The following is a 57671-nucleotide window of genomic DNA, read 5'->3' as shown; positions in this document are numbered from 1 at the left end:
CTTTTAAAAGCTCCTTTGCTTTTTCTTCTGCTTCTTCCTTAGTTCTTTTTACTTCTGGGTTAGCTCTTGTTGCTCCTTCATAAGCAATTAAAATATGACTTGCTTTAACAGAGCCATTTGTTTTTTTAGCAACCATCTTAGATAACTTATAAAAGTTACCATCTTTATAAGGGCCATATATATTCCCAACACTTAAAGTTGCTAATGTATCTGCAAATAAAGCTGGTAATTGCTTTTTATCTTTATAAATAGTATCAAACTTAGTATCTGAATTTCTATCTAAAAACGCAGCAACATTTTTTGTGTTTCTAAATCCTAAGATAGTATCGTTCCTATCTGTTTGCGAATTATACTCTACCGTGTTATCTAATAATTTTGTAATTTTTTCTTTTACGGCAGTTTCATCTGCAGCAGATGCTTTTTCTTCAAAATACACAAATTGAATGTCTCTTGCATCTTCTTGTTTATACTCTTCTTTATGCGCATTAACATAAGAAGAAATATCGCTTTTAGAAACTGAGATAGTACTGTCTGCTATAGAAGAGTAAGGAACTCTAGCATATTTTATATCTACTTTATCATTAGCTAACTTATAATCTAACTCTCCTTCTTTTAGAGTTGCACCTACACCTGCTTTTATAAGGTTGTAATAGGTTTGTTCTTTTGCTAATTGAATAATTGTTTTTTCTGTCTCTAACCAAGCATCATACTGTGCTGGGCTATTAGATTTCCAATCTGCAATAGTATTTTTAAATCGGTTAGGGTCAAAAACTCCATTTTCATTCTGAAATTCTGGGTTTTGAGCATATCCCGTAGTTTTAAGAAAATCTATAATTTGATCTTGCTCAACACCAATACCTAAATCTTCAAATTGTTCTCCTAAAATAGTATTTTTAACTTCCTGATCCCAAACTTGGTTTACAAGTTGTAAAGAGGATGTAGTTGGCCCAACACGTCTAGATGCAGCTTCTACTTTAGATCTAAAAGCATCTATAGAAACTTCTTCTCCATTTATCTCTGCAACAGCAGAACCTACTTTTCCACCGCCCATATTACTACTAGTAAAAACACCTGAAATTACAAATGCGAATAGTGCTAAACCAATAATAAGGATTAAAACGGTTGTTCTTTTTCTTATATTTTCTAAAATTGCCATTGTTTGGAATAATTAAAATCAGTTCGCGAAATTACCATTTTTAATTGAAATAATAAAACCTAAAAAACACCATAAGACACTTATTCTTTCTTCTAGTCTTCTTCTGTTATTTTAAGAGCTACTAAATCTATTTTTGTATTAGAAACTTCGAGAATTGTAAATTGAAAATTATCTATTATTATTTCTGAATCTTGTTCCGGTATTTCTCCTGTTTTATATACTATAAATCCGCCTAAAGTCTCATACTCATCACTTTCTGGCAATTCTAATTTATAGTTTTCATTTATATAATCTACATCTAACCTAGAAGAAAACAAAAAGTTAGTTTCATCTATTTTTTCTTCTCGTAAATCCGTAGAATCATGCTCATCTTCAATCTCACCAAAAAGCTCTTCTACAATATCTTCTACAGTAATTATTCCAGATGTTCCGCCATATTCATCTAAAACTACTGCTATACTTTTTCTTTTTTTAGTAAGTATTTTAAGAATGTCATGAATTAAGATAGTCTCTGGAACTAGCTCTACAGGCAATAGAATACTTTTTAATGTTTTCGGCTTTTTAAATAACTCATACGAATGTATATACCCAATAATATCGTCTATAGTTTCTTTATATATTAATATTTTTGAATACCCTGTTTCTGTAAAAAGTTTAGCCAAATCTTTAGGAGATTCATTTAATTCTACCGCAGTAATCTCTGTCCTTGGCACCATAACTTCACGAGCCTTAACAGCAGTAAATTCTAATGCATTCTGAAAAATTTGAATTTCAGAATCTACCTCATCATTAGCCTCCACAGTCTCCATTTGTTCTGTAATATAGTCTCCTAATTCCATTTTACTAAAAGCTAGTTGTACCTCATCCCCATCGGTTTTAAAAAAGGTTTTTAAAATAAAATCGGATACCTTCAACACAAAATCAGAAATTATTGAAAATAATATATAAAATATATAAGCTGGAAAAGCTAATACTTTTAATAGGGTATTAGAATAAATTTGAAAAAGAACTTTTGGTAAAAACTCTGCAGTAACAAGTATAACAAGGGTAGAGATTAGCGTTTGTGTAAACAAACTAAAATCGGTTAAGAATACATGAAAAAAACCTGTGGTTGTTCCTTGGATATTTAGGAAAATACGCATTAAAAGTTCTCCCATATACAAACCATAAATTACTAATGCTATATTGTTGCCAATTAGCATGGTTGCTATGAACTTTGATGGTTTTTTAGTTAACAGTGTAAGTATTTTTGCTAAAAAACCTTCTTGCTTTTTCTCTATTTCTATATGTATTTTATTAGCAGAAATAAATGCAATTTCCATTCCTGAAAAAAAAGCAGAAAATAAGAGAGAAATGATTATAATAATTAGGGAAGTTTCCAAGACATTTATTGGTTATCGCGTTTTCTTTGCTCAAATTTTTCACGGTAGTTTCTTCTAAAAAAGAACATTCCAATAGATACCGCAGCAAAGAAAATAAATAAATATGCAGAATTTTTATCTATACTCCAATCGGTAAACACTCTATACACAGAGAAAAAAAACACTATTAAATATAAATACTCTGTATAACGTAAAATCTTAATCATCTTTTTCTTCTTTAATAAGCATTAACCCATAGGTTTTATGAGCGTTTAAGAAACTTAAATCTTTATTAAAATCCATCCCTTCCCCATCCATTACGGTACCATCTTCTGGATTTGTAAAAGTAAACTTCTCTTGCGTAAATATCCACTCATTAGATTGATCCCAATATAATTGAGGTGTTTCTAACAATTTACCATCATGACTTTTTATAACCACATTCCCTTGTAAATCTATAACATTTGTTGCACTATAAATAATACCATAATCGGCAGTAATGGTGCTCTTTTTTTTGTTTTCATCAAAAAAATCTACATGTACTCCGTTTGGAAAAGTTCTATGTGGAAATTTTAAGTTATCAAAATCTTCACTAATAGCACTAGTTAAAATAGCTAAAACCTTTGATGCTTTTTTATCGTCGGAATCTAGTTTTTCTTTTGTTTCTGTATAGGTAAGTACAAAATTTTTAGCAACACCTTGAGGAAATATATTAGGCTTAGCCTCTTCTCCTACTCTTTTATAATTGTCTTTACATGAAAAAAAAAGCATTGCCATGGAAAATACCATGGCAATGCTTTTTAAATTATCTGTAAAAAAATTTCGCATCTTATAAATTAGGAACTTTTACGCTACCACCTGCCCAACACTTAAACGTAACGGTTTGGCCAGCTTTACCAGCTGTAAAAATCATTTCTTTTGTTGGTGCTTTTGCAGAATAACTTGCTGCAGATTGGTTTGCTCTACCACTTAGTGATGGATCTACTCTTCCAGCTTTTCTTGCCATTTCTGCTGCTTTCCAATATATAGCACGTTTTTCAAAAGTTGTTGCTCCACAACTGTTTGCACTACTTGCATACAAACTTGCAATTAATAAATACGCTTTACCATTAGATGAATTAGCATTTATTGCTTTTTGCGCATAGCTTCTAGCTGTAGATTTGCTTCCTCCTTTTTTGTAAATAGTAGCTATTTTATATAATAAGTTAGATTTTTTATAAGAATCATTCTCTAACTCACCAGCTTTATTAAAATCTGATATTGCTCCATTCTTGTCTCCAGACTTAAGCTTTAACATACCACCGTACATATAAGCATCTGCAGATGGATCTAACTTTAATTGCTCATCAAATAACTTTTTGAACATTGGATCTTCAGTACATTCTTTACTAAACATTCTTCCTACTGCTCTTTTTACCCATTTAACATCACCCTTTTTTTCTTCAAAGTTTTTCTCGTATAATGGTATTAAGTTTCCACAATCTGCAAGAGCTCCTAATTTAGAATCTATACTTCCTGCAATTTTACCAAATGATTCTGAATTTGTTGTTGCAGAACTTAAACGTTTCTTCTCTTTAGAAGTTAAAGTACCTGCTTCTTCTTTAGGTAGTAACTTTGTAATAATGTTTGTTAATTTAAGATTTTCATCTTCTATTTTTTCATTAACATCATCATAAACATCAAAAACTTCTTGAAGTTCTTTAGCACCTGAGTTATGTAAATCTACCAAACTAGAAAAATATAAGTATAATGCTTTAGGGTTTTTAAAGTTTGCTTTATCATTAACAAATGCATCTCCTAACATAGAATATATTTCTGCATCATTAGTCATTTTGTTATCATACTTTAATAACACTTTATCTATTGCTACAGCTGCAGGAGTTGCTTTTTTAGGAAAATGTTTTACACTATTGTCATACAAACTTATTAAGTCTGAAATTAATGCATCTTTATCCGCTCCAGAAGATTTTTTAATTTTGTCTTTTAAAATTCTTTCTCCATAGGCAAAATTTGCCCAGTTTAAAGACGGGCAATTGTCATATACCATTTTCCATGGTGTATATGCCGCTTCATAATTTTTAACTTTAGCATGCTCAACATATATAGATAAGTTGGTCATACATTCTTGATTTTGAGCCTGAGCATTGCTTACTCCTATTGTTCCCAAAAACAATATTGCTGCGAAGTAAAGTTTCGTTTTCATATTACTGTTTTATTTTAAAGTGGTTAATGTACTATTTTTTAATTAATTTTTCTTTTCTGGAACCACAAATCGTTTAAAGAAAGTCCTATATTAATTTTAAAGTAGTTTTCTTCTATTAAATTTGCTGTAGAAGTCCCTCTTTTTCCTAATTCAAAACCTAGGTTAATATTAGAAAAACTTCTTCCCAGTGGTAGACCTAAACCAAAAGTTATGCCAAAATCTTTAATTTCTTTATTATTTACAATCATTCCAGAGTTATCTGCACGCAAACCAGCCCTGTAAGTAACTCTTTTTAAGTAACTTGTAAATGATGAATATTCTGGTATATAAAAACCTCCAAAGGAGAAAGCAGAAGCATCTCCGTAAGTAACATTTGTTGCTCCAAGGAAGTCATTAGAAAAAGAATCTAAAGATTGTATACTATATTCTGCTCCTAAAAACCATTTCTTTTCTTCTCCAAAACCTACTCCTAAAGTAGTTGCTGGAGCAATTTTAAATTCTGTATTTCTTAAGCCTTGCGCATCTAAGTCTACATCAATTAATTCTATATTTATTCCATTATCTGGTGAAAAAGAACCAATTTCTTGGCTATTACTTGAGGTTAAATTACCCTGAGTCTTAACCCTTAGAGAAGTATATAGTGTATGCTTTTTTGTTACCTTAGGTGTATAATTTACTGCTAAATTAAAATCTATTCCATTTATTTTAGATTCTCTACGGTCAAAGGTTCCAAATTGAATACCTTCTGTAGATTGTACCCTACTACTATTAATAGTACCAAAATTAAAATTCGCAGTTGCTCCAAAGCTAAGATCTTTCATAAACTCATAGCCTACAGAAAAATAAACTTTATTTAACCCACCTTCACCTGAATATACATTTGACACAGCCCCTTGGCTTCCAGTTGTTCCTTGTTCAATATTATACCCTACAGAGGAGTGGGGCATTAATCCAAAACCAATACCTAGTCCTTTTCCTAAACTAAAACCAAGTGCTAAATAATCTAAATTTGTTAAAGCGGTTTCTTCTTCTTCAGTAAAACTACTAAGTGTTATTCTGTTATGAGAAATACCCGCTGTATACGTTGTTAAACCAACCTTATCATTACCGGAAAGTCCTAACTTACTATATGCTGCAGGGTTTTTAAGATTTACGTGTATACTATCTGCATAAACTCCTAAGCCCCCCATCATTTGGTTTTCTACAGTACTTGTAGTTCTTAACTCTCCTATTCCAAAGTAAGAATATGGAGAAACTGACCCTTCTTGAGCGTACATACTAACCGAAGCTATGCACACAATTGCAATTAAAATTTTCTTAATCATCTAGTGCTTGTTGTATTCCAACAAATAGTTTAGTCCCTTTAGCAGGAATTTGGAATCCGCAAATATGGTATTTTTTAATCGTTTTGACAAAAAATGAGTATCTCCTCCTGTTAAAATAACTGTTAAATCTTTAAATCTGCTTTTATATTGACCAATTATCCCTTCTATTTCTGTACAAACACCATTAACTACGCCACTATGAATACTTGTTTCTGTAGAGTTTCCAATAAAATCTTCGGTATGTTTTTTATCTAGCAAAGGCAATTTTGCCGTTAAATTATTTAATGCTGTATACCTCATAAGAATTCCAGGAGAAATGGCTCCTCCTAAATATTCTCTATCACTATTCACAAAATCATAGGTTATACAAGTACCAGCATCTATAATTAACACATTCTTATTAGAATACAAGAGTACTCCCGCCATTGCTAGGGCAATACGGTCTACCCCTAATGTTTTTGGACTACTGTATTTATTAACAAAAGCAGTTTTAGAACTAGATGTTAACTCATGTAACTGTGTTCTTTTTGCTATTTTTTTTATAGATTCATTATCTAACCTACCAACAGAAGAAACTATAGTTCTACTAATATTGGGGTAATCTTTAAATATATTTTCTAAATTTTCTGATAAAGAAATTAACTTAACAGAAACCACATATAGCAAGCTATCTTCCTCGAAAACAGCCAGTTTTACATATGTATTACCTACATCTACAATTAAATTCATGTTACAAAGATTAAGAAATGTAAAAAAACAATCGTCTTTTTTTTCATTTTTGTTTGTATATAATAAATTTGAACATATATTTGCACCCGCTTAACGGCATGGTGCCTTAGCTCAGTTGGTAGAGCAATGGACTGAAAATCCATGTGTCCCTGGTTCGATTCCTGGAGGCACCACAATTAAACCCTGCATACGCAGGGTTTTTTGTTTTTAAGAACTTATCATGCATTATTTATATATTATTTACTCTGTTACATTGGATAAATATTATACAGGTGAATCCACCGACCCAATAACTAGACTTGAGCAACACAACGCACATTATTTTCAATAACCTGTAATTTTTTTAAAGTATTCCCGACAAATTTCACATAAAACTTTAGACAAAAAAACAAGTTTTCTATCAAATAATTCTAATCAAAATTAAGCTGATATTTGTAAAACAGTATATTTGTTATACTCATTAAACCTATAAAATAGTATGCGAAATATATGGTGTTTTTTATTTTTAATTTGCAGTTTTTTTAGTTTACAATCACAATCTAAGCTAGATAAAACTCTAAAAAACTACAACAAAGAATCTGTACCCTATATTCAAGTTGCTAATTTAATTCCTAATGATAGTATTGTTTTATTAGATAGCAGAGAAGAGGCTGAGTTTAACGTAAGCCATATAAAAAATGCTATCTGGGTTGGCTATGATACTTTTAATAAAGATAGTATTTCAAAAAAAATCACTAATAAAAACGCTCCAATCGTTGTGTATTGTTCCATTGGCGTTCGCTCAGAAAATATTGGAGAAACGTTACAAAAAATGGGGTTCACTAATGTTAAAAATTTATATGGCGGAATTTTTGAATGGAAAAACCAAGACCAGCCTGTATATAATTTAAATCAAGAAAAAACGGAAAAAGTACATGCTTACAACAAACATTGGGGCAAGCTTTTAAAAAAGGGCGAAAAAGTTTATAAATAAATACAAAGTCTGCATAAATAATGGGTGTATTATCTCCAAATGAAAACAAAACCGATAAAAAAGCAATTCGTTTTGAACTTGTAAATTCTAAGAACTTACTTCTAATTTTTACCAGAAATCCAGAATTAGGAAAATGTAAAACTCGTTTAGCTGCTACTGTTGGCAAAAATGCAGCTTTAGATATTTATAAATTTCTATTACAACACACAGCTAACATTACAAAAAACATATATGCCACTAAACAAGTATTTTATTCTGAAGAGATTTGGGAAAAAGATACTTGGAATACTACCATTTACAATAAAAAAATACAAAAAGGAACAGATTTAGGAGAGCGAATGTTCAATGCTTTTAATGATGGATTTAATTCCGGTTTTGAACATATTGTTGTTATTGGTAGTGATATGTATGACTTATCCCAAGAAGATATTGAAAAGGCATTTATTCATCTAAATACTAACGATTATGTTGTTGGACCAGCAATAGATGGCGGGTATTATCTTTTAGGAATGAAAGCTCCCAACTCCAAATTATTTAAAAACAAAGAATGGGGTACAAATACCGTTTTACAAGACACATTAAATGATTTAAAAAACACAAAAACACATATTTTAGAGGCAAAAAATGATGTAGATGTTTATGAAGACATTAAAGACATTAAAGCCTTTAAACCATTTATAAAAATCATATGACAATTACAAAAAAACAGTTACAAGAGTCTGTAGACTTTCTTGAAAAAAAAGGATTTTTAAACCCTGAAATAGGTATAATTTTAGGAACTGGCTTAGGCAAGCTAGTAAATGAAATAGAAGACCCAATAACAGCTCATTATAATCACATTCCATTCTTTCCATTAGCAACGGTAGAATTTCATACTGGAAAATTAATCTATGGCACTATAGAAGGCAAAAAAGTAGTGGTTATGGAAGGTCGCTTTCATTTGTATGAAGGATATGATTTTATGGACATTACCTACCCTATTCGTGTAATGCACCAATTGGGAATAAAAAACCTTTTTGTATCAAATGCAGCAGGGGCAATAAATTTAAATTACAAGAAGGGAGATATTATGCTTATTGAAGACCACATAAATCTTCAGGGTGGCTCTCCTTTAGCTTTTAAAAATGTAGCAGAATTTGGGGATCGCTTTGTAGATATGCTAGAACCCTATGACCTTGCTATGCGTAAAAAAATAGAAGCTATTGCTATTAAAAATAATATCTCTATACAAAAAGGAGTTTATGCATCTGTAGTAGGTCCGCAATTAGAAACCAAAGCAGAATACCGTATGCTAAAAATTATTGGTGCAGATGCGGTAGGAATGAGTACCGTGCCAGAGGTAATTGTAGCAAACCATTTAAAACTACCCATTGTAGCAGTATCTGTACTTACCGATGAATGTGACCCTGACAATTTACAACCAGTTAATATTCAAGAAATAATAGAAGTAGCAGGCAATACAGAACCTAAAATGATACTGCTATTTAAAGAATTGATAAAGCAATTATAACTTAAAAATCACCACTGCATTGTAAGGTTTTAAAACTTTTAACAACTAAAAAATAAAGCTTTACAATGCAATTTTATAGCTACACATTTTTATTACTATTTTCTCTTTTTAGCAACCTAGTAAACGGGCAATCTAATAAAATAGAGCATAGTAGTTGGGATTCTCTTTTAAAAACTCACGTAGATCACAATGGAAATGTAGATTATAAAGGGTTTTTAAAAGACACTACTACTTTATCTAATTATATAAACAAATTAGAAAGCAAACCTATAAATAACACGGCTAATAAAAATGAAAAATTAGCATACTATATAAACCTTTACAATGCTGCAACTGTAAAACTTATTTTAGACAACTATCCTACAAATAGCATTAAAAACATTTCAAAACCTTGGGATAAGCAATGGATAAAAGTTGGTAACAAAACTCTTTCTTTAGGAGATATTGAACATAAAATTCTAAGAAAAATGAACGAACCAAGAATTCATTTTGCTATTAACTGTGCTTCTTTCTCTTGCCCAATGCTAAAAAATGAAGCTTTTATTGCTTCAAAAATAGAAACACAATTAGAACAAGCAACTAAAGACTTTATTAACGATTCTAAACGAAATAAAATCTCCTCATCAGAAGTAGAATTGTCTCAAATTTTTAAATGGTTTAAAAAAGATTTTACAACAAAAGGGACTATTGTAGACTTTATAAAACCATATACTACTATTAATTTTTCTAAAAAAACAAGTGTAAAATACCTAGACTACAATTGGAGTTTAAATGAAAAATAATCCCCCACAAATATCTATTGTTATTCCCGTTTTAAATGAAGAAAAAAGTATTCCTAAATTACTTTCTCATTTAAAAACCAATATTTCTAAAAGTAATTTTATAAAAGAAATAATTATTGTTGATGGCGGCAGCACAGATAACACTGTTTCTATTGCAAAAGAAAATGGAGCTATCGTTATTTCTTCAAAAAAAGGCAGAGCCAAGCAAATGAATACAGGAGCAAAAAAAGCTACTGGAAATATTTTCTATTTTTTACATATTGATACTTTTCCACCTAAAAATTTTGATGCCTTAATAGCAAATGCGTTTCTTAAAAAACAAAATGTAGGATGTTTTCAAATGAAATTTGATAACAACCACTTATTTTTAAAATTCTTTGCATGGTTTTCTAAAATAAACCATAAAATATGTAGAGGAGGAGACCAATCTTTATTCATTTCTAAAGAACTCTTTAATTCTCTAAATGGTTTTAATGAAAACTTTATTATTTATGAAGATAATGAGTTTATCAGTAGAGTTTATAAAGAACATACTTTCACTATTTTACCACAAAAAGTAAAAACCTCGGCAAGGAGGTACGAGAAAATTGGAATCTACAAACTACAATATTACTTCGGCATTATTCATTTAAAAAAACACTTTGGAGCAAGCCCATGTGAACTACACGATTATTACAAGAAAAAGATTGCTATTCACTAATCCTTACTAGTTGTTTCCCAACATTCTTTTTTTGGAACAAACGATTAAGAGCAATTGGCATATTTTCCAATCCTTCTAAAATATCTTCTTGGTAATCTAACTTTCCGTCTTTAATCCATTGCGACATTTCTTTTTCTGCTATTGGAAATTCATTTTCAAAATCATATATAAAAAATCCTTCCATTTTAGACCTCGTAGCTCCTATTCTATGCCAATTTTTTAAAGGATAAACAGAGGCGTCTTTACCCTCTAAATATTGAGAAATTCTTCCACAACAAACCACTCTAGCGTATCGCTTTAACTTTGTTAAAGCAATATCTAACAAAGGCCCACCTACGTTATCAAAATAAACATCTATGCCATCAGGAAAAAAAGTATCAATTTGAGCCCCAATATTTTCACTATTATAATTAATAGCCCCTATATAGCCCAATTTCTCTACTAACAATCTGCATTTTTCATCTGTACTTGCAAAACCAACTGCCTTAGCTCCTTTTATTTTTGCCAAACTACCTACAGAGGAACCTACACCACCAGCTGCTGCTGAAACCAAAACGTTTTCTCCTTTTTGTAAAGCCCCAACTTTATACAAACCAAAATAAGAAGTAAAACCTGTCATTCCCAAAACACCTAGTGCTGTAGAATAAGGTAAAATTCGCTGTTCTACTTTATACATCATATGGTACGGACTTCCATCACAAATAACATATTCTTGCCAACCACATTTTCCTTGTACAATATCTCCAACACTAAAATCTGCATTTTTACTTTCCACTACTTCGCCAACACCTCTACCTCGCATTACATCTCCTATTTGTAAAGGACTTTCTATACCTGCGCCATCTAACATATAAAATTTCATCACAGGAGCTACAGACAAGTAAAGTACTTTAATTAAAAACTCGCCAAATTTAAGTTTTGGCAACTCTACTTTTTCTAATTTAAAATTATTAGAAGAAATAAAATCTGTAGGACGAGAAGCTAGAACTAGTCTATTATTTTGCATAACTAAAATGGTATATTTTTTGAATTAAACATTTAATTAACTATATTAACAATTAATTAAATTAACCATTTTTTATTACCTAAACAAATTTAACTACTCTAATATGTTTTTAAATAGTATATATACATTTCTATTTTTACTACTAATCCTTTTCTCATGCAGTTCTAAAGAGGAATTTTTCGAGAACGCTATCTGCATAGAAAACATTAATACAATAGACCCTCTAGAGGGTTTAAAAGAAAAGCAAACTGTAGTTTTAAAAGATGGTAAAATTTTTAAAATAGAACACAAAAAAAACATTGTTCTTTCTAAAAAAAACACAATTATTGATGGCACAAATAAATACTTAATCCCTGGTCTTTGGGATACTCATGTGCATTACGACTATATCAAAGAATTAACCCCAATAATGTCTTCTTTATTTTTAAAATATGGTGTTACTAGCGTTAGAGACACTGGTGGCAAAATTAATATAGTAAAAAAATGTAAAGATCATTCTATTGCTAATCCAACTTTAGCTCCAAGAATATTTATGGCGGGCCCTTTATTAGATGGTATCTCAAATGTATATGATGGTAGTGATGCAAGACACCCTGAACTTTCTGTAGCTCTAAATTCTAAAGAACAAATTACTAACCAGATACAATACTTAGAAAAAATGGGGGTAGATTTTTTAAAGGCTTATGAGATGCTAACCCCAGAACAGTTTAAGCATATTATAAAGATAGCAAACCAAAAAGGTCTTAAAGTAACTGGTCATGTTCCATTAAGCATGGATGTTATTAGCGCATCTAATGCAGGCTTACATAGTATGGAGCATATACGCAATCTAGATTTATCTTGCGCCTCTAACTCTCAAGAGCTATTAAGAGAAAGAAGAGCTCTATTAAAAAATACAATACATAGCCATGGTGGAGAATTACGGCTAAACATTCATAATGCCCAACAGAAAAAAGCTATTGCTAATTATGATGATACTAAAGCCGATTCTATTTTAACTATCTTAAAAGAAAATGATACTTGGCAAATACCAACATTAGCGTTAAATACTTTTTTTAGTAGAAGATATTTTGAAAAGAAAGAATGGCAGAGTAGCTATTCTGCCTTACCAGACTCTATTGCAAATTATTGGCAAAATAGATCCAAAGCTTTAACACAAATAAAAGCCTCAGATTTTAGAAAAGAGTATGATGAATGGCATATAAAAATGGTAAAAAAAATATATGATAAAGGGATTCCAATTATGGCAGGCACAGACACACCTATAGCTTACTTAACTCCCGGGTTAAGTTTACATGAAGAACTAGCTGCATTAGCAGAAACTGGCATACCAATATTAGAAGTATTAAAAACAGCAACAACAAATCCTGCAAAATATTTTAACTTAGAAAAAGAACTAGGCCAAATTAAAGAAACCATGTGGGCAGATTTACTTATTCTTAATGCCAACCCTTTAAAAAACATAGAAAATACTAAAAAAATTAACACCGTAATTAAACAAGGGAAAATATACAAGTAAAAAAATATCCTAACATTTTAACATTCAGATTTTTGTTTATTAAATTATTTAGTTAACTTTATTAACTATTAATTTAATTAATTAATTATTCCAATTACTTAAAAACCCAAATATGATTACACTTAAAACAAAAAATAAGAAATTAAATTTAAAGACAAGTAAAATTTTCTATCCACTATTTTTACTTACATTTTTACTAATTTCTTCCTGTGGACAAAAAGAAAAAAAAGAAGAACCAACCTTTAATATAAAAACTGAATCAAAGACCACTCCTATAGCCGAAACTAATTCCGATAAAACGCAAAATACAAACGTTCTAGGAAAAAGAATGTTTATTGCCTGTGCTGCCTGCCACAATTTAAAAAAAGGGGAAGCGCATAAAGTTGGACCTAATTTATATGGCATTTTTGGCAAAAAATCTGCGACTACAGAAGGTTTTGAATACTCTGAAGCACTCAAGGCTTCTGGAATAACATGGAGCGAAGAGACCATTCGTAAATGGATGCAAGACCCTGCAGGTTATGTTCCCCAAACTAAAATGGCTTTTGTTGGTATTAAAAAAGAAGAGCAGCAAACTGCTTTAATTGAATACCTCAAAGAAGAAACAAAAATAGAAGAATAATTAATCTACCATGTCATGAAAACGAATAGAAGAAAGTTTATTCAAGGAATTGCTGGTGCATCAGCAGGTTTAATATTACCGGCAAGTTGTACTACCAACTCCAAAAAAGAATCGGCTTCTTCTGAAGCTCCTGCAATTCATATAAAAAACAAACCTATTAAAGCCTCTCATGATGTTATTGTTGTTGGCGCCGGACTTTCTGGTTTACATGCTGCAATGCTTCTAGAAGAATCTGGTTACGATGTACAAGTAATTGAAGGTAGACAAAGATTAGGTGGTAGAGTTTACACGCTGTTAGATGTTCCTGGAAAACCAGAAGCTGCCGGGGAATACATTGGGGCAAACTATGCTCGTATGATCAGTACCGTTAATAAACTTGGTTTAGAAATGTATAATCCGGAAGGAGGAGGAAATAATAGACCATGGTTATATAATATTAAAGGAAATTATATAGATGCTAAAAACTGGGAATCTCATAAGTTAAACCCTTTAGAAGGAGAGGATAGAACCTTATTACCGCACCGCTTTCTTTCTACTATATCGCATAGAGACAATCCTTTATCTGGAAAACCTTTAGATGCTTGGTTAGAACCAGAATTTCATAAATACGATATTCCTCATGATCAATACCTCAGATCTAAAGGCGTAAATGAAGAAACTATTCGCTTAATGAATGTTGTTATACATTCAGGAGGAATGCACAGAACCTCGGCAATAAATGAACTGCGCCGTTATCACGTAATGCATTTTAGTAGTGGTAAAATTAGTTTTCCAGATGGTACAAATTGGAAAATGGTAAAAGGAGGAAACTCTTTGTTACCAGAAGCCATGGCAGGTAGCTTAAAAAATGAACCTCATTTAGGTAAAACTGTAGTAGGTTTTAAAGAAGAAAATGGCATTGTACAAGTGAGTTGCGCCGATGGTAGTGAGTATAGAGGAAAGCACATAATCTGTAGTATTCCTATCTCCGTTTTGCGTAATGTAACTTTTGAACCTCATATCTCTGGAGTTACTAAAGAAGCTATTGATCAAATGGATTATGGACTTTCTGTCCAAGCTCATTTCTTAGTTAAAGAGCCTTTCTGGGAAAAAGATGGTATGGAGGCTAATATGTGGACTGATGGTCCTTTAGAACGATTTGCAGTACGTACCAAAAGAAACAAAACTGACCCAGATGCTGCAATAGCTTATATAAACGGGCCCGAATCTAACAAATTTAGATTAATGACGGATGATCAAGTCTTTAATTATGTAGAAATGAAATTGGCCGAAATGAGACCCTCTACAAAAGGAGCTCTAGAACGATTAATAATTCAATCCTGCGAGAGAGATGTTCATGGAGCTGGGGACTGGGTATACTGGCAACCTGGCCAGGTAAAAAAATTCGCAAACCACATGCGAAATAACCATGGTAATATTCATTTCTGCGGAGAACATACTTCTATTATGGAAAGAGGAATGGAAGGTGCTTTTGAGTCTGGAGAAAGAGCCGCTCTAGACATTATTCTTAATGCTTAATAATAACTTTATGAAACTCTATACTTCTTTAATTTTATTTACAATCTTTAGTATACAACTAACAATAGCTTCGCCAAATATAACTTTTGATTTAGGAGACCCAAATACCCGCGACCTAGAAGTTATGGCAAATTGGTTTGAAGGCGAATTTGATAATGACGATCAAATGTGGGTAGAAGCGCGTGGAGATTGGTGGGGAAAAGCAAATGAAAAACACCAACAAATGCATGCCGTTCATAAAAGAGTGAAAGCAGATAGCGTAGGGAAATTTGTTTTTTACGTGGAAGAATATCTTGATAATGACCCAACAAAAATTAGCAGACAAAGGCTTGTTTCTTTTGAAAGCTTAAAAAACAAACCAGGGATTACCATGAAAATTTACTTTCTAAAAGATGCCGAAAAATATAGCATAGGAAGTGATACTCATGAAAATATGATTGCAAATATTACCCCCGAAATTCTATTTGGCTTAGATGGTTGCGATGTAATATTCCAAAGAAAAGGAGATCAGTACCACGGAAGCATGGAGAGCAAAGCCTGCCAATTTGGGAAAGGAAAAGAAAAAAGATATTCTGTCCATGATATTATACTATCAGAAAAACAATACTGGCGTGTAGACCGTACTTTTTTGGTTAAAGACGATTCATTTCATAAAGGGCATCCTAATGCAGAACCTCATAAAATGAAAAAGGTAAAATACTACACTTGCGATGTTTCTTTTTTTGAAACTGCATACTATGCACCAAGTGAAAAAGATAAAAGTTTTAAAAACCTAAAAGTACATAATCAAGGAGGTATGGCTACCATGTTAAACCCTATTAATGGCAAAACTTACTTTATTCAATTACGAGATAAAGAGTATCCTTTTTACAAACTAGAAGATTCTAATTTTTTCTTTTTACGTCTTAAAGAAGAAGGCCAAAAAGCTTCCGTAGCTTTAGCTTTTGCAGAACCAAAGGCTAAAAAAATAGGATTTCAGTTGGGATGGGTCTCTGCAGTATGCGAATGTGAAAAATAAAAAATACTTAAGTCTTTTTTAATATCAAATCAATTAAAAACAATTAGTTATGAATTTCTATAAAATAAAGCATATTTCTAAAATAGTATACGGACTATTCACTCTTTTACTAGTCTTTAATTGCTCCCCTAAAGAATCCGCAAAAAAAGAAATTAAGGAAAATAATATAGATATTAAGAAGATTGATTATGACCTTAACGACCCTAAGGATCAATTATTAATTTTTGAAAAAATACAGGGAGACATATCAGGAAAAATAACCTATTCTTATTCAGAAGGACGTGTTTTTGGCATTAGACCAGATAAGCCCGATAGCCTAAATGTTTTCGGAAAAGAAGTATTTAGATATTCTGGTTGTGGCATAAAAATAATGCGTTTACTAGAAAATGGAAATATAGAAACCAAATCTAAAGGTTGGTTACTTTATAGAGACCCAAAAACAAATGCTTTTTTAAGTAATATGGTTAATCCATATACAGGGAAAGAAGTAGAAGTCCCTCCTTTTAGAGCAGGAATTCGCGGAGGAGAAATGACGCCACTTGGGCCTGTAGTAGATGCTAACTTTAATATGGAAAGTACCGCTTTTAATGCTCCTCTTAATTTGGTTTTTACAGAAATGGGTGATAAAATTCATATTACCAGACATGCTTTTACCAAGTGGTTCGAAAAAAAATCGCAAACTTGGAGAACAGAAATGACACTAGATACTTATGATGTTGATAGAAAATATTTAACAGATAGGTCCTATACCCACATTCCATCTGAATTTCATTGGACAAGTGAAACCTCTTGGCTTTCTATTTTAAAAATGCAAGGAACACCTGGACATATGATATGGACATCTAGTGGGTCTACTTTTTTTAACAAAGAAGATTTACCAAAAGATTTTATCGCTGCTACGGAAGAAAAGCAACCTGGTATTTTTACAGAAGAACTTAAATGGGATGAAAAATGAAAAAACAACATACAAAAGGGTTAAAAAATATTGACCGTAGAGATATGCTTAAAAAGAGTAGTTTACTCTTAGCTGCCGCACCTTTTTATTTTGGTTTAAACTCTTGTATCTCTGGAAGTAAAAAGAATTTAGATGCCGATGTTATAATTATTGGTGCTGGATTATCTGGCTTAAACGCGGCACTTATTTTAGAGGGAGCTGGTTTAAAGGTGAAAATTGTAGAAGCTACTGACAGACTTGGTGGTCGTGTACATACTGCTAAAGAAAAAGATGTACCAGGACATCCTGAACTAGGGGCAAATGGTATTGGCGGAGGCTATGCCAGAGTAATAGATGCTGCTGAAAAACACAACGTTAAAATAGGTTCTGATCGTCCTAGAACTGAAGCAAGAAAAGGGGAATTAATTTATCATATTAAAAATAATTTTATCCTTCCAGAAAATTGGTCAGAACATTCGCTTAACACCCTGCCAGAAGGGTTTAGAAAATCTTTGCCAGCGTATACTACCTGGCCTATGTTCTCTAAAATAAACCCGTTACCACCAAATGATTTAGCAGCTTGGAGAAACCCTAAATATAAAGATTGGGATAAATCTGTTTACCTTGTTCTTAAAGAAAAAGGATTCTCCGATGATGCTATAAAATTATGCATGGGCACAAACTCGAGTTATGGAGTTGATGCTAAAAACATTTCCATAATGATGTATTTTCAGATATTAACGTGGATAGGGCAACAGACTGCATCAAACGGTAAAGGAGGTGCCATTGTAGGCGGAAATCAGCGTTTACCAAAAGCTATGGGTGCTGCATTTAAACAAGATATTCTATTAAATAGTCCTGTTAAAAGTATTTCTGCCGAAGCAGATGCTACTACCATAACATTAAATAATGGCAACAAATTAAGAGCTCCATATACTTTGGTTACACTACCAACCTCTGCATTAAGACACGTTAGTATACCTTCTTGTAGTACAGAAAACCAAAAAAGAGGCTTTACTAATTTAGAATATACACCTGTAGTACAACTACATTTTGTTCCTACCAAAAAATACTGGGAAGAAGATGGTCTCCCTCCAAGTATGTGGTGCGATAATTTGGCAGGGCGTTTTATGGCATTAAAAAATGATATTCAAAACCCAGATAAAGTAACTAGTTGCGTTGCTTTTTTAAATAGTAATGTTGCTATTGAAGTAGATAAAATGAATCGTAAGGATGCCATTACTGCTGTAACTAAAGTTCTGGAAGATATACGACCAAGTTTAAAAGGAGCGTTACGTTTTACCTATTATTGGACTTGGATTAACAACCCGTATGCTGGTGGTGCCTATGCCTACTGGCAACCTGGGCAAATTACAGATTTTGCTAACCACTTAGCAAAACCCATAGGAAGAATACATTTTGCTGGGGAGCATACCGCTATAATGAATAGAGGTATGGAAGGCGCTATGGAATCTGGCGAACGTGCAGCATTAGAGTTGCTAAATTTAATAGGATAAATAAAACCCAAACACATGCTGAAGCATAATTTACATTTTAAAAATTCAGACTCTAATCTTAAGGGGTTTCAAGAAGTAGTTTTTAGTGTTTATAATATAGAAAAATGGGAGGCTTTTCTTAAAAATATTTGTGGTTGGAAAGTTGTATATAAAAATACTGCTGATAAAAATTTAAATACTTTATGGCATTTAAATGAAGATGTGAAAATTGAAGAAATTCTTTTAATTAATCCAGGAGATACGGATGGTTTTTTACGTTTAGTAAAGTTCCATAATGTGGCGCAAGAACAAATACGTTCGGGAGCTCAGATTTGGGATTCTGGAGGTATTTTTGATGTAAACACCAGAGTAAAAGATATGGAAACTATGTATCGTAACTTTCAGAACGAAGGCTGGAATGGGTTTACAGATCCACACCGCTTTACCTTTGGAAAATTTGATGTTGCCGAAGTACTTCTAAAAGGTCCAGACGGAGTTACCATTGCTATTATGCAAAGATTTTATCCTCCATTAGAAGGTTTTGAATTTGAAAAAACTAGCCGCTTTTTTAACTCAACAACCATCTGTAAAAACTATAAAAAAACCCTTTCTTTTTTTACAGATATTTTAGGGTTTAAATTTTATTTTGAATCGCCTGGCGATAAACGAGAAAACGGGAATAATGTTATAGGAATTCCTCCAAATATTAATGGCGGTATAACTGCTCCTGTTTGTGTAATTCACCCAGAAGGAAAAAATTTTGGTTCCATAGAACTTTTAGAAACCAAAGAATTAAAAGGAAAAGATTGTTCCCATTTAGCAAAACCACCTAACCTTGGCATTCTAATGCTTCGTTTTCCTGTAAAAGATGCAGAAACTTATGCTAAAAAAATAGTAGAAAAAGGTGGTGAACTAAATACAGAAGTACAAGTTTTAGAGATTAATCCCTATGGAAAAATTAAGGCCTTTTCCATAAGAACACCAGATGGTGTTTGGTTAGAGTTTTTAGAAATTATTGATTAAAATAAATTAACAAAACATCATGCTAAAAAAAACAATCTTGCTCTTACTGTTCATTTTGCTTACAAATGCTTGTGCAGATTCTAAAACGGAACAGACTTCAAATAAAACTGAAGATTCTAAAATTGTATTAGTAAAAGCAGATGGTTCCTATGATAAAGTCCCTTTAGAAAAGGATACTATTGTATTGAAAGTTATGCAAACCCGCGTAAAATCTTTATCTAGTTTTCCTTCTATTGGAGAAGGGCTAGATGAGAATATGACATATATGGAAGAGCTAGCGATACAAGCACAAACAGAAGGTGACAAACCAGATATTATATTATTTCATGAGTTTCCTTTAACTGGCTACTCTTCTGGAACCAGACAAGAAAAACTCCCTTTTACTATTGAGGTTCCAGGGCCAGAGACCAAAAGGCTAGGTAAAATTGCAAAATCTTGCGATTGTTATGTCATTTTTGGCAGTTATGTTAGAGACGCTGCTTGGCCAGATCATATTTTAAGTATTAATACCGTTTTAGGAAGAGATGGAAAAATTGCTAAAACTTTTTGGAAATCTAGAAATATAAAGCGTCTTTATAAAACTAAAGAAATAACAACAACTACTGTAGAAGGCGTTAGAGATGCTTATCGTAAAAAATATGGGGTAGAAGAAGAATTTCCTGTGCTACAAACCGAATTTGGAAACATAGCCGTAAGTACTGTTCAATTTGACCCTTTTATTTTTGCAGCCTTTGCTATGAGAGGCACCGAAATTATGCTTAGAACCGCAACGCTTTTTGCACAAGAAGATGTTGTTTTTACGGCTTGGAGTAATGATTTTTATTCCGCTATGGCAAATTTTACGCTTCCTGTGAGCACCGGTTATAATGCAGGTGAGTCAATAATTGTGAGTCCTCATGGAGAAATACTGGCAAAACATCCAAGTAAAGAAGAAGATGGTATTGTAGAAGCTAAAATTCCTATTGCAGCTTTTAGAAAAAATAGAACCATACCTAACTATGCCTTAGAAATTACTAAGCCAATTTTTGAACAATACCAGCAAGAAATACCTATTAATCATTTAGATATAACAAATGAAAAGTTACCCAAAACTGGTGAAGAAATGAAAATATTATTTGATAGTATTAGTCGTTACGTACCAGTTAAAACAGCAGATTAACAATATTCACTAAAAGAAAAAAATATGTCATTACTTTATAAAAGAATTACCCTTTGTGTTGCAGATTTAGAGCGTTCTCTTACTATTTACAGAGATATTCTAGGATTCACTATTAATTACATACAACCTTCAGAGAAAGACTCTTTCTCTTACCCAGTTTTTAATATTCCTAATGAAGCTGATTTAAACTTTGCTACCATGGATAGCCCTACCCAAGAGCGAACATTTGCTCTTACCGAAATAAAAGGGGTTCCGCTTCCAAAACAAGAAGGTATTCATATGACCGCATCCGTTATCAAGGTTGATGATTTAGCAGATGTTATATCAAAAATTAAAGATTTAGGCCTAAAAACTACCGATGTTAAAACAGATGAAAATGACTACGCCACTTTTATAGAACAAGCTTTTATAGATTATGATGGGCATTTAATTGTGCTTTATCAATTAATGGAAAAAATATAATCCTTTTGATATGCCAATACAGTTTAAAAGGGCGACACTGTTGGTTGCAGATTTAAAAAAATCTTTATCCATTTATAGCGATATTTTAGGGTTCTCTGTTAACTATATTAAAAAATCAGAAGATGACTCCTACTCCTACCCTGTATTTAACTTACCTAAAAATGCACAGGTTACTTTTTGTGCTTTAGATAGCCCTTCCCAAAAACGAACTTTTGCACTTACTGAAGTTAAAGAATATAAACTACCAGAACCAAAAGGTCCTAGAATGGCTGTTTTAGTTTTACAGGTAGATGATTTAAAAAAAATGATATCTAATATTGCTTCTTTAGGGTTAGAAACATTAGACTTTCTGAAAGATACTACCGATGGTGAATCTTATTTAGAACAAGCTTTTATAGACTTTGATGGGCACCTTATTTTACTTTATGAAATTTTAAAAGAATAATTACGCTATGAGTAACAAAACAATAAAACCACTTATTTCCGCAGAAGAACTTTTAACCATTAGTCAGAACAACAATTTAGTACTCATAGATACTAGAATGGGAAAAGATATAAAAGCAACCTATTTAGAAAATCATTTAAAAGGCGCCTTACATGTAAACTTAAACAACGACTTGTCTGATATAAAAGAAAACCTTGCAAATGGCGGTAGGCATCCGCTACCAAGTATAGAAAAATTCTCAAAAGTAATAACCAATTTAGGTATTTCTCCCGATAGTCACGTAGTAATTTATGATGATAAAAGTGCTGCTATTGCTTCTGCCCGATTATGGTGGATGCTTACTGCTATTGGTCACAAAAACGTACAAGTATTAAATGGTGGCTTAAAAGAAGCCATAAAAGTTGGATACCCTACAAGCTCTGGCGAAGAAACACCTGTAAAAGTTCCTTTATATGTTATTGATAAATGGAAACTACCAATGAAAACAATGAACGAGGTAGAAAAAATTTCACAAGACAAAGACTACCTAGTTATTGATGTTCGCGCCAAAGAACGTTATAACGGAGAAGTAGAACCAATAGATTTAATTGCTGGGCATATTCCTGGAGCTACCAACATTCCTTTTACTAGCACTAATTTAGATGAAAACGGACTATACTTAGAATCTTCTATTTTAAAAAAGAAATATGAAAAAATAATAGGATCAAAACCTTTGAAAAACGTAACTGTACATTGCGGGTCTGGAGTTACTGCTTGCCATACGCTTTTGGCAATGGCACATGCAGAAATAGAAATTCCTAATCTTTATGTTGGTTCATGGAGCGAATGGTCTAGAAACAATAAAACTATTGCAACAAATCTAAACGAATAACTCAATTTTATGAAACATGCTGTCTTACTATTTTTTATTATCGGATCAACATTTTCTAATGCACAAGAGTCCCCTAAAAATGATTTGTATGATTATGATGTAGAAGAACGGTTAAAAGAGCTGGGAATAGAATTAACGGAACCTAGTGAGCCTACGACCTATAAAATATCCTTAGCAGTTAAAGTAGATAATATGCTTTACTTATCTGGGAATGTACCATTTTCTAAAACTAAAAACTACACAGGTAAACTTGGCAAAGATTTAACTACTGAAGAGGGGTATGAGGCAGCTCGGCTAGTTGGAATTAATCATTTATCAACGTTAAAAAAATATCTTGGCGATTTAAATAAGGTGGAAAGAATAGTAAAGGTATTAGGCATGGTAAATTCAGAACCTAATTTTACTGATCAATCTAAAGTAATAAATGGATTTTCTGATTTAATGTTCGAAGTTTTTGGTGAACGTGGTTTACACGCTAGGTCTGCTGTAGGTATGGCAGCAATACCGTTTAATGGAGCTTGTGAAATTGAAATGATTGTTCAAATTAAAGAATAATAACTACGTATTTTTTGGGGTTATTATATAGGTTATCTATTTTTTATAACTTGTTTCAAAGCCTCTCCAAATTTCACCATATCTTCCATGTTTCCCATACTTATACGGCACCAATTTATATGCGGTAAAAAAGGGCGCCCAATAGCTATTCCTTTATTTCTCATTTGTACTCGAAGTTCTCTTATATCTAGACCCGAATTAAAGAAAATAAAATTGGTATGCGAAGGAATATAATAGAGATTAAGTTCTTCTAATATTTTATACACATACGCTTTGCATTCCATGTTAGAAGCAAGACTTTTAGCATAAAACTCCTCATCTTCATAAGATGCTTTTATTGCCGCTATGGCCATCATATTTGGTCTTGCCATTATATTTTTCCTAATCCTTGCTGCAATATCTGGTCTAGCAACTAAATAGCCCATCCTAAGACCTGCAAGCGCGTATACTTTAGAGAAAGACTTAGACACAATTACATTTTTTCCTTCTTTAACTAAATTAATCATGGAAGGGTAATCTGGCTCAGTTATATAATCACAATAAGCTTCGTCAGAAAATACTATTGTTTTTTCCGATACAGAAGTAAAGAAATCTAGCAACTCTTCTTTTGGAATTAAATCTCCTGTTGGGTTATTAGGATTACAAACAAAAACTAAAGAAGTGTTACTCGTTATTCTTCTTTTCATTTCGGCTAAATCATGTCGCATATTTTTAGCTAAGGGCACTTTATTAATAAAAGCCCCAAAACGTTCTGCATAGGTCATTAAAAAATCATAGACAGGATCTGCTGTTATAATTTCTCCGCCATTAACTCCATAAGTTAACCCGGTAGCATTTAAACCTTCTGATGAACCTACACAAATAACAATATGCGCTCTAGAAACCCCTTCTTTTCTTGCAATAAGTTCTGCTAAAGCCTCTGTTTCTTCATATGGATAACGACACCCTTTATCAAAAGCAGCTATCATGGCATTACGAACCTTTTTTGAAGGCCCTAAAGGATTCTCGTTAGCACTAAGTCTAACATAATTATATTCTGTTTCAGTAATTACCTTTTCTGGATCTCTATTATTTAAAATATCTAATAACATAGGCACAAAAATTAAGAAGCTATTTTTCCTGTTTCTTGAACAGAAACAATTGGTTTTATAAAAAAGGAAACAGAAATTGCTATACAAAGTATAATCACAACCACCCAAAAACTCATACTATAAGAACCAGTTTGGTCCGAAATTAAACCTGTCATCCAAGCACCTAAACCAGCTCCAAGGCCTTTAAAAGCTGCTATTATTCCTCCAATTTTACCTGCAGATTTAACCCCAAATGTGGTAATAATAATATAATTAATTATAGTATAAAGGCCTCCCCAACCTAAAGCATACAAAATTAAAGCTGGCCATACTAAAACAGGAGAATCAAGAGCAATGCACAAAGCACCTAAAGCCATTAAAGACACCTGAATTTTAAAAAGTTTATGTTCATTTATGTATTCTGCAATGGCGCCAGAAACCAATTTAGAACCCAAAATTATCATAAAGAAAATACTCAACGTATTTCCTGCTGAAACAACTGAAAAATCTTGCTCTCTTAGGTAAAGAAAAAGATTTGTTATTAATCCCATAATACTATAAAAGCAACATGCTCCTGCTATACAAATAGCCCAAAAAACAGGTGTTTTTAAAGCTTTTTTAAATTGAACCTCAATTAGGCCAGTTTCTTTATCTTTTTCAGAGGTATCTGTAGTTGTTTTCTCTTTAAACGTAACAGGTTTTATAAAAATAAGTAATAGGATAGCTACTAAAATAGGCAATAAAGCTTCGTACTGAAATGCAGTACGCCAACCAAAATTCTTTAATAACGGAATTCCTATTTGAGGAATAATAATTCCACCTGCAGAAGTTCCTGCCAATGCTATTCCTATTGCAATTCCTCTTTTTTCAGTAACACGCTTTGAAACCATTATCAAAACCGCAAGAGCCCCCGCACCTGAGAGAGCAATAGCAAAAACAAAATGAATTAAGTATACATGCCAGGTAAATTCTATCTTAGAATAAAGATATAGCATAGCTGATATTACGAGCAAACCAATTATCATTAATCGTTTTGCTCCATATTTATCTATTACGGCTCCTACAAAGGGAGCAAGTAAGGCTGCAGATACTAAATTAATAAAATCTCTAAATTTTAATTCAGATTTAGTCCAATCCAAATCATTCAAAATTGCTTCATCAAAAATTGTAATTCCCGAAATAGTTAAACCATTAGATACTATCAATAAAATTGTTCCTAAAATAGCTACTCCAAGTACCTTTAGGAAAGAGTTTTTATTTGCCATATTTTAAGTTGTTATAGCGTTAAGGGCTTACTCGCCAATTTTTTAAAACATTTAATTGGACAGAATACTTTTATTTTCAGGAACTATAGGTTTAATAAAAAACGAAATAGCTAAAGCTACACATAGCAAACCAACAATAAACCAAAAACTTATACTATAAGACCCTGTAGAATCTGCAATTACGGCAGTTAACCACATTCCTAAACCAGAACCTACACCTTCAAAAAAGGAAATAGCACCACCTATTTTTCCTGCAGATTTTACACCAAATGTGGTTATAATTATATAGTTAAATAGCGTATAAAGACCTCCCCAACCTAGTCCTAATAAAATTAGCGAAGGCCAAATAAGGTCTGCAGAATTTACGGCCAAAAGTGCTGCTCCAGATATCATTAGTACCAATTGTATTTTAAATAGCATGTGCTCATTAATATAATCTGTAGCAACTCCAGAAGACAGTTTTGCAATAAGAATTATGGCAAAAAATATACTAAATGCATTCGTAGCCTGTTCCGTAGTAAAATTGAGTTCGCTTAGATATAAAAACAAGTTATCTATAATACCAAGAATACTATAAAAACAGAAAATGCCTGCAAAACAGATTGCCCAAAATACAGGTGTTTTTATAGCGTCTTTAATGGTAAACTCCACGAGCCCTGTTTCTTCATCTGTAACTGCTGTATCAACACTCTTATTCTTATATTTTATAGGTTTTAGTAGAATGAAAATTGCAATAGCAATTAATACCGGTACAATAGACTCCCATTGAAAAGCCCCACGCCATCCGAAATTATTAAGCAATCTTAAACCAATTTGGGGTACAATTACACCACCTAATGAAGTACCAGCTAAAGCAATACCTATTGCGGTTCCTCTTTTACTCTTTACGCGTTGCGATACCATTATAATAACCGCAAGAGTACCTGCAGCAGAAACTGCAAAAGCAAACAAGAAATGTATAACATACATGTGCCAGGCAGCCTCTACTAGTGAGTAAGAATAAAGTAAACCTGCAATGAACAACAACCCAATTACAAGCATCTTTTTTACTCCAAAACGGTCAATAGTAGCACCTACAAATGGCATAATAACCGAAGAAGCCACCAAATTAATCAAACCTCGAAGCTTAAGTTCAGAACGTGTTAATCCAAATTCTTCAAGAATGGCAGTATCAAAAACACCAATACCTGAAATGGTCATTCCGTTAGTAACTACTAATGTTATAGTTCCTAAAATAGCGATGCCAAATAAGACGCCAAATGTCTGTTTTTCACTCATAGTTAAATTTTTATATAGTGTATCGGTGTATCGTATGGGGTTAGTTTAACACCATCTTTTTTCACTTGTTCCATAACAAAAAGCTCTCCTTGCTTTAACGTTTCTGTTAGTCTAAAGGTCATTCCAGGACCTATTGGATCTTCATGATCTACAGTGAAACATTGTTTGTCTTCGTGCCAAGTATATTCTGCAGGACCCCAAGGTCTCATTTCTAATTCATTGAAATCAAAAACTAAATCGTCATTGGCATTAATAACCTCTTCAGGTTTCATATGAAGCGGAACTTGCATTGAATGCAATAAAGCCGAATTTTCACCTTTTGCAGTGATATAAAAAAACAAAGGTTTTATTTCTGTTTCCGATTGCCCCGGCTTTATGTAATAACTTTCCTCTAGAATATATATACCCGGGTGCCCTTCTGGCCTATTTATAATACGATGGTCACAAATATCTGTAACATGTTTTGCATACGGATGTATCTGCTTTCTTTCGGAAATTTCAGCCTCTATTTGTGCCTTATTGTCTAACGTACCGCAGAGTATATCTGCAAACTTTTTTAGTATTGGATTCATTTAATCTTCTTGAAAAATTTCTACATATAGTCCATTTGGTGTTTCTAATACACAGGCTTTCCCATCTCCTAAAATATAATCAGAAACTTTCTGTATTTCTGATTTAACTGTAATACCTTTTTTCACCGCATTGGCCATAACCTTATTAATATCACTGGTTTGAAAAGAGTACATACCCAAGCCTTGGTTTGGAACACAACTTTGCACCCCAGTATCAACCATATTACCATCTTTAAAATCTAATAATAAGTAATGATTTTGTTTTGCTTCTGGAGCATAAATACCACAAAAACGAAATGGTGTATTAGCGTTTACCCCTAAAGCACCTTCATCTGCCGCTTCCCAAACCGAATCAAACAGTACATAATGCTCTAAAACATCTGTGTAAAAAGCCACTTCAGCATCAGAATCTTTAGCCACAAAAGCGGAATATCCTGGCCCCCCAAAACCATCTACCGGATCGCAAGGTGCCAGTTGAGGAAAGTTTACACGCTCAATTCCTACACAATGTAAATAATCTGGCCCTTTATAAATTGTTTCAAGATATTGTCCTTTTTCGCCATCTGCTCTTACAATATCTCCTAATTGCATTGGTGCCATTGCTTGAACATTATATTCCTGCATTCTTTTATCCATGTTCTTGGCATTAGACGTTGGAAAACCTAAAGAAAAACTACCAGTTTCATAAGAACTATAACTATTATGAATTTTTGGTGTAGCCGTTTTTAAATGTAGTATTCTTAACTGTATTAAACTGGGTACTGTTGCTCTGTAACAATGATATAAATCGTAGTCTATCTCTTCTGGAATATTCCAAAACTTTTTTTGTTTATTCTTATCTTCCTGATTGAGTTCTACTGCATCTATCTGCATTTTCATAACCTCTCCATAGAAATGTTTATAGGTATCTAAATCTACCGTACATAATGTTGCTGTATGTATATAACTTGTTAAAGCTCCTTCTCCTATACCTGTTGGAATATTTCTTGTCGTTTTTTTCATAATCTTTTTCTTTACTCCTTTTACTTAATTCTATCTAAATCATGATAGGCATAATTAGCTGCCGTTGAAACTGTTTTCCCTGTAGATAGTATTGTTATTTTATCTCGATAACTAAAAATATTTTCACTTAAAACTACTTGATAATTAAAGCACTTATCTCCAAAAGAACAGTCGGTACCATTCATATACATATTAAATTTTTTGCCTACTTTCTTTACTAATAAGTCGCATTTATCTGGATAGGCACTGATCTCATCCGTAGTTATAGAAGCTAGTAATTCTGGGTTATTATAAGCGCCTACATACTTCTTCTTATCTTTAAAAGGCCACATTTTAACACGAATAATATGTAGACTATCATCAATAGAAAGCGTATAAATTCGTTGTCTATAGGTACTATCTGGTTGGTGGTCTCTATATTCTTCCACATATATTACATGTTCCCCTATATCTGGGTTATTTAACTTTACATAATGCGATTCTATTTGTAAATAACCATCTTTCCCTGTATCATCTAACAACCAAACATCTCCTCCTTCTTCTTTTACCTTTTTAATTTGTTTATCATTGTTATATTTTCCAGGCCAAATATTCATGATGCTATTTAACTCCGTTTCCAAAGAATCTATAGCTTTGTTTTGCGCATAACAAGTAGACACCATACTTATTATAAAAAAAATGCTGGTAATAGTTTTCATTTTTATTTTGTTTAATTATTATTTTTTGATTTCTGCAGCTACTCTAAAACCTAACATAAAACTTTTATAATCTGCACCATCTCTAGATCTTACTGCTGCTCTTCCCCAAGAGATTCCACTTATCCAACTACCACCTTTTGGGGTTCTTGCATCACATTCATTATTCTCATTATCTACCCAAGCAGAACCATCCACAGGAGCATTTGTTAAATCATTTTGAAAACAATCGCTTGTCCATTCCCAAGCATTACCAACCATATCAAACAATCCAAATTTATTAGGTTTAAATCTTCCAACTCTAGTAGTAAAAACATACCCATCTGTACATGGAAAAGAAGCTCTTGTTGGAAATTTCTTAGCAAATGCCTTATCACCAACATTAGCATAATCACAAGCCTCCGCTGGGTCTGTACCCCAATACCAAGGAGAGGAACTTCCTGCTCTGGAAGCATATTCAAATTCTACTGCAGAAGGAACTCTATATGTCCTTCCTGTTTTTTTACTTAACCATTGCGCATAAGCATTAGCATCACTCCAACTAACACAAACAACGGGATCCGTTTCTCTTTGCGGATACCCTGGGTTTTTCCAATTATGTTCTGCAACATACCCATAGCTTTTTCCATCAAAATAATTACAGCCAACCAATGGTTCTCCTTTATAAAAAGCTTGCTTAGATTTGTATTTTGTTTCTTCCATAAAAACTCTATACTGAGCTAACGTTATTTCTGTTTTTGCAACTGCAAAAGGTTTCTTAATTGTTGCTTTTACTCTGTTTCGCTCTCCTTTTTTTCTTCCAATTTCATCTTCATGAGAGCCAATGTAAACGGATCCTTCTGGAACTTCTACCATTTCTGGGCAGTTTTCACAATCTTTAAAAGATTTTATCTCTTCTATAGTATTACTTTTTAAAGAAAATAATACTGGTATAATTACTATTAAAAGATATTTTTTCATAGGAGTATTATTAAACTATAAGCTAGCTAATGTTTCTTTAATTTTAGTAAAATCTGGAAGTGTTTTACCATCTGTAGTTTCTGCATAACGTATTACTCCTGCTTTATCTATTACAAAAGCAGAACGCATTGAAAAACCAGTCATTCCTGCAAAATCGCCATCAAACAAAACACCATAATCGTTACTTACCTTTCTATTAAAATCCGAACCTAAAGGAAAATTTAAATTGTTTTCTTTAGCGAACTTATCTAAAACAAAAGGAGAATCAACAGATACCCCTACAACAGCTGCATTAAGAGAAGCATAATCGTTATCTTCTCCATTAGCTGTACATAATTGTTCTGTACAGACACTGGTAAACGCTAAAGGAAAAAAGTGTAGTATTAAATTTTTTCCTTTAAAATCACTTAGTTTAATTTGTTGTAAATCGGTTCCTACTAGTGAGAAATCTGGCGCTTTTTTTCCTACTTCTACTATCATTCTAATACTATTAAAGATTATTCTTTTTTACTTTCTTCTTCCTTTTTCTTGCTAGCTATATATTTTTTATATACCGTCCATGAAGTTTCATTAGGTCTTTTATCATCTTTAGCAGGAGGATTCCTATATAAAGGATATCTCTCTTTTAATATTGTTTGGATTTTAGGCCATATTTGATCTTTATCAAGAACACTTTGTCCTGTTGAGTTTACCACCATAATTCCTTGTTTACCGCCCATATTCATCCATGGTAGCCATTGCGAAATACGAGACCAAGAAATACTTGATGTTTGTAAATTTTTAATTTTGGCGTTGGTAATTTCTTCAGTACTATAATAAGTGTTGAAGATTTCCATAGCATGGTATTTACCACCTATTGCATTTTGATATTCGCCAGCTAATGGGTTATTATAAAAAAGCGGATATTCATAAGAGGTCACCGCAACATCACCATATTGTCGAAAAGAAAACGTAGCTCTTTCTTCACCTTTTTCATCATTTTCGTATATGTAACTGCGCATACTAACCGGGTCGTTTGCTACATGTAAAACCTCAACCGTTTCTCCGGTCCAAGGGTTTTTCCAAGTATCTAAAATCTCCCCTGTTTCAGGGTCGAGATAAAGCATTATTTCACGACCAACACTTCGAAATCCTTTTCCTTTTACGTCATCCTCAACACAATCACATTGCCGTACATTAATACCAATCACATTGAAAATATTTACGTCTTTTTCACCTTCAATTCGACTATACATGCGACCCTCCCACATGCCATAAACGGGCTTACCTTCTTCTAAGGTATTACATACTGTTTTTTGAAGCATTTGAAGTGCTTCTAATCCTTTAAATTCTCTCTTTTGAGCATACAGGCCAAGTACAAATAATAAACTAAATGTTAAGCTAAATTTTGTTTTCATCTCTATAATATTTAATTAGTTTTTTCTAAAAATTCCCACCAAACCCCATCTGGACTAGGTAGCGCAAAACATTTTACACTGCCATAAGGTTCTATAATTATTTCTTGTAGTTCTCTATATATTTTTACTTCCTTTTTTAATAAATTAGTGTAATAAGATTCTATATTTTCTACTTCACAGCGATATAACAATAACCCTTTATTGGGGGGGATTGCTAGATTAGAAAAATCTTTACCATCTACACCCTCAAACTCGCATAATTGAAACATTACATCTCGTGTGCCATCTAAAGAAAAAATATTGGCTTTACAAGTAACATCTGTAATCATATTCATAGGTATACCAAACATATTTTCTACAGCTTCCTCCTTTTTAACTTCGTATTCATTTAAAAGTATAAAGCCCAATTGATTCTCATAAAAATCTCTTGACTCTTCTAAACTTTTAACAGTTAAAGAAGAATTGTAAATATGAGAAGGTATTTTATAGCCTTCTGGCAATTCTAAAGACGGCTCTACCCTATGCGTAAATGCTACAATAATATCATCATACCCTTGCATTAAAATATCATACAATTTAAAAGGACCCATTGTTTGTAACAATGGATCACTTAATCCATGCCAACCTAAATCTCTTATTTCATTAAAAGTTTTAGCTACTTCTGGTACTCGCAAATTAATATCCATAATACCACCAGTATCCCATGGCTTTTGAGAAGACCTAATAATTTCTTGCGATACATTATTAAACTTCACCAATCGTAACTTTCCCGAAGAGTGCTTATTAAATTGAATCAAAACTTCATCTGCAGTAGCCTCTTCTTTAAGATTCCAAAATTTAAGTACAGATGCATTTGTTTTAAATACCCCAACAGCAGACAATCCACCATAATCACAGAAAAAATTCTTAACTTTATCTATGTCACCTACACTGTAAATTACTTCTAAAATTGTCTTTAGTTGATGCATTCACTTTGGTATTATACCAACAAGATACAAAATAATTAACATAGTTAACTGTTAATTACATTAATTATTTGAATATCTTTAAGAGAATTAATTTTTAGTACTATGAAAAAAGACAGAAAAAATATAAGTAGGCGTTCCTTTTTAAATACCTCAACGGCATTATCTTTTGCGGCTATTCCTGGAATAGGTTTAGCCACTCCTTTTATTCCTGAAATAAAAACAAAAGAAAGTGCAACACTTTCCTCCTCTAAAGGAGAAATTTTTAAATCACATATTCGTTTAATGGGAAGCCTAAAACCTGCCACTATATACAACTGGTTTTCTGGACATTTATGGGGCATACTACCTGGAGAAGCTCCTAAACCATTAACAACTTTGCAGGGTTTAGCTAAAAGTAACTGGAAAAAAGAAGGAAATAATTATACTAAAGAAAGTTTTGATTTAGGTTTCTTTGGCGACTTAGAAACTGGCAAAGTTCTAGATACATGGAAAAATCCTTATACTAATGAAATTATAGAACCCTTTCATTTTATGTATGGCGGAGGGAGTAATACAACATATACCCCAGATGGAATCTTATCTGGCGAAACCATTAAGCCCTATAAAGAGAATTGGGTACAATCTGGAGAGCAAATTTGGTTAGATGAATATGGTTCTGCAAGTTTTAAAAATCCGCTACAACCTGAAGAATGGCCAATTTCATCGGCTGGTGAACAAATGCATTTTGGCTCTTCTACAACGTATGTTACAGATGCAAAACAACTATTTAACCCAAACATAGATTCTTGCGAACAAACTTTTTTCTGGACAGCAATAAACTCCTGGGAACCTTGGTTACATATGGGGCAAAAACCTGGATTTGTAATGTGGCGCGCTACAGGCAAAAAAATAGTAGATATTTCTGAAATACCAGACTCTATGCATGACTATGTTTCTAAAGTACAACCCAATTATTTTGATAATGAACAACCTTGGAAAGGTAGAAGAAGCACCTATACAAGCTACAAAGAAGAGCGTAAGAACAATGAAAAGTAACTTTTAAGAACCAGGTCTTAATTCCTGTTGCATTTTTACATTTCGAGGCGTTTTTAAATCGCATTGCACACGAATCCACCCTGGGTTAAAACCAATGCGATCTGCACCTGGATTACCCCAAGAATATATTAATGTTTTATTTGTTTCTTGATCTAATATATATATTACAAAGGTTTCTCTGTGCATACCAAAAGACCAAGTATTTCGCATTCCAAGTAGCATATTACGGCCATCTGGATACTTAAACTTAAAAGATCCTCCTTGATCTAAAATATCTATATAATGATTAGTCACCGTAGACCTCCCATTTGTATCATTCGGAAAATCTATCATACAAGTAAAACAACGTGCTTTTTCTAATTGATATGCAGTCTTTATACCTTCTTCTGTAAAATGAAATGAATTTTCTGTAACACTAAATTGATACTCCTTTACTTGTTTATCTGTACAGCTATCTAAAATAGTTTTTGCAAGAAAACCATCTCCGTTTCTTCTAAGTATCATGGAACAACCCTCTTTTAAAAGATTAGAATTGGGGGTTAATACAGACACTGCTTTAAAACTATCCCTTTTTGCTAGTATTGGTTTTTTTGTTTTAAAATGATATACTTTAACCTTAATTGCATTTTCTTTATCGTCTGGTACTAATTGATAAATACATTGCCTTGTAATTATATTTACATTGTCTTCTCTATATTCTTCAACATACACAGCCCCAACACCAAAATTAGAATTTTGAAATTGACGTATAGACACATGAACTCTATCATGCTTTTTACCTTCAAGTTTCTGTATTTTATCAAAATCTAACTGCTCAACATTGTCATATTCTCCTTTCCAAATATGCATAAGATAATCTAACTCTCTTTCTGGATAAGAAAATTTTCTATTTGGTTCTACCGTAGTTGCTAACCTTTTAATAGTACTTTTTGATGTTTCTCCCATGGCTGGAGAACTAGACGCTTTATTTTCTTTTTTTTGCTGACTATTACCTACTAAAAAACCCATTAAAAAAATTAGGGTTATTACTATTTTCTTAATGGGTTTCATATAATTAAGTTTGATGTTTTATTTTTTTAGCCAATCTCCAACACCATATGGATCAGGGTGTGGAGCAGATACATGCTCATGACGAATTTTCCAATCATTATCTTCTTTCTTGAACACAAAAGAAGATCTAAACGTATTAAACACCTCTTTACCTCCTACATTAAGATAAAGCTCTGTAATTCCACTAATCCATCCCATGTCTCCTACAATTTCTTCAAAAGGGCCTTCTGTCCAAACAATTTTGGTCATGGCAATAGGGGAGTTTTTAAAGTCTGACCATCCTTTAGCTATCATCGTATATCCTTTGGTACTAAAACGAGGGCCTTCTAATACAACATAAGTTTGTTCATCTTTACAATATCCGTTTTTTATCTCCTCTATATCCTCTTGAATAATAGCATTAAAAAATTTTGTAATTCTATCGTGTAGTTCTGCCATTACATTTTATCTATATCATTAGCAATATCTGCAATAGACTTATCTGGATTCTCTAGTTCTTCCATCTCCTGCTGCACTATACGCAATACTCTAGAAATATACTCACTATGCCATTCCTGTCTTTGCGTTTCTTCTTCTTTAGATTCTGGCACGTAGTTATCTATTTCTTCTTGAGAAACTAATCCTTTTTTCTCTAACAAGCGCTCTATAGTGTCCATACGTTCACGCATTACCGCTAATTCACCAGCAATAGCCATGGTTATATTTAATACACGCTCTACTGCAGGGTCCTCATGAAAATAAGGACGTTTGCCTTTAGATTTGCTAGATGCTAATTTTATATGATCAATCATTGGTTTTCTTTTTTAATTTTTTATTGCGCCAAAAACATTCCAAATTGGTGATCGTCCATGATCTTCTGGTTCATCTGCTTTTTGAGTACCATCATCCAAATCGTTTTCTGCTTTTGCTCCTATTTGCATAAAATCTTCCTTTCTAAAGCCAGATGCTTGCATTAAATCTATAGGTTCTATATCATGCATTTTAGACCAATAAGGCTCACTGTTATTAAGTGCATCCCAATCCCTTATAAATTTTTCGAATAGACTCATATCCTCTGTATATTGGGGTTGTTCTATATGTAATGTAAGTCCGCCTGGTTTTAAAAGACGATATACTTCTTCCATAATTGTGTAGATAGATTTTCCTCCGGTTTCATGAAAAAACATAGTAGATTGGATCCAATCAAAAGATTCATTTTCAAATATTGTTTTTGCTGCATCCATTTGCATGAATGTAACATTTGTTATGCCTAAATCTAATGCACGTGCATGTGCATAACGCAGCATTGGGGCTCCTGTATCAATTGCAATTACCTCGGCATTAGGAAAGGCTTTTGCAATTGGTAATACATTATGCCCCATGCCACAACCAATATCTAAAATTCTTTTTGGGGCAAAATCTGGGTAGGTTTTTTTAACCCAACTTGTTATTGCTTTACCTCCACCGTCATTATACCTGCCAAGTAAACCAGCAGTAGTAACAAAAATTCCAGAATCATAATTTGCTGCAGGAGTAACATCTCCTTCAATTAATTCGGTATGGTAACTTCCTGGCATTAAATGATTATCCACTGCCAATAAATATTCTGGAACTTTACAGTTAGGATCTAATACTAAGGTAGATTTTCCTTTATTAAACTCCTCTGCTTTATCTCTTAATTCTTCTGCCTGTCTTAGAACTATAGAGCGCCCTGCTTGTTGGCGCATTTCCATAGTACTTCTACGTAAAGAAGACCAAATTTGATAATGAGCATCTTTACTTATAGCCTCTTGTAATTCCTCTACAGATGCTATATCGCGACCATTTTTGGCTTTAAAAGCTGGTTCTACCCTTTTTTCATAAGCCATTTTATTTCCCTGCGAAACATGTGCCAAATGCTTATTTAAACTCGCTAGAAAATTATACCTAGCTCTCTCATCATGATTCGTTTCTGGCATCATAGCATGTTTTGCTATCTTGTTCCATACTGGTGGTAAATTCTTTGCAGCCATTTTTTTTATATTATATATCCTAAAGCTTTATCTTCTTCTATTAACGCCTTATCTCGTTGTGCTGGATCCCCATAACCTCCTCCTCCCGGAAGTGTTAATATTAATTCTTCTCCTGGATGTAATTTATCTAATCCTTTTGGTGGAAAATCTCTATGCGGAATAATTTCCATTGCTCCCATTTGCCCATCCTGACCTAATAAAATACCCTTAGCAGGAGTTTGTGTTTTTTCTGTTAGTAATGATAAATTTAAGGCATTTTCTCCTACATTTTTAAAGCTAAAACGTTGTCCTAAACCTCCTCTATACTTTCCTTCTCCGCCAGAGTTTGGTACTAGCGATTTTTCGGTAACCAAAACAGCAATATCTGTTTCTAAAACCTCTATAGGAACATTTGCTACATTGGTAGGAAAACTAAGTACATGCTCGCCATCCATAGTTGGTCTTGCTCCATAACCTCCATTTAAAAAGAAATATTCTACAAACTCTTTTCCTTTATGTTCTCCATTTAAAACAATACACCAACAAGCACTCCCGCAATCTGCTTGTACTTGCTCTGGAACTGCTTTTGCCAATGCTCCAAAAACCACTGAGTGCAACATATTACCTGTAATATTACGAGCTCCCAGAGGGGATGGTTTTTGCGCATTTACTAAACATCCTTTTGGTGCCGTAACCTTTATAGGGTAAAAAGAACCATCATTATTTGGTACATCTGGGCTAAAAGTACATTTAATAGGATACGCAGTATATGCATATGTATAATTTAATACGGCATTGATACTTAATGGGTGCGCACCTGAAGTACCTTCATAGTCTGCATGGATTTCATCCCCTTTAATCGTTACAGTAATCTCAAAATGACATCCATTTCCTCTACCATCACCATCGGTATCATAACTATATTGGTAACTACCATCTGGAGCCGCTAATAATGCTTCTCTCATTGCCTTTTCTGATGCATTTATAACTGCATCTGCCAAATCTTGAAGGTCTTCTAAATTATTTTCCTCCATTAATTTCATCAAAGATTTTATTCCTTGATCATTAGCCGCAATTTGTGCTCTAATATCACCTATTGTTTGATCGGAGGCTCTAACATTATGTTCTAAAATATTAAATAATGTATGGTTAGGCTTTCCTTCGGATATAAGTTTGGTCGGGGGAACCATTAGCCCTTCTTCATATAAATCTCTAGAACCAGCGCCCCATAATACACCTCCCATATCTGGAGAGTGTGCAATAGTGCCTATAAATCCTATTAGTTTACTTTCATGAAAAATTGGGGAAACGATACCAATATCGGGTTTATGACCAGCACATAACCATGGGTCATTTGTCATAACTACATCTCCTTCTTTCCAAGTATCTAATGGAAAATAATCTGCCAATAATGCTTTTGTAAGCATGGGTAAAACTCCTAAGAATGAAGGAACAGAAACACTAGATTGTGCTATAGACCTTCCTTTCCTATCCATTAAAACCACTGCAAAATCATTAGATTCTCTTGTTACTGTAGAGAATGATGTTCGCTGCAAGGTGGTTCCTGCTTCATCTACTATACTTATTAGCCGAGACCAAAGAATACTCAGCGCTATTGGGTCAAAAGTTGTTTTTGTTTGCATGAATTAACATGTATTACAATTAGTTAACTAAGTTAACTAATTTTTGATTACTAATCTTAATTTGAATGTTAAACTTTGAAAAACTAGCCCAAAGTTTTTCCTAAAATTCTTCCAAAACTTAATGCAGGTGTAATTGCCATACCGCTACAAAAAGAACTTCCGCTTGTTGCTCCTAAACCTAAAAATTCTCCTGCAGCATACAAACCCTCCATTGGATTATTTTGTTTATCTACTATTTGTAATTCATTATTTACCTTAATTCCTCCAAAAGTTACAAGCACAGATGCATGTAATTTTAAAGCATAAAAAGGAGCTTTTTTAATTGGATCTTCTAAATATGTTCTTCCAAAATCGGGGTCTTCTTTAGTTACAACCATTTGGTTATAACTTAGAACAGTTTCTTTTAAATTAGCTACAGGTAAGCCAGTTTTTTCTGCCAATTCTTCTATTGAATCCGCCATAGTTAAAGCTCTATTTTTTAGAGCTTCCTCTTTTATTTGCTCTACCGTCCAGCCAATAACTATAGGATTATGATTCCCATTATTATCCATTGCAACTAAAGCATTTTCATCAAAAATTACCCAAAAACACCAATCTGGTTGTTTCATTACGGTAAGTTCTCTTGTTTCTGGACTTACCTCATCTTCTTTAATAAATCTTTTCCCAAATGCATTTACATAAATATCTCTTGGTTGACGATAAATTGAGGTTAATACCATTGCCCAAGCTTTATTAAAATCTACTCGGCCGCTCCCTTCTTCCTCTTCCATACCACCCAAGCTAGGTAAATGAAAATTTGCTAATCTAAAATTAGCGCCTTGTTTTTCTACTATTATATGACCATCTGCAGTAGCGTTTGGATGCGCACTACTAACTAAGGGTATATCTCCATGTTTTTCTTTAAAATAAGCAGGGTTGCTACCATAGCCTCCTGTAGTAATTACAATATTATTAGCTGTGTATGTTTTTTCTCCTTCGGCAGAATTACAAAGAACAGCATTATACCTATTCTCCGTTTTTCTTAAACCTGAAAAAGAATTGTTAAAATGAATTTCTATTGCTCCACTTGCAATATGTCTCTCCCATTGAGGCAGTAAAACCTTGTATATGCTTAATGCTTTTTCTGGGCCATAAATAGTCCTCGCAGTTTCATAAGCTACATGCCCATAAATTATTCGAGGGCAATCTGGTGACCATTCCATACCTAAATCATCTAACCATTGAATAGTTTTTGGTGCTTCTACAACAGCTTTTTCTGTAAGGTCTAAATCTCCCGATTTATTATTAATTCTATAAATATCTTCTAAATGCTTTTCTGGAGAATCTTCAATACCTTTTTCTTTTTGCAAATGTGTACCTCCAGCACTCATATGCCCACCAGACCAGTGTAATGCTCCGCCAACATAATCTGCTTTTTCTACTACCCCAACTTTAAGCCCTCGTTCTGCTGCAGTAATAGCACAGCTCATTCCTGCTGTCCCTGCTCCTACTATTAGAATATCATATTGCATAATTAATGGTGTAAATCAATAATTATATTTTTGTCTTTATCTACATGTACAGAACTATTTACTCCAATTACTGTAGTACTTTCTGTTTCCTCTATAATGGCAGGGCCGTCAAATTTTTCGTTAGATTTAAGGGCGTACCTATCATAAACAGGGCAATCTAAATATCCTGTTTCTTCAAAATAAACTTTTCTAACTCCTTTGTATGCTTCTGCATCTGTAGCTGTAGTAGAAAATTGTTTTACTTTCATTTGTGGTATTGGCCCTTGCACTACTACACGCCAAGTTACCATCTCTAAAGACATCCCTTCTATAGACCTGTTATATCTAAACTCGTATTCTTTAACAAAACGTTTCTCTATTTCTGGAATAGATTTTTCACTTAATTCTCCTTTTGGAATTTCAATTGTAATTTCATGGCCCTGACCTGCATAACGCATTTCAACAACGCGTTCTACAGTAGCTTCTTTTTTATCTATTCCAGATTGTGCTAAAAAGTTATATCCATCTTTCTCCATATCTGCCAAGAAAGTGTTTACTTCTTCCCAATTTATTTCTTTTACTTCTGAAATAAAACTGTGAATTTTTTCACTAGCAACAGGCGATACTAAAAAGCCTAATGCAGATGTTACTCCTGCTCCCACAGGAATAATTAAGCGTTTTGTATTTAACAACTTTGCTACTCCAAAAGCATGTACTGGGCCTGCGCCTCCAAAACCTATCATATTAAAATGACGAGGATCCATTCCTTTTTCTAAAACATGAACTCTTGCGGCATTAGCCATATTTTCGTTCACAATTTTATGTACACCCATTGCAGCTTCTTCTATAGAAATATGTAATGGATCTGCTAATTTTACTCGTATTGCTTCTCTTGCTGCATCTACGCTTAATTGCATATCTCCTCCTAAGAAATAATCAGCATTTAAATACCCTAATACCAAATCCGCATCTGTTACTGTTGGGTCTTCTCCTCCTAAATTATAACATGCAGGACCTGGAGTAGAAGATGCACTATCTGGACCAACAGTTAATAAACCTATATTATTTACACGAGCTATACTACCACCACCAGCACCAATTTCTATTAAATCTATAACAGGAATACGCACAGGTAATCCACTCCCTTTTTTAAATCGTTTTACTCTACCAGCTTCAAAGTGGTTGGTAATTTCTGGTTTTCCTTCATAAATTACACAGGCTTTTGCTGTGGTACCCCCCATATCAAAACAAAGTAGGTTTTCTTCTTCTAAATGTGTTCCGTAAAAAACCCCTGCCATTGCTCCACCAGCTGGGCCAGATTCTAATAAGTGAATTGGCGATTTACGAGCACCGTCTATAGTAGTTAATTTTCCACTAGAAATCATAATATTTATGTTTCCAGAAAAACCTGATTCTCGTAATTGTGTTTCAAAATCTTTTAAATACTTATCTGTAATAGGCTGCACATAAGCGTTCATTGCTGTTGCCGAACTACGTTCATATTCCCTAATTTCTGGCATTATTTCCGAAGAAAGACTATAATAAACGTCTGGTACATTTTTAGATAAAAAGTCTCCTAGTACTTTCTCATGTTTTGTATTCGCAAAAGAATTTAATAAACAAACGCCTACTGCCTCAATACCATTATCTTTTAAAGCTTTTGCTAATGGTTGTAAGTGAGTTTCATCTAATTCTGTCAAAATATTTCCATGCGTATCTACCCTTTCAGAAATACCCATTCGTAAATTTCTTGGAATTAATGGCTTGGGCATGGTTAAAAAGATATCGTAAATATCATAACGCATTTCACGACCAATTTCTAAAACATCTTCAAAACCTTTGGTTGTTATAAATGCTGTCTTAGCTCCTTTACGTTCTATTACTGCATTAGTAACCAAGGTTGTTCCATGTACAATAGCATCTATCTCTTTTACTGGAAAACCAAATTTAGCTTCCAGCTCCTTTATCCCGTTAAAAATACCTACTGTAGGGTCTGGGTATGTTGTTAGTGTTTTTGCAAAATAAAGTTGATTACTTGTATCTTCAAACAACACAAAATCTGTAAATGTTCCTCCTATATCTATTCCTAATTTCATTGTAGTAAGTTCTATTGTAGGTTGATAATTGTATTACTTGTTGCAATAGAAATTGTAAGCAAGCTAAAAAATCACCTCTGCATTATACATTCCTCTTTTTAATGGTACTCTTCTCCTCCTGTAACATTCATAGCCTCACCAGTAATATAATCTGCTTGATCAGACGCTAAAAAAGCCACCGCCTTAGCTATATCTTCTACTAATCCTGTTCTTTTTAAAGGGTTTTTATCTACAATAGATTGTAAATATTTATCATAATCTAACCCCATTTTATCACTAAAAAATTTATTTTGCCAATGTCCTAAGCCTGTAGTAATATGATTTGGACACACTGCATTTACTCTAATTTTATACGCTCCTAATTCTACGGCATTGGAACGTGTTAAGCCAATCATTCCATGTTTTGAAGCTGTATATGCTGCCGCAAATGGAAAGCCTGACTTTGCAGCCTGGCTCGCTATATTAATAATACAACCGCCATTACCCTGTTCTATCATTTGTAAAGCTGCATGTTTGGAACATAAAAAAGCTCCTTTAAGATTCACATCTAAAACAGCATCCCAACTTTCTTCTTTAAATTCTGTAAAAGGTTCCATAATGTAACCAATACCAGCATTATTAACCAAAATATCTACACTACCAAAAGCCTCTTTAGCTTTTTCCATTAGGTGCGATACTTGATTTTCCATACGTACATCACAAGAAATACCCACTGCATTTACTCCTAACTTTTTAATTTCAGAAACAATAGTATCCATTTCTTTAGTGGTACCAATATGTTCTGCGCTGAACTGTTCTTCTTTAGTTATACCAATATCTGAAATTACTATATTACAACCTTCAGAAGCTAGTTTATACGCAATAGCCTCTCCAATAGCTCCACTTTTTCCTGAGCCTGTAATTATTGCTGTTTTTCCTTTGAGATTATACATATATTAAGCTATTTGTTCTGATATAATAAACGTAGGATTATCTGCAAATTCTTGAAATTCTGCTGCTACTTTTTGCATTGTTTCTGAGGTTACCTCTTCTCCTAATTTTGTCATATCATTAATTTCTAAAACCTCGCAATATTGAAAAGGTGATGTATTATTAGTACCCATTATAGTACCTAATTTGAATACTTTAAATGAATCTACAGAAGACATATTTGAAGCGGTAGGGACATCGGTAGTTATTGCCCACTTTTCATATGCCTCCTGTGAAGCGTTATTTTTTAGATTAAATAAAACTACTAATGCTGCCATATTTTCTACTTAAAAATTAAACTCTTTATAATAACATGGAATATATACTTGTAGTACTTATACTACAAATTATTTTCTTGCTTCTAAGAAAGCATTTCCAGAAACTTTTATAAATCCTTGAACAGAGTTCATTATAAAAGAAGCTCCTTTTTCTATTAATCCTTCTGCTTGTGCTGCATTACCGGCTACTGTACCAAACCATTTACCAGATTCTAAAATGGTAGCAAATATTTTATCTAGTACTTTTTTAACTTCGTCATGCCCTGGCCCATCATAATACCCCATAGACATTGCCAAATCTCTTGGACCAATAATAAAACCATCTACACCATCAATCTTACATAACTCAGGAAGGTTCTTTACACATTCCATAGTTTCTATTTGTGGCAATACTAAAGTTTGTTTATTAGCGAACTTTACATACTCTGCTTGACTCATAGGGCCTTGCATATAATCTGCAGCTCTTACAGGACCTAACCCTCTTTTTCCTATTGGCGGATATTTTACAGCCTCTACCAATTTTTTTACATCATCTACATTATCAATAGTTGGCATCATGACTCCCATTACACCTGCATCCATATACTGTAAAATAAGCTTTGTATCTACACTTCTTATTCTTGCTAAAGGTGTTGTATCTCTAAGTTCACAGGCACGTACCATATTGGTAATATCTGAAGCCGTTATTGCTCCATGCTCCCCATCTATCATATAAAAGTCCATTCCTAGTAAACCAATATACTCACATATAGTAGGATCTATTGTAGGCGAAATAACTCCAAAACCTACTTTATTTTCTTCAATTCTCTTTTTTAGTTTATTCTCTTTCATACCACTATTCTATTGGTTCTCCTTTTGCAATTTTTTCACGAACGTAATTCATTAGTCCGCCAGCCGCACCTACCTCCGCTACGAAAGGAGCAGCAGGTACAGATTGGAAAGAGGTGCCTTTAGTAATATTGTTAATAATACCTGTCTCTGGGTTATACTCTAACTCATCTCCTGTTTCACATCCTTTATCAATATCATCACAAGTAACAAATGGTAGTCCGTAATTTATAGCATTACGAAACTGCAACCTTGCAAAACTTGTAGCGAATACTGCTTGTATTCCTGACCCCATAAGACCAGTAATTACGTGCTCTATAGATTTACCTCCTCCTGCAAAATTATGAGCAGCTACAATAAAAGTAAACCCTTGATCTTTAAAGGCATTTTCTTTATTAAACTCTTCTTTTACCCCTGCCATTACCCACTTACTATTTTCCTCAGGGTCTATTGCAGATGTCCAATATTCTTGAATGATAATATCGTAGGCCATTACATAATCGTCCGCTACCCAACATTTTCCTTTTATCATTGTTTTTTATTTTAATTTATTAATTCAAAAAATACTCTTTTGGCAGATTCCGCTGCCGCTTCCATACCTCTAGACATATGGGCTGTATGTTCTCCTGCAAAATGTAAATTGCTTGCGGGTTTTATCATATCTTCAAACCAAGAAGCTTGCCCTACACCAAACTCTGCATATGCTCCTTTGTTATATTTATATTTCCCCCAATTTTGCATTCCTAAATATTCTATTTTTCCTATTGATGCTGGACGAATCTCATTCATTTTTTTAATGGTATACGCTGCAACTTCTTTCTCTGACATAGTATCAAAAAAATTGGTTCCTTTTCCATTAACCCAACAAGCTATTTGTTTTTCATCTTTATGAGAACTTAAATTCATAACACGTTCTAGAGGAGTATCTGTCCACATAGCTGCAGGACTACCATCCTCTTCCCAATAAGGTGCACTATGTGTTAAATGAATTTGTGTTATTTTGGTGTAGTTTAAATTCTGAATAGCCTTTTCTTGGTTGCTATTAAAACTAACATTCATTTTTACATCTCTCAATGTAGAAAATGGCATTGTAGAAACTACTTTTTTACTTTTATAATTTGTACCATCACTGCAAGTAACCAAAACACTGTCTCCTGAATCATCAATAGAGGTAACCATTTTGTTCTTTAAAACAGGTTTTTTAAGTGTTTTTACTATAGATTCTATAAACGGAGCTGTTCCTCCTTTAAAATTAAGAACTCTCTTAGAAGTGTTATACTTTATAAATGCGCTACTATGGTACGCATTCATTACTGAAGTTTCTCTCACATCATTGTAGTTAGCAGATATATTTACTAAGTCTATTTCTGTTTCAGATAAACCATTACGTTTTAAAACTTTACTATAAACTTCATCTAACTCTGGTCTTTTATACCATTCATCTAAAGCGTCTAGTTTTTTTTCTTTTCCAAATGCTATATATTGTAGCATTCTTGGGTTTGGCTCTTTACTGTCCCAAGTATTATGCAATACACCGTCTTTATAAATTGCCGTAGGCGAATTCATATAATCCGTTATATCTATCATTTCTGTATTAAGTTCCTCTATAAGAGACATAACTTCTGCATAACCATCTCCCACACCTTTTCCACCCACATCTCTATCCATATCCTTGCGCGTAAACATTCTTCCGCCAATTCTATTACTGCCTTCTAATAATATATAATCTCTTCCTTCTTTTTCTAGTAAGTATGCTAAATAAAGACCAGATAAACCTCCACCCAAAATAAGAATTTCGGTATCTAAAGCATTAGTACATGCTAAAGGGGTTATAGCTAAACCCAAACCAACTATTCCTGTTTTTTGTATAAAGGACCTTCTTTTCATATATCTTTTATTTATACACTAAGAGTTCTTGGGTCTGTAACTACTGCTGTTAAAGCAGATGCTGCAACCACACTTGGCGATGTTAAATAAATTTCTGCTTTTTTACTTCCCATACGCCCTGTCATGTTTCTATTTCCTGCACTAAGAACTATATCACCATCACCAGCAACACCCGTATGTATTCCTGCGCATGCCGCACAACTTGGAGTATCTACGGCTACTCCTGCTTCTATTAAAGTCTCTATATATCCTTCTCGTAATGCTTGTAAATAAACGGTTTGACTAGCTGGTACTAAAATCATATTTACATCTCTATGTACTTGTTTCCCTCTCAAGATTTTTGCGATTGTTGCAATATCTTCTAACCTACCATTGGTGCATGTACCTACAAATGCCTTATTAAACTTAGTTCCAATAAGTTTCTCTACAGGCACTGTATCATCTAACTTTCCTGGCATAGCAACTGTTGGTCCTAAATCGGAAATATCGATAGTATATACTTGATCGTATTCTGCATCCTCATCACTAGCAATCATATCCCAATCTCCAATAGCTCTATCTTTTAAATATCTTTGAGTTATTGCATCTGGAGCTATAATTCCATTTTTTGCACCTAAATCAACCGTCATATTACATAGCGTCATTCTACCTGCCATGCTTAAACTTTCAATTGCTGGTCCTGTAAACTCTATAGATTTATACAATAGATGTCCATTCCAATTCATCATCCCCATAATATGAAGACTTAAATCTTTTGCCATTACCCACGGTTGCCACTTTCCTGTAACATGAAACTTTACTGTTTTTGGGATTCTAAACCATGCTTTTCCTGTAGCCATAGCCACAGCAGCATCCGTTACTCCTATTGCATTACCAACTGCACCTACGGCACCATATGTATTCGCATGAGAATCTGTCCCAATACTTATAGTTCCAGGGAGTACATGGCCTTGCTCTACCATAATTTGGTGTGCAATTCCTTGTCTTCCTAAATCATAAAAATTAGTAATATCATGTTGCTTTACAACTTCTCGCCACTCATTTAACATAGTGGCAAATTTTTGGTTTGGGGGAGGAACCAAGTGATCCGACACGCATATTACCCTATCTTTATTAAACACTTCAGTTTTACCAAGTGATCTAAATTTATCAAAACAAGTTTTACCAAGGTAATCCATTGTCATTACTGTATGCACATCTGTCCACACTAATTCCCCAGGCACTACATGGTCTCTTCCGCTATTGCGGGCCATAATTTTTTCAGTAATGGTCATTCCCATATTATGAGTATTTTAAATTTTATTAGCTGATGTTAAATATTAACTATCAGATCTTGAAGCTTGTCCGTTTGTTCTTTTGTTAGGAAGGTCTACCCAGAATTGAGGGTCTATTTCTTCTTCTGTAGCAACTTTACGCTCTTCAATCATGGTTACTCCATTGAAGGTGTCTTTTTCAGACCATTTCCAAACTCTTATTCTATGATCGTCATTACCTATTAAATCTATTTGTTCAAAAAGAGTCATTCCTGGTCTGTGTTTATAGTCCCATATAAGAACCACACTCCTACCTGTTTCCCATGCTTTTCCTGATAATCTTGGATTTTCAAAAATTAGCTCTCCTTTATCATTAAAACTATTTATTCCAAAGTCTAAACATTCTTCAAATCCATCTTCCCAGAAATATTGATTAACTTGATGGTATCTTCCATCTGGTAAAAATCTAATTGTTAGTCTACTTTTCCATTGATCTATAAGAATTCCATCTGCTCCTATCCTTCTATATGTTCCTTCCCAAATTCCTGTGTGCTTAGGAAATAATTTTAGTTCATAATTCTTCATAATTAATTTATTTAAATGTCAGGTGTTTTGCATTTACCTCATAAAAATAGTTAATTTTATTAATAATTAACATACTTAATTATTAAATTTATAAATAATTTTAGGTCTAGCAGCATTAAAAAAGACATCAAAAATAAACCTAAAATATTAATTTTCAGTTAATTAAACCCAAAATTAGCATGATTAAAAAAATATAATAAAATCAAAAAAAATAGTCATTATTACCTTCTTTTGATTAAAATTGAGTAATTTTTTAATCAAAAAAGACTTTTAAAAATAAAAAATGAACTACTAATTAAATAGATAAACTATGAATTTTTCTAACCTAAAAGAATTTAAATTTGGCTGGCCCGTTATCCTTTCATCAACTTTTGGAATTGGTTTAGGTATGTCGCCATTACCATTTTATACTATTGGTGTTTTTGCAATTCCTTTATCTAAAAATTTTGGTTGGGGCATGGATACTGTAATGGGAGGGCTTACCGTTTTTACCTTATCAGCATTAATAGCCAGTCCTTTAATTGGATATATTGCAGATAAAGTTAGTGCCAGAAAAACTGCCATGTTATCTTTATTATTGTTTGGAATCTCTTTTATTGCTTTTAGTTTAAATACAGGATCAAAGGTTTTATACTATACTTTGTGGGGTGTAATGGCCTTTGCAGGTGCAGGAACCTTGCCTATGACTTGGACAAGAGTAATAAACAATTGGTTTAATGAAAATAGAGGTTTAGCACTTGGGCTTTCTTTATTAGGAACTGGATTATTTGGTGCCTTTGCCAAACTATTTGCTTTTTCTTTAATTGAAAATTTTGATTGGAAAACAGCTTATTTAGGGGTTGGCTTACTCCCTATACTTATTGCTTTACCTTTAGCCTATTTCTTTTTTAGAGATATTGATGATCCTAAAGTTGCTAAAAAATTAAAGAAATTAAAAGATGAAGTTCCCAGCCATGCTACCACTACCAAATCTGGAATGACCGTAAAAGAAGCCTTTAAAGATTGGAAATTCTGGTTACTTGCATTTTGTTTTATTCTTATATCCTTTGCTGTTGGAGGACCAATACCAAATTTAGAAAACTTGCTTTCAAATAAAGGTTTTAACACTGGAGATGCTGTTATTTTAGCAAGTGTTATTGGGTATTCTGTATTAATGGGACGATTAATAGGCGGATACTTACTAGACCGTTTCTGGGCTCCTGCCGTTGCTTTTATTTTGTTGAGTATTCCAGCTATTTCCTGTTATATTTTGCAAGGAGCTGATTTAACTTATGCCAATGCACTCATTGCTGTAGTAATTTTAGGTTTTGGAGCCGGTGTAGAATATGACCTTATGGCCTATTTAGTTTCCCGTTATTTTGGAATGAAGAATTACGCTGCAATTTATGGGTTCTTATATGGTTTTTTTGCATTCGGAGCAGGTTTTGGCCCAGTAATTTTTGGTAAATTTTTTGCATCTACCGGTAGTTACGATTCTATTTTACACTATGCTATGATGGCATTTTTAGTAGGCTCTTTTCCTTTACTATTACTAGGAAAATACAGAAATTTTGATGTAGAGAAGAAATAGCCTAAATAATGAAAGCCACAAAAAATATTCGCTGGTGGATTATTGCTACTATTTTTTTAGCTACAACTATAAATTATATTGATAGACAAGCACTTTCTGTTGCCGCTCCAGTTATACGCGAAGATTTAAATTTATCTAACGAACAATATAGCTGGATTGTTAGTTCTTTTTTATTAGCATATACCATTATGCAAATAATTTCTGGAAGATTAATAGATGTTTTAGGTACAAAAAAAGGGTTTTCTATCGCTATTGTTTGGTGGTCCATTGCGAATATGCTGCACGCATTTGGAAGTGGAATGTTAAGTCTTGGAATTTTTAGATTTTTATTAGGCATTGGCGAAGCTGGTAATTATCCTGCAGCCATGAAAGCAATATCGGAATGGTTCCCAAAAGAAGAACGTTCTAAAGCTGTTGGCATTGTAAATATGGGCCCTGGTCTAGGTGCTATTATTGCTCCTCCCTTATTAGCCTGGCTTATTATCTCTTTTGGCTGGAAAATGGCATTTGTAGTAACTGGTGCTCTAGGATTTTTTTGGCTACTCTTATGGCGTTGGATTTACTATGAACCTGAACAACATCCTAAAATATCTAAAGAAGAATTAAAGCTAATTCAAGGGAAAAAGGAACTAGAACAAACAAAGGAAAAATTGCCTTGGGTACATTATTTTAGATATAAAGAAGTCTGGGGTTTAGCATTAGCAAGGTTTGTATCAGACGGTGCATTTTATTTTTTTGTTTTCTGGCTACCATCATGGCTAGCAGATGAAAAGGGTTTTAGTTTAACTGAAATTGGAATGTTTGCTTGGATACCTTTTCTTTTTTCAGATATTGGAAGTTTTGTTGGTGGTTGGACCGGTGAAAAATTAATATCCAAAGGGTTTTCCTTAAATGCTTCTAGAAAATGGGTGTTATGGGTTGGTGCTATCTTAGTTGTTCCTGTGTTAGGTTGTTTATACGTAGAGTCTCCATACATTGCTATTACACTTATTAGTATTTCACTTTTTGCTACGCAGTTTAAACAATCTTCTTTATTTACTTTACCAATTGATGTTTTTTCCAAAAAAGATGCTGCTTCCGTTTGGGGTATTACTGGTTCTGCAGGTAGTTTTGGCGCCATGCTTTTTACCCCAATTATTGGCTGGCTAGTAGACACTATTTCTTATTCTCCGGTCTTTGTTATAGTAGCGTTTTTACATATTATATCGGCATTACTTATAATGGTTTTTATCCCTAGAATACAACCAATATTTAATAACAAATAAATCATATGAAAAAATATAAAACAATTTTCTTTTTACTTCTTGTAAGTACTCTAATTAGTGCTTCAAAAACAAAAAATAGTAATACTAACTCTTCCAAAAAAAGTGGTTATAACAACTTACAACAGGACTTAGATACCTTATTAGCATGGTTTCCTGGAGAGTATGACAATCATCAACAAGTCTATAAAGAGGCTGTCACTAAAATAGATGCCGAAAAAAAACATAGACAAACACATCATATATTCCATGAAGTAGAACTTCCTTTTATTCCCGGAAGAACACTTTACGCACAACAATCTCAACATTATGATTTAAATGATTTATACCGTCAAAGAATATATGCTTTTGAGATTGTTGAAAAAGAACAAGCTATTAGACTAAGAATTTACACCCCTAAAGAGCCTAAGAAACTCAAAAACGGCCATCTAAATTCCGAAGTGTTTGAAGATTTAACAGAAGAGGATTTTTTTCTTAAACCAGGATGTGATGTTTTTTGGAAAAAAGAGGACTCTTTTTTTAAAGGGTATTTAAAGAAAAATGAATGTAATTATTACTCAGATAGATTTGGAAAACAAGTATACCTAAATGAAACCTTAATCTTAAGAAAAGACGCTTTATTATTAGAAGATACTGCTACAGATAGTGATGGAAACCCTGTTTTTGGCGTACATGATAAAGGCCCAACAATTAACCTTAAAGAACAACCTTGTAAATAAAACTACAATTTATGAAAAAATTACTCTTACTAATTTCTTTGGCTATAGCATTTTTATCTAGTTGTAAAGAAAAAAAAGAAACTAAAACTATAGAACCGCTAACTGCAACGCAAATAATGCAAAAAGCACATAAAAAAGCAGGCGGTACATTTTGGCAAAAACCTAAAAGTTTAACTCTAAAAGGATATGGAATTTTCTATTATGAAGGAAAACCTGTAACTCATGAAACTCATAATATGTGGCGTAAATTTGCAGAAACAAAAAATGCTGCACATAAAGCAAACGGAAAAGTACGCATAGAATCTTTTAGAGATAGCACCCCAGTTTTTATGGTTAGCTATGATGGCGAAAACACATATGACCTTAACGGAAAACAAGAAAAATCTGCAGCAGATAGCCGTTGGGCATCTAATTTTGGGTATGGAGCAATACGCCATGCTCTAGACAAAGGCTACTCCTTAAAAATTATGCCAGATGATACTGTAAAAACAAAGCCAGCATATACTATACAAGTTACAGACCCAAATAAAGGAGAAACTTTCTTTGGTATTGATAAGGAAGATTTTAAAATAGTAAAAGTAGCTTTTAACACCCCTCGTGGATGGCATCATAGGGAGTACTCCGAATTCTTTAGTAAAGATGAGTATTCCTGGCTACAAGCAGGAAGAGTAGAACTTTTTTATGATAAAAAAATAGCTAATGAAGTTATTTGGAAAGACTTTGAAGTAAACGAAAACTTGCCAGACAGTCTATTTATTCTAAAATAACTTACTTATGGTTCTAAACAAACAACTTGTATTACAACAATTTTCAGAATCTATTCATGAGGCTAGTACTATAATAGAATCTCCCATTCCCAAATTAAAAGGCTCCGAGGTTTTAATTAAGAACACTTTTATTGGTATTAATGCTATTTATGACAGGGAACTTTATAAAGGAAAAGTGCCTTATATAAATGTTCAATTTCCGTACGTGTTTGGTGTAGAGTCTGTTGGGATAGTTTCTGATATTGGTACAGCTGTAAAAAATATAAAAATAGGAGATGCAATTTCCACAGTAAAAGTTGGTACTGCTTACCAGGAATATCAAGTTGTATTAGAAAAAGATGCTATTAAAATTCCAGAAGCTTCACCAGAATATTTAACTATGAATCCTACTGGGGTTTCGGGGTATTTAGCTTTAAAAAACACCGCAGAATTAAAAGAAGGAGAAACTATAGTAGTCTCTGCAGCTTCTGGTGGTTTAGGACATATTGTTGTTCAACTTGCTAAACAAAAAAACTGTCATGTAGTTGCTATTTGTGGTAATAATAAAAAAGTAGAATTATTAAAAAGCCTTAATTCTTGCGATAGAATTATTAACTATAAAAAAGAAACTATTTCGGAAGTACTTAAAAAAGAATATGCCAATAAAATTGATGTTGGTTTTGACTCTGTTGGTAGTTATATGTTCGATGCTTTTTTAGAAAACTTAGCTCCTTTAGGCCGTTTAGTAGTTAGTGGTTTAGCTACAGAGTTAACTGCTCCTGAGTTTGAACAAATTACCGGACCAAGAGTATACGAAAGCATCTATTGGAAAGGAGCTTCGGTTCGTTGTTTTATGAATCATTTGTACAAAGAACAACACCCAGAAGCACGTAATTATTTATTTAATTTATACCAACAGAAAAAAATTAAAATAAAAGTTGACCCCACTGTCTTTAATGGAATTGAATCTATTATAGATGCGTCTAAATACCTACTAGAAGGTAAAAGTTGCGGTAAAGTTGTTGTTTCTCTTTAGCTAAAATAAAATAACCCTTATGAATATTCTAATAATTCACGCTCACGAAAACCCCGATTCCTTTTGTTCCGCTCTAGCAAATACAGCTACATCTACTTTTGAAAGAGAAGGGCATACCGTGACTATTTCAGATTTATATAAAAAAGATTTTAACCCTATTGGCGGTAAACACGATTTTAAAAAGACTTCCGATGCTTCCTATTACAAATATGCTTCGGAGCAAATACATGCACATCAAAATAATTTATTTTCAGATGAAATAAGAGAAGAAATGGAACTCTTGATTAAGGCCGATGTTCTTATTTTTAACTTTCCTCTATGGTGGTTTGGTATGCCCGCTATTTTAAAAGGTTGGGTAGACCGTGTTTTAGCATATGGTTTTGCTTATGGAGGAGAATATGGATTTTACAAGGAAGGTCGCTTTAAAAATAAAAAAGCATTGCTTAGTATAACAACTGGAAGCCCTGCTGATTTTTATTCCAAAAATGGTGCACATAAAAGAACTATTACTGATATTCTAAAAAACATACATCAAGGAATTTTTAATCTAATTGGTTTTGATGTACTTCCAGATTTTGTTGCATATGGTGCTTCTAGGATTAGTGATGAAGACCGAAAAAAAATATTAGAAGATTATGCTTCTTACATCAAAAAACAGCTTTTATAATTTTCATTAAAAAGAATAAATTAATTAAAATATTCCACACTCTCTAGTTCATAATGTGTTTGCATATACCCTGCCGCATTTGCTTTTAAAAAAAGATAATCCTCATCTGCAGTAACCCAAACATGGTAAGGAGGATGCTCCTCTAAAAGACTCCCTGCAGTATCTCCCACAGCAAAATGACGCGCTTTAAAAGTACCAGCCGCAATAGTAATTTCTTCCTCTCCAATATATTCAATACTCATCTTAGTCATCTTAAAAAGCAATGGCCCAGTAGCCCCTCTATGGTCTGGAGATGTTAGCATAAAATCTTTTAACACCTGTTTGCCTGGTCCTTTAGATATATCATAAGCTTTCATTAAAATACCGTCGCCAACAATAGGATGTGCTTGTAACCAACGCACAGGCGTAGTAACTTCTATTTTTTGAGAAATACGGCCATCACTACGGTTAATCATTTCGCACTCTGCATAAGAAGGTGTAATACGAAACCATCCTGAGCCTTCAAATTGATTCCCTACAGATAAACGAACACTACAATCTAAAGGCGTACCGTCTTTTTCCATTGCCAAAACAACATCGCGTACAACATTAGGAGCGTCATCTATTTCGCAATGTGCTTGCATAACTACTTTTGCATCACTCTGTGTTGTAATAGTAAAAAACTCTCGTCCCCTCTCTTTGTCTAATCTTTCTGGTTTTTTACTGGTGTATCTAATATAGCCTCTTATGGTTTTATGTTTCATGTTTGTCTTATATTAAGTGTACTCCAAAAGCAGCATTAAGTAATAAACCAATCCAAATACCATAAACGTAAGGTAAGCATTTATCCATTCTGGTTTTCATAATAGCATTAGATTCCTCTATATTTTTTCCTTGCATTAGATTCACAAATGCAGGTGTAAATATGCCTAACTGGTATCTTATGCCTAAACCAAAAAGTATTAATGCGCAGACAATTAATAGTTTATACGATATCCAGGGCGCTATAATATATGTTGGAACAAATAAGGAATATATGGCAAAAACAGATACTCCAAATACAATGATAGGACGTATCCAAAAATCTATTTCTTTTAGATTCTTTTTTTGCTCTTCATCTTTTCCAAAATGGACTTTTAAAACTAAAAACAGCCAAAGTAACGCTCCTCCCCATAGTAATCCAAGTCCAAGGTTACTAACTTTTACAACTCCCATTATACTCGCCATATGAATACCTGTTGGCATTATTAAAGGCATAGCCATACGGGGACCCAAATCACACCCTAATAAAATTTGTAATGCAGTTGCTCGTTGCGGAGCACTAAGCTTTGGGTTTATTACAAACTTGCTAGAATAATAAGTTCCCATATCTGTCCCTAACCAAAATACAAATAGTAGAATATGAAAATACTTTAAAATTAAAAATAGGGTCATTTTACTCTTTTTTAAATTACTATAAACTCAATAAAAACCAATCTTCTAAAAGCTCTTTAATATGCTTTATAAAACGTGCAGCGTCTGCTCCATTAATTATTCTATGGTCAAAACCAATAGTAATTGGCATTAGTAGTCTTGGTTTAAACTCTCCATCTACCCATACCGGTTCCGTTGCACTAGCGGCAACTCCTAAAATTGCAACTTGCGGAAAAGCTACTAAAGGAAAAATAGCAGTAGTTCCAATGCCTCCAAGATTAGAAATAGTAAACGTAATACCTTCTAAATCTTCTTTAGAAACTTTCTTTTGTTTTACCTTGGTAGAAACCTCTGTTAATTCCATAGCTATTTGGCTAATACTTTTAGTATTTGGGCTTTTTAACCCTGGCACCAAAAGTCCTCTATCTGTGTCTACGGCTACGCCAACATTTATATACTCTTTATAGATTATTTCATTAGCATTGGCATCATAACTACAATTAAAAATAGGATAACTTTCTAATGCTTTGGCAACCACCTTTACCAAAATACTAGTAATTGTTAATGCTCCTCCTTTTTCTTTTATAGCAATTTTATGCTGTTGACGTTTAGCTTCTAAATTAGTAATATCTACTTTTTCTTGTAACCAAGCATGTGGAATAACAGACCAAGATCCACTCATGTTTTTACTTGTAGCTTGCGATATTCCTGAGAGAGGTTTTTTAGAAATACTACCCCATTTACTAAAGTCTGGTAAATCTGGGGTGTTCATAGTTCCTACTCCTTTTGTTCTACCTTCATTTAATTGCTTAGCAAAATCTTTTACATCTTGTAATGAAATCCTTTTTGTTTCTCTGGTTAATGGAACATCAGCCAAATTAATGCCAATTTCTTTTGCCATTTTTCTTGCTAAGGGAGATGCTCTAAAACCTTTTTTAAGCTGCGTCTCCACCTCTATTTTAGGTAATGCAACAACTGGTGCTGCAACCGAAACAGCTGGCTCTTGTATTGCTGGCTCCTCTTTTGCTTTGGTTTCTTCCTCTTTATCTACTTTCTTTTCTTCTTTAGTTTCGGAAGTATCGCCTCCTGCCAACTTTAAAAAAGGTGTTCCTTCTCCTATTTCATCACCTATAGCAACTAAAACAGAAGTTATTACACCCCCTTGTTCTGCGGGTACTTCTACAACTACTTTATCTGTTTCAACCTCTATTAAAGATTGCTCTGCCTCTATGGTATCCCCTTCTTTTACTAAAATAGAAATTATAGTTCCTTTTTCTATGCCTTCTCCTAAGGATGGTAATTTAAATTCAATCATCTGTCTAGAATTTTACTTTATTACAATGCAGGGTTAATTTTAGCACTGTCAATATTTTGTGCTTTAATAAAATCTTTAACTTCTTTTGCTGTAACCTCTCCTTCTTTTCTTAGTAATTGAAGTGCTGCTAAAGCAATGTACTTAGGACTAATTTCAAAATAGTCTCTTAAATCGGTTCTAGATTCGCTTAAACCATAACCATCTGTCCCTAAAACATGGTATGCCTCTGGCATCCATTTAGAGATACCCATACCCCAAGATTTCATATAATCAGATACGGAAACAAAAACACCAGTTTCCTTTTCTAATATTGTCTCTATATAGGATTTAGGCTTCTTTTCTGCTGTAGATAATAACGCTTCTCTTTCTGCATTTAAAGCTTCTCGTTGCAGCTCTGTATAACTTGTAACACTCCAAATGTCTGTAGAAATATCCATGCTCTCTAATAGCTCTTTTGCTTCTAAAACCTGACTCATTATAGAACCACTACCCATTAAATGTGCTTTTCTTTTAGATTTTTTTGTTGATTTTTGATAGCGATACATTCCTTTAATTACACCTTCTTCTACACCTTTAGGCATAACTGGCATAGTGTAATTCTCGTTAGTTACCGTGATATAGTAAAAGATTTTTTCTTGCATCTCATACATTCTATAAATACCATCTTTAATTATAATCGCCAATTCATAAGCAAAAGAAGGATCGTAACTTTTCATATTTGGAACTACACTAGAAAGCATATGTGAATGTCCATCTTGGTGTTGTACTCCTTCACCATTAAGAGTTGTTCTTCCTGAAGTTCCTCCAATTAAAAAACCTTTACAAAGCATATCTCCACATGCCCAAATCATATCTCCCACACGCTGAAAACCAAAAATGGAATAGAAAACGTAAAAAGGAATCATTGGCAAGCCATGCATCGCATAAGCAGAACCTGCTGCCATAAAAGAAGCTATTGCACCAGCTTCACAAATACCCTCTTGTAGTATTTGACCATCTACACTTTCTCTATAATACGAAACACTACCAGCATCTACTGGTTTGTATAATTGCCCTTTAGGCTGATAAATTCCTGCATAACGGAAAAGGCCATCTAAACCAAAAGTTCTTGCCTCATCCGGAATAATAGGAACTATATATTCTTTAATACCATCATGACGAATTAGTTTTGTGATTAACCTTACCAAAACCATAGTGGTAGAAACCTCTCTATCTCCTGTACCTTCATAAAACTCGCCAAACAAATCGTCTCCGGGAGTTTTTATTGTAATACTTTCATCTTTACGCTCTGGTAAATACCCTCCTA

General features: G+C 33.2%; 61 protein-coding genes and 1 tRNA gene (2 of these 62 running past the window's edge). 26 read left to right on the top strand and 36 right to left on the bottom strand.

Going from position 1 to position 57671, the window contains the following annotated elements; all coding sequences use genetic code 11:
* The 7 genes from CLV91_RS06690 to CLV91_RS06660 all read right to left on the bottom strand — a co-directional run.
* Nucleotides 1–1156 carry the 5' portion of a peptidylprolyl isomerase gene (locus CLV91_RS06690; RefSeq protein ID WP_121065211.1) on the bottom strand. It extends 962 nt beyond the left edge of the window, so 1156 of the gene's 2118 nt are visible here — the first part of the coding sequence; it begins with the start codon at nucleotides 1154–1156; the stop codon falls past the left edge of the window.
* Nucleotides 1157–1248: 92 nt separating this feature from the next.
* Complete coding sequence (locus tag CLV91_RS06685) at nucleotides 1249–2538, bottom strand: hemolysin family protein (protein WP_121065209.1); 1290 nt, start codon at nucleotides 2536–2538, stop codon at nucleotides 1249–1251.
* 5 nt (nucleotides 2539–2543) lie between these two features.
* Nucleotides 2544–2744: a hypothetical protein gene (locus CLV91_RS06680; protein ID WP_121065207.1), complete on the bottom strand. Its 201-nt coding sequence runs from the start codon at nucleotides 2742–2744 to the stop codon at nucleotides 2544–2546.
* Nucleotides 2737–3345 (bottom strand): LPS export ABC transporter periplasmic protein LptC, encoded by a 609-nt coding sequence (gene lptC, locus CLV91_RS06675; protein ID WP_121065205.1) that lies wholly within the window; start codon nucleotides 3343–3345, stop codon nucleotides 2737–2739. Before lptC ends, CLV91_RS06680 begins: the two co-directional genes overlap by 8 nt.
* 1 nt (nucleotide 3346) lies before the next feature.
* Nucleotides 3347–4720: a tetratricopeptide repeat protein gene (locus CLV91_RS06670; protein ID WP_121065203.1), complete on the bottom strand. Its 1374-nt coding sequence runs from the start codon at nucleotides 4718–4720 to the stop codon at nucleotides 3347–3349.
* Between the two features lie 38 nt (nucleotides 4721–4758).
* On the bottom strand, nucleotides 4759–6045 hold the full coding sequence (locus CLV91_RS06665; protein WP_121065201.1) for a hypothetical protein: 1287 nt from the start codon (nucleotides 6043–6045) through the stop codon (nucleotides 4759–4761).
* Nucleotides 6046–6774: a type III pantothenate kinase gene (locus CLV91_RS06660; protein ID WP_121065199.1), complete on the bottom strand. Its 729-nt coding sequence runs from the start codon at nucleotides 6772–6774 to the stop codon at nucleotides 6046–6048.
* Nucleotides 6775–6874: 100 nt separating this feature from the next.
* Between CLV91_RS06660 and CLV91_RS06655 the strand changes: the two genes are divergently transcribed.
* The 7 genes from CLV91_RS06655 (at nucleotide 6875) to CLV91_RS06625 (ending at nucleotide 10739) form a co-directional block, all read left to right on the top strand.
* A tRNA-Phe gene (locus tag CLV91_RS06655) sits at nucleotides 6875–6947 on the top strand.
* Nucleotides 6948–6994: 47 nt separating this feature from the next.
* Nucleotides 6995–7105: a GIY-YIG nuclease family protein gene (locus CLV91_RS17010; protein ID WP_121065197.1), complete on the top strand. Its 111-nt coding sequence runs from the start codon at nucleotides 6995–6997 to the stop codon at nucleotides 7103–7105.
* Nucleotides 7106–7252: 147 nt separating this feature from the next.
* Nucleotides 7253–7747, top strand: coding sequence for a rhodanese-like domain-containing protein (locus tag CLV91_RS06645; protein WP_121065195.1), 495 nt, complete (start codon nucleotides 7253–7255; stop codon nucleotides 7745–7747).
* A gap of 20 nt (nucleotides 7748–7767) precedes the next feature.
* Nucleotides 7768–8439 (top strand): TIGR04282 family arsenosugar biosynthesis glycosyltransferase, encoded by a 672-nt coding sequence (locus CLV91_RS06640; RefSeq protein ID WP_121065193.1) that lies wholly within the window; start codon nucleotides 7768–7770, stop codon nucleotides 8437–8439.
* A complete protein-coding gene (locus CLV91_RS06635) occupies nucleotides 8436–9257 on the top strand; it encodes a purine-nucleoside phosphorylase (RefSeq protein WP_394340484.1) in 822 nt (273 codons plus the stop codon). The genes CLV91_RS06640 and CLV91_RS06635 overlap by 4 nt, the downstream gene beginning before the upstream one ends.
* Before the next feature lie 65 nt (nucleotides 9258–9322).
* Nucleotides 9323–10039: a DUF547 domain-containing protein gene (locus CLV91_RS06630; RefSeq protein ID WP_121065191.1), complete on the top strand. Its 717-nt coding sequence runs from the start codon at nucleotides 9323–9325 to the stop codon at nucleotides 10037–10039.
* Nucleotides 10029–10739: a TIGR04283 family arsenosugar biosynthesis glycosyltransferase gene (locus CLV91_RS06625; protein ID WP_121065189.1), complete on the top strand. Its 711-nt coding sequence runs from the start codon at nucleotides 10029–10031 to the stop codon at nucleotides 10737–10739. The genes CLV91_RS06630 and CLV91_RS06625 overlap by 11 nt, the downstream gene beginning before the upstream one ends.
* Here the strand turns inward: CLV91_RS06625 and CLV91_RS06620 are convergent.
* Nucleotides 10729–11745 carry an NADP-dependent oxidoreductase gene (locus CLV91_RS06620; RefSeq protein ID WP_121065187.1) on the bottom strand — a complete coding sequence of 339 codons (1017 nt, stop codon included), beginning with the start codon at nucleotides 11743–11745 and terminating at the stop codon, nucleotides 10729–10731. The genes CLV91_RS06625 and CLV91_RS06620 overlap by 11 nt on opposite strands.
* A gap of 103 nt (nucleotides 11746–11848) precedes the next feature.
* Between CLV91_RS06620 and CLV91_RS06615 the strand changes: the two genes are divergently transcribed.
* From CLV91_RS06615 to CLV91_RS06560, 12 genes are all read left to right on the top strand, one after another.
* On the top strand, nucleotides 11849–13264 hold the full coding sequence (locus CLV91_RS06615; RefSeq protein WP_121065185.1) for an amidohydrolase family protein: 1416 nt from the start codon (nucleotides 11849–11851) through the stop codon (nucleotides 13262–13264).
* A gap of 112 nt (nucleotides 13265–13376) precedes the next feature.
* On the top strand, nucleotides 13377–13886 hold the full coding sequence (locus tag CLV91_RS16945) for a c-type cytochrome (protein WP_211333194.1): 510 nt from the start codon (nucleotides 13377–13379) through the stop codon (nucleotides 13884–13886).
* A gap of 15 nt (nucleotides 13887–13901) precedes the next feature.
* Nucleotides 13902–15404 (top strand): flavin monoamine oxidase family protein, encoded by a 1503-nt coding sequence (locus tag CLV91_RS06605; RefSeq protein WP_121065183.1) that lies wholly within the window; start codon nucleotides 13902–13904, stop codon nucleotides 15402–15404.
* Nucleotides 15405–15414: 10 nt separating this feature from the next.
* Nucleotides 15415–16422 (top strand): chromophore lyase CpcT/CpeT, encoded by a 1008-nt coding sequence (locus CLV91_RS06600; protein WP_170146707.1) that lies wholly within the window; start codon nucleotides 15415–15417, stop codon nucleotides 16420–16422.
* 49 nt (nucleotides 16423–16471) lie between these two features.
* Nucleotides 16472–17377, top strand: coding sequence for a DUF1838 family protein (locus CLV91_RS06595; protein ID WP_121065180.1), 906 nt, complete (start codon nucleotides 16472–16474; stop codon nucleotides 17375–17377).
* Nucleotides 17374–18873 carry a flavin monoamine oxidase family protein gene (locus CLV91_RS06590; RefSeq protein WP_121065178.1) on the top strand — a complete coding sequence of 500 codons (1500 nt, stop codon included), beginning with the start codon at nucleotides 17374–17376 and terminating at the stop codon, nucleotides 18871–18873. Before CLV91_RS06595 ends, CLV91_RS06590 begins: the two co-directional genes overlap by 4 nt.
* Before the next feature lie 15 nt (nucleotides 18874–18888).
* On the top strand, nucleotides 18889–19875 hold the full coding sequence (locus tag CLV91_RS06585; protein WP_121065176.1) for a VOC family protein: 987 nt from the start codon (nucleotides 18889–18891) through the stop codon (nucleotides 19873–19875).
* Between the two features lie 19 nt (nucleotides 19876–19894).
* Nucleotides 19895–21034 (top strand): carbon-nitrogen hydrolase family protein, encoded by a 1140-nt coding sequence (locus tag CLV91_RS06580; protein WP_121065173.1) that lies wholly within the window; start codon nucleotides 19895–19897, stop codon nucleotides 21032–21034.
* A gap of 24 nt (nucleotides 21035–21058) precedes the next feature.
* Entirely contained in the window at nucleotides 21059–21496 is a 438-nt protein-coding gene (locus CLV91_RS06575; protein WP_121065171.1) for a VOC family protein, read from the top strand.
* A gap of 10 nt (nucleotides 21497–21506) precedes the next feature.
* The gene (locus CLV91_RS06570) at nucleotides 21507–21941 is read left to right on the top strand and encodes a VOC family protein (RefSeq protein ID WP_121065169.1); all 435 of its coding nucleotides are present in this window, start codon (nucleotides 21507–21509) and stop codon (nucleotides 21939–21941) included.
* 7 nt (nucleotides 21942–21948) lie between these two features.
* Nucleotides 21949–22812, top strand: coding sequence for a sulfurtransferase (locus CLV91_RS06565; protein ID WP_121065167.1), 864 nt, complete (start codon nucleotides 21949–21951; stop codon nucleotides 22810–22812).
* Between the two features lie 9 nt (nucleotides 22813–22821).
* On the top strand, nucleotides 22822–23367 hold the full coding sequence (locus tag CLV91_RS06560) for a RidA family protein (RefSeq protein ID WP_121065165.1): 546 nt from the start codon (nucleotides 22822–22824) through the stop codon (nucleotides 23365–23367).
* A 32-nt stretch (nucleotides 23368–23399) separates the two neighbouring features.
* Here the strand turns inward: CLV91_RS06560 and CLV91_RS06555 are convergent, their stop codons facing one another.
* From CLV91_RS06555 to CLV91_RS06510, 10 genes are read right to left on the bottom strand one after another with little or no spacing between them, the layout of a single operon-like run.
* The gene (locus CLV91_RS06555) at nucleotides 23400–24458 is read right to left on the bottom strand and encodes a pyridoxal phosphate-dependent aminotransferase (RefSeq protein ID WP_121065163.1); all 1059 of its coding nucleotides are present in this window, start codon (nucleotides 24456–24458) and stop codon (nucleotides 23400–23402) included.
* 11 nt (nucleotides 24459–24469) lie between these two features.
* The gene (locus CLV91_RS06550) at nucleotides 24470–25702 is read right to left on the bottom strand and encodes an MFS transporter (RefSeq protein WP_121065161.1); all 1233 of its coding nucleotides are present in this window, start codon (nucleotides 25700–25702) and stop codon (nucleotides 24470–24472) included.
* 51 nt (nucleotides 25703–25753) lie between these two features.
* Nucleotides 25754–26980: an MFS transporter gene (locus tag CLV91_RS06545; RefSeq protein ID WP_121065159.1), complete on the bottom strand. Its 1227-nt coding sequence runs from the start codon at nucleotides 26978–26980 to the stop codon at nucleotides 25754–25756.
* 2 nt (nucleotides 26981–26982) lie between these two features.
* Nucleotides 26983–27552, bottom strand: a complete 570-nt coding sequence (locus tag CLV91_RS06540) for a hypothetical protein (RefSeq protein ID WP_121065157.1) — start codon at nucleotides 27550–27552, stop codon at nucleotides 26983–26985.
* A complete protein-coding gene (locus CLV91_RS06535; RefSeq protein ID WP_121065155.1) occupies nucleotides 27553–28554 on the bottom strand; it encodes a VOC family protein in 1002 nt (333 codons plus the stop codon). It lies immediately after the preceding gene.
* A 20-nt stretch (nucleotides 28555–28574) separates the two neighbouring features.
* Nucleotides 28575–29252: a CpcT/CpeT family chromophore lyase gene (locus CLV91_RS06530; protein ID WP_121065153.1), complete on the bottom strand. Its 678-nt coding sequence runs from the start codon at nucleotides 29250–29252 to the stop codon at nucleotides 28575–28577.
* A gap of 18 nt (nucleotides 29253–29270) precedes the next feature.
* Complete coding sequence (locus CLV91_RS06525) at nucleotides 29271–30209, bottom strand: formylglycine-generating enzyme family protein (RefSeq protein WP_121065152.1); 939 nt, start codon at nucleotides 30207–30209, stop codon at nucleotides 29271–29273.
* Nucleotides 30210–30224: 15 nt separating this feature from the next.
* Nucleotides 30225–30689 carry a redoxin domain-containing protein gene (locus CLV91_RS06520; RefSeq protein WP_121065150.1) on the bottom strand — a complete coding sequence of 155 codons (465 nt, stop codon included), beginning with the start codon at nucleotides 30687–30689 and terminating at the stop codon, nucleotides 30225–30227.
* Nucleotides 30690–30706: 17 nt separating this feature from the next.
* The gene (locus CLV91_RS06515; protein WP_121065148.1) at nucleotides 30707–31606 is read right to left on the bottom strand and encodes a DUF1838 family protein; all 900 of its coding nucleotides are present in this window, start codon (nucleotides 31604–31606) and stop codon (nucleotides 30707–30709) included.
* 11 nt (nucleotides 31607–31617) lie between these two features.
* Complete coding sequence (locus tag CLV91_RS06510; RefSeq protein WP_121065146.1) at nucleotides 31618–32574, bottom strand: VOC family protein; 957 nt, start codon at nucleotides 32572–32574, stop codon at nucleotides 31618–31620.
* A gap of 102 nt (nucleotides 32575–32676) precedes the next feature.
* On the opposite strand from CLV91_RS06510, the gene CLV91_RS06505 reads away from it, so the two are divergent.
* Entirely contained in the window at nucleotides 32677–33609 is a 933-nt protein-coding gene (locus CLV91_RS06505) for a DUF1838 family protein (RefSeq protein WP_121065144.1), read from the top strand.
* A 3-nt stretch (nucleotides 33610–33612) separates the two neighbouring features.
* Here CLV91_RS06505 and CLV91_RS06500 read toward each other — a convergent pair whose 3' ends face one another.
* The 14 genes from CLV91_RS06500 to CLV91_RS06435 all read right to left on the bottom strand — a co-directional run bounded on the left by CLV91_RS06500 (nucleotide 33613) and on the right by CLV91_RS06435 (nucleotide 47658).
* Nucleotides 33613–34659, bottom strand: a complete 1047-nt coding sequence (locus CLV91_RS06500) for a CpcT/CpeT family chromophore lyase (RefSeq protein WP_121065142.1) — start codon at nucleotides 34657–34659, stop codon at nucleotides 33613–33615.
* Nucleotides 34660–34677: 18 nt separating this feature from the next.
* Complete coding sequence (locus CLV91_RS06495) at nucleotides 34678–35097, bottom strand: nuclear transport factor 2 family protein (RefSeq protein ID WP_121065140.1); 420 nt, start codon at nucleotides 35095–35097, stop codon at nucleotides 34678–34680.
* Nucleotides 35097–35450, bottom strand: coding sequence for a hypothetical protein (locus tag CLV91_RS06490; RefSeq protein ID WP_121065138.1), 354 nt, complete (start codon nucleotides 35448–35450; stop codon nucleotides 35097–35099). The genes CLV91_RS06495 and CLV91_RS06490 overlap by 1 nt, the downstream gene beginning before the upstream one ends.
* 12 nt (nucleotides 35451–35462) lie before the next feature.
* Complete coding sequence (locus CLV91_RS06485) at nucleotides 35463–36650, bottom strand: class I SAM-dependent methyltransferase (protein ID WP_121065136.1); 1188 nt, start codon at nucleotides 36648–36650, stop codon at nucleotides 35463–35465.
* 5 nt (nucleotides 36651–36655) lie between these two features.
* Entirely contained in the window at nucleotides 36656–38272 is a 1617-nt protein-coding gene (locus CLV91_RS06480; protein ID WP_121065134.1) for a hydantoinase B/oxoprolinase family protein, read from the bottom strand.
* Between the two features lie 83 nt (nucleotides 38273–38355).
* Nucleotides 38356–39783, bottom strand: coding sequence for an FAD-dependent oxidoreductase (locus tag CLV91_RS06475; RefSeq protein WP_121065132.1), 1428 nt, complete (start codon nucleotides 39781–39783; stop codon nucleotides 38356–38358).
* 2 nt (nucleotides 39784–39785) lie between these two features.
* Nucleotides 39786–41858: a hydantoinase/oxoprolinase family protein gene (locus CLV91_RS06470; RefSeq protein ID WP_121065130.1), complete on the bottom strand. Its 2073-nt coding sequence runs from the start codon at nucleotides 41856–41858 to the stop codon at nucleotides 39786–39788.
* Between the two features lie 98 nt (nucleotides 41859–41956).
* Nucleotides 41957–42790, bottom strand: a complete 834-nt coding sequence (locus CLV91_RS06465; RefSeq protein ID WP_121065128.1) for an SDR family NAD(P)-dependent oxidoreductase — start codon at nucleotides 42788–42790, stop codon at nucleotides 41957–41959.
* A gap of 3 nt (nucleotides 42791–42793) precedes the next feature.
* Nucleotides 42794–43105 carry an REDY-like protein HapK gene (locus CLV91_RS06460; RefSeq protein ID WP_121065126.1) on the bottom strand — a complete coding sequence of 104 codons (312 nt, stop codon included), beginning with the start codon at nucleotides 43103–43105 and terminating at the stop codon, nucleotides 42794–42796.
* Between the two features lie 69 nt (nucleotides 43106–43174).
* Complete coding sequence (locus tag CLV91_RS06455) at nucleotides 43175–43936, bottom strand: HpcH/HpaI aldolase family protein (protein WP_121065124.1); 762 nt, start codon at nucleotides 43934–43936, stop codon at nucleotides 43175–43177.
* Between the two features lie 4 nt (nucleotides 43937–43940).
* On the bottom strand, nucleotides 43941–44465 hold the full coding sequence (locus CLV91_RS06450; protein WP_121065122.1) for a 3-isopropylmalate dehydratase small subunit: 525 nt from the start codon (nucleotides 44463–44465) through the stop codon (nucleotides 43941–43943).
* Nucleotides 44466–44476: 11 nt separating this feature from the next.
* Nucleotides 44477–45820: a flavin monoamine oxidase family protein gene (locus CLV91_RS06445; RefSeq protein ID WP_121065120.1), complete on the bottom strand. Its 1344-nt coding sequence runs from the start codon at nucleotides 45818–45820 to the stop codon at nucleotides 44477–44479.
* Nucleotides 45821–45831: 11 nt separating this feature from the next.
* On the bottom strand, nucleotides 45832–47100 hold the full coding sequence (locus tag CLV91_RS06440) for a 3-isopropylmalate dehydratase large subunit (protein WP_121065118.1): 1269 nt from the start codon (nucleotides 47098–47100) through the stop codon (nucleotides 45832–45834).
* A 39-nt stretch (nucleotides 47101–47139) separates the two neighbouring features.
* Nucleotides 47140–47658, bottom strand: a complete 519-nt coding sequence (locus tag CLV91_RS06435; protein WP_121065116.1) for a DUF3598 family protein — start codon at nucleotides 47656–47658, stop codon at nucleotides 47140–47142.
* 310 nt (nucleotides 47659–47968) lie between these two features.
* On the opposite strand from CLV91_RS06435, the gene CLV91_RS06430 reads away from it, so the two are divergent.
* The 6 genes from CLV91_RS06430 to CLV91_RS06405 are packed head-to-tail and all read left to right on the top strand — an operon-like array spanning nucleotide 47969 to nucleotide 53658.
* On the top strand, nucleotides 47969–49228 hold the full coding sequence (locus tag CLV91_RS06430; RefSeq protein ID WP_121065114.1) for an MFS transporter: 1260 nt from the start codon (nucleotides 47969–47971) through the stop codon (nucleotides 49226–49228).
* 8 nt (nucleotides 49229–49236) lie between these two features.
* Nucleotides 49237–50493 (top strand): MFS transporter, encoded by a 1257-nt coding sequence (locus tag CLV91_RS06425; protein ID WP_121065112.1) that lies wholly within the window; start codon nucleotides 49237–49239, stop codon nucleotides 50491–50493.
* A 5-nt stretch (nucleotides 50494–50498) separates the two neighbouring features.
* Nucleotides 50499–51209, top strand: a complete 711-nt coding sequence (locus tag CLV91_RS06420; RefSeq protein ID WP_121065110.1) for a chromophore lyase CpcT/CpeT — start codon at nucleotides 50499–50501, stop codon at nucleotides 51207–51209.
* An 11-nt stretch (nucleotides 51210–51220) separates the two neighbouring features.
* Nucleotides 51221–51976, top strand: coding sequence for a hypothetical protein (locus CLV91_RS06415; protein WP_121065108.1), 756 nt, complete (start codon nucleotides 51221–51223; stop codon nucleotides 51974–51976).
* A gap of 7 nt (nucleotides 51977–51983) precedes the next feature.
* The gene (locus CLV91_RS06410) at nucleotides 51984–52991 is read left to right on the top strand and encodes a zinc-binding dehydrogenase (protein ID WP_121065106.1); all 1008 of its coding nucleotides are present in this window, start codon (nucleotides 51984–51986) and stop codon (nucleotides 52989–52991) included.
* Nucleotides 52992–53010: 19 nt separating this feature from the next.
* Complete coding sequence (locus CLV91_RS06405; protein WP_121065104.1) at nucleotides 53011–53658, top strand: NAD(P)H-dependent oxidoreductase; 648 nt, start codon at nucleotides 53011–53013, stop codon at nucleotides 53656–53658.
* Nucleotides 53659–53678: 20 nt separating this feature from the next.
* Here the strand turns inward: CLV91_RS06405 and CLV91_RS06400 are convergent, their stop codons facing one another.
* The 4 genes in view from CLV91_RS06400 to aceE are tightly spaced (at most 20 nt apart) and all read right to left on the bottom strand, a layout consistent with a single transcriptional unit that may run on beyond the window.
* Nucleotides 53679–54401, bottom strand: a complete 723-nt coding sequence (locus tag CLV91_RS06400; protein ID WP_121065102.1) for a DUF3108 domain-containing protein — start codon at nucleotides 54399–54401, stop codon at nucleotides 53679–53681.
* A gap of 7 nt (nucleotides 54402–54408) precedes the next feature.
* Nucleotides 54409–55071, bottom strand: a complete 663-nt coding sequence (locus CLV91_RS06395) for a hypothetical protein (protein ID WP_121065100.1) — start codon at nucleotides 55069–55071, stop codon at nucleotides 54409–54411.
* A 19-nt stretch (nucleotides 55072–55090) separates the two neighbouring features.
* Nucleotides 55091–56365 carry a dihydrolipoamide acetyltransferase family protein gene (locus CLV91_RS06390; protein ID WP_121065097.1) on the bottom strand — a complete coding sequence of 425 codons (1275 nt, stop codon included), beginning with the start codon at nucleotides 56363–56365 and terminating at the stop codon, nucleotides 55091–55093.
* Nucleotides 56366–56385: 20 nt separating this feature from the next.
* On the bottom strand, nucleotides 56386–57671 hold the final stretch of the coding sequence (gene aceE, locus CLV91_RS06385; RefSeq protein ID WP_121065095.1) for a pyruvate dehydrogenase (acetyl-transferring), homodimeric type. Its footprint extends 1384 nt past the window's final position; the window shows 1286 of its 2670 coding nt (coding positions 1385–2670); its start codon lies off the right edge, out of view; it ends in the stop codon at nucleotides 56386–56388.

The sequence above is a fragment of the Maribacter vaceletii genome (genome assembly GCF_003634105.1).
GTDB classification, from domain to species: domain Bacteria; phylum Bacteroidota; class Bacteroidia; order Flavobacteriales; family Flavobacteriaceae; genus Maribacter_B; species Maribacter_B vaceletii.
This window is presented reverse-complemented; position numbering and strand designations above follow the sequence as displayed.

Excerpts from the sequence above, each read along its gene's own strand:
- CLV91_RS06595 (WP_121065180.1), top strand. The coding sequence starts at position 16,472 with ATGAATTTCTATAAAATAAAGCATATTTCTAAAATAGTATACGGACTA.
- CLV91_RS06420 (WP_121065110.1), top strand. The coding sequence starts at position 50,499 with ATGAAAAAATATAAAACAATTTTCTTTTTACTTCTTGTAAGTACTCTA.
- CLV91_RS06600 (WP_170146707.1), top strand. The coding sequence starts at position 15,415 with ATGAAACTCTATACTTCTTTAATTTTATTTACAATCTTTAGTATACAA.
- CLV91_RS06515 (WP_121065148.1), bottom strand. The coding sequence starts at position 31,606 with ATGAAAACAAAATTTAGCTTAACATTTAGTTTATTATTTGTACTTGGC.
- CLV91_RS06660 (WP_121065199.1), bottom strand. The coding sequence starts at position 6,774 with ATGAATTTAATTGTAGATGTAGGTAATACATATGTAAAACTGGCTGTT.
- CLV91_RS06455 (WP_121065124.1), bottom strand. The coding sequence starts at position 43,936 with ATGAAAGAGAATAAACTAAAAAAGAGAATTGAAGAAAATAAAGTAGGT.
- CLV91_RS06460 (WP_121065126.1), bottom strand. The coding sequence starts at position 43,105 with ATGGCAGCATTAGTAGTTTTATTTAATCTAAAAAATAACGCTTCACAG.
- lptC (WP_121065205.1), bottom strand. The coding sequence starts at position 3,345 with ATGCGAAATTTTTTTACAGATAATTTAAAAAGCATTGCCATGGTATTT.
- CLV91_RS06635 (WP_394340484.1), top strand. The coding sequence starts at position 8,436 with ATGACAATTACAAAAAAACAGTTACAAGAGTCTGTAGACTTTCTTGAA.
- CLV91_RS06500 (WP_121065142.1), bottom strand. The coding sequence starts at position 34,659 with ATGAAACCCATTAAGAAAATAGTAATAACCCTAATTTTTTTAATGGGT.
- CLV91_RS06520 (WP_121065150.1), bottom strand. The coding sequence starts at position 30,689 with ATGATAGTAGAAGTAGGAAAAAAAGCGCCAGATTTCTCACTAGTAGGA.
- CLV91_RS06525 (WP_121065152.1), bottom strand. The coding sequence starts at position 30,209 with ATGAAAAAATATCTTTTAATAGTAATTATACCAGTATTATTTTCTTTA.
- CLV91_RS06680 (WP_121065207.1), bottom strand. The coding sequence starts at position 2,744 with ATGATTAAGATTTTACGTTATACAGAGTATTTATATTTAATAGTGTTT.
- CLV91_RS06395 (WP_121065100.1), bottom strand. The coding sequence starts at position 55,071 with ATGACCCTATTTTTAATTTTAAAGTATTTTCATATTCTACTATTTGTA.
- CLV91_RS06540 (WP_121065157.1), bottom strand. The coding sequence starts at position 27,552 with ATGAATCCAATACTAAAAAAGTTTGCAGATATACTCTGCGGTACGTTA.
- CLV91_RS06485 (WP_121065136.1), bottom strand. The coding sequence starts at position 36,650 with ATGGCTGCAAAGAATTTACCACCAGTATGGAACAAGATAGCAAAACAT.
- CLV91_RS06530 (WP_121065153.1), bottom strand. The coding sequence starts at position 29,252 with ATGAAAACTATTACCAGCATTTTTTTTATAATAAGTATGGTGTCTACT.
- CLV91_RS06605 (WP_121065183.1), top strand. The coding sequence starts at position 13,902 with ATGAAAACGAATAGAAGAAAGTTTATTCAAGGAATTGCTGGTGCATCA.
- CLV91_RS06480 (WP_121065134.1), bottom strand. The coding sequence starts at position 38,272 with ATGCAAACAAAAACAACTTTTGACCCAATAGCGCTGAGTATTCTTTGG.
- CLV91_RS06430 (WP_121065114.1), top strand. The coding sequence starts at position 47,969 with ATGAATTTTTCTAACCTAAAAGAATTTAAATTTGGCTGGCCCGTTATC.
- CLV91_RS06590 (WP_121065178.1), top strand. The coding sequence starts at position 17,374 with ATGAAAAAACAACATACAAAAGGGTTAAAAAATATTGACCGTAGAGAT.
- CLV91_RS06475 (WP_121065132.1), bottom strand. The coding sequence starts at position 39,783 with ATGCAATATGATATTCTAATAGTAGGAGCAGGGACAGCAGGAATGAGC.
- CLV91_RS06565 (WP_121065167.1), top strand. The coding sequence starts at position 21,949 with ATGAGTAACAAAACAATAAAACCACTTATTTCCGCAGAAGAACTTTTA.
- CLV91_RS06630 (WP_121065191.1), top strand. The coding sequence starts at position 9,323 with ATGCAATTTTATAGCTACACATTTTTATTACTATTTTCTCTTTTTAGC.
- CLV91_RS06670 (WP_121065203.1), bottom strand. The coding sequence starts at position 4,720 with ATGAAAACGAAACTTTACTTCGCAGCAATATTGTTTTTGGGAACAATA.
- CLV91_RS06490 (WP_121065138.1), bottom strand. The coding sequence starts at position 35,450 with ATGATTGATCATATAAAATTAGCATCTAGCAAATCTAAAGGCAAACGT.
- CLV91_RS06550 (WP_121065161.1), bottom strand. The coding sequence starts at position 25,702 with ATGGCAAATAAAAACTCTTTCCTAAAGGTACTTGGAGTAGCTATTTTA.
- CLV91_RS06665 (WP_121065201.1), bottom strand. The coding sequence starts at position 6,045 with ATGATTAAGAAAATTTTAATTGCAATTGTGTGCATAGCTTCGGTTAGT.
- CLV91_RS06440 (WP_121065118.1), bottom strand. The coding sequence starts at position 47,100 with ATGGGAATGACCATTACTGAAAAAATTATGGCCCGCAATAGCGGAAGA.
- CLV91_RS06445 (WP_121065120.1), bottom strand. The coding sequence starts at position 45,820 with ATGAAAAGAAGGTCCTTTATACAAAAAACAGGAATAGTTGGTTTGGGT.
- CLV91_RS06465 (WP_121065128.1), bottom strand. The coding sequence starts at position 42,790 with ATGTATAATCTCAAAGGAAAAACAGCAATAATTACAGGCTCAGGAAAA.
- CLV91_RS06505 (WP_121065144.1), top strand. The coding sequence starts at position 32,677 with ATGAAAAAAGACAGAAAAAATATAAGTAGGCGTTCCTTTTTAAATACC.
- CLV91_RS06450 (WP_121065122.1), bottom strand. The coding sequence starts at position 44,465 with ATGATAAAAGGAAAATGTTGGGTAGCGGACGATTATGTAATGGCCTAC.
- CLV91_RS06570 (WP_121065169.1), top strand. The coding sequence starts at position 21,507 with ATGCCAATACAGTTTAAAAGGGCGACACTGTTGGTTGCAGATTTAAAA.
- CLV91_RS06575 (WP_121065171.1), top strand. The coding sequence starts at position 21,059 with ATGTCATTACTTTATAAAAGAATTACCCTTTGTGTTGCAGATTTAGAG.
- CLV91_RS06585 (WP_121065176.1), top strand. The coding sequence starts at position 18,889 with ATGCTGAAGCATAATTTACATTTTAAAAATTCAGACTCTAATCTTAAG.
- CLV91_RS06535 (WP_121065155.1), bottom strand. The coding sequence starts at position 28,554 with ATGAAAAAAACGACAAGAAATATTCCAACAGGTATAGGAGAAGGAGCT.
- CLV91_RS06625 (WP_121065189.1), top strand. The coding sequence starts at position 10,029 with ATGAAAAATAATCCCCCACAAATATCTATTGTTATTCCCGTTTTAAAT.
- CLV91_RS06510 (WP_121065146.1), bottom strand. The coding sequence starts at position 32,574 with ATGCATCAACTAAAGACAATTTTAGAAGTAATTTACAGTGTAGGTGAC.
- CLV91_RS06470 (WP_121065130.1), bottom strand. The coding sequence starts at position 41,858 with ATGAAATTAGGAATAGATATAGGAGGAACATTTACAGATTTTGTGTTG.
- CLV91_RS06620 (WP_121065187.1), bottom strand. The coding sequence starts at position 11,745 with ATGCAAAATAATAGACTAGTTCTAGCTTCTCGTCCTACAGATTTTATT.
- CLV91_RS17010 (WP_121065197.1), top strand. The coding sequence starts at position 6,995 with ATGCATTATTTATATATTATTTACTCTGTTACATTGGATAAATATTAT.
- CLV91_RS06400 (WP_121065102.1), bottom strand. The coding sequence starts at position 54,401 with ATGAAACATAAAACCATAAGAGGCTATATTAGATACACCAGTAAAAAA.
- CLV91_RS06435 (WP_121065116.1), bottom strand. The coding sequence starts at position 47,658 with ATGAAGAATTATGAACTAAAATTATTTCCTAAGCACACAGGAATTTGG.
- CLV91_RS06415 (WP_121065108.1), top strand. The coding sequence starts at position 51,221 with ATGAAAAAATTACTCTTACTAATTTCTTTGGCTATAGCATTTTTATCT.
- CLV91_RS06615 (WP_121065185.1), top strand. The coding sequence starts at position 11,849 with ATGTTTTTAAATAGTATATATACATTTCTATTTTTACTACTAATCCTT.
- CLV91_RS06580 (WP_121065173.1), top strand. The coding sequence starts at position 19,895 with ATGCTAAAAAAAACAATCTTGCTCTTACTGTTCATTTTGCTTACAAAT.
- CLV91_RS06390 (WP_121065097.1), bottom strand. The coding sequence starts at position 56,365 with ATGATTGAATTTAAATTACCATCCTTAGGAGAAGGCATAGAAAAAGGA.
- CLV91_RS06545 (WP_121065159.1), bottom strand. The coding sequence starts at position 26,980 with ATGAGTGAAAAACAGACATTTGGCGTCTTATTTGGCATCGCTATTTTA.
- CLV91_RS06425 (WP_121065112.1), top strand. The coding sequence starts at position 49,237 with ATGAAAGCCACAAAAAATATTCGCTGGTGGATTATTGCTACTATTTTT.
- CLV91_RS06645 (WP_121065195.1), top strand. The coding sequence starts at position 7,253 with ATGCGAAATATATGGTGTTTTTTATTTTTAATTTGCAGTTTTTTTAGT.
- CLV91_RS06555 (WP_121065163.1), bottom strand. The coding sequence starts at position 24,458 with ATGTTATTAGATATTTTAAATAATAGAGATCCAGAAAAGGTAATTACT.
- CLV91_RS06410 (WP_121065106.1), top strand. The coding sequence starts at position 51,984 with ATGGTTCTAAACAAACAACTTGTATTACAACAATTTTCAGAATCTATT.
- CLV91_RS16945 (WP_211333194.1), top strand. The coding sequence starts at position 13,377 with ATGATTACACTTAAAACAAAAAATAAGAAATTAAATTTAAAGACAAGT.
- CLV91_RS06560 (WP_121065165.1), top strand. The coding sequence starts at position 22,822 with ATGAAACATGCTGTCTTACTATTTTTTATTATCGGATCAACATTTTCT.
- CLV91_RS06495 (WP_121065140.1), bottom strand. The coding sequence starts at position 35,097 with ATGGCAGAACTACACGATAGAATTACAAAATTTTTTAATGCTATTATT.
- CLV91_RS06405 (WP_121065104.1), top strand. The coding sequence starts at position 53,011 with ATGAATATTCTAATAATTCACGCTCACGAAAACCCCGATTCCTTTTGT.
- CLV91_RS06640 (WP_121065193.1), top strand. The coding sequence starts at position 7,768 with ATGGGTGTATTATCTCCAAATGAAAACAAAACCGATAAAAAAGCAATT.